56 protein-coding genes and 1 tRNA gene (1 of these 57 only partly in view) are annotated in these 55,037 nt (G+C 60.1%); 28 read left to right on the top strand and 29 right to left on the bottom strand.

Annotation, left to right across the window (positions count from 1 at the left end; all coding sequences use genetic code 11):
- Positions 1–176 carry the 5' end (the start) of a Bug family tripartite tricarboxylate transporter substrate binding protein gene (locus EL18_RS02150; protein ID WP_036479302.1) on the bottom strand. 802 nt of this gene lie to the left of the window's left edge, so only the first 176 of its 978 coding nucleotides appear in the window; the start codon lies at positions 174–176; its stop codon lies off the left edge, out of view.
- Between the two features lie 161 nt (positions 177–337).
- Between EL18_RS02150 and EL18_RS02155 the strand changes: the two genes are divergently transcribed.
- Both EL18_RS02155 and EL18_RS02160 read left to right on the top strand, forming a co-directional pair.
- Positions 338–1,252 carry a LysR family transcriptional regulator gene (locus EL18_RS02155; protein WP_036479304.1) on the top strand — a complete coding sequence of 305 codons (915 nt, stop codon included), beginning with the start codon at positions 338–340 and terminating at the stop codon, positions 1,250–1,252.
- Complete coding sequence (locus tag EL18_RS02160; RefSeq protein ID WP_036479307.1) at positions 1,249–2,007, top strand: sulfite exporter TauE/SafE family protein; 759 nt, start codon at positions 1,249–1,251, stop codon at positions 2,005–2,007. The genes EL18_RS02155 and EL18_RS02160 overlap by 4 nt, the downstream gene beginning before the upstream one ends.
- A gap of 373 nt (positions 2,008–2,380) precedes the next feature.
- Here the strand turns inward: EL18_RS02160 and EL18_RS02165 are convergent, their stop codons facing one another.
- From EL18_RS02165 to EL18_RS02175, 3 genes are all read right to left on the bottom strand, one after another.
- A complete protein-coding gene (locus EL18_RS02165; protein ID WP_036479309.1) occupies positions 2,381–2,632 on the bottom strand; it encodes a hypothetical protein in 252 nt (83 codons plus the stop codon).
- Positions 2,633–2,741: 109 nt separating this feature from the next.
- Positions 2,742–3,122 (bottom strand): hypothetical protein, encoded by a 381-nt coding sequence (locus EL18_RS02170; RefSeq protein WP_036479311.1) that lies wholly within the window; start codon positions 3,120–3,122, stop codon positions 2,742–2,744.
- Between the two features lie 90 nt (positions 3,123–3,212).
- A tRNA-Met gene (locus EL18_RS02175) sits at positions 3,213–3,289 on the bottom strand.
- Positions 3,290–3,498: 209 nt separating this feature from the next.
- On the opposite strand from EL18_RS02175, the gene EL18_RS02180 reads away from it, so the two are divergent.
- Positions 3,499–4,452 (top strand): Gfo/Idh/MocA family protein, encoded by a 954-nt coding sequence (locus EL18_RS02180; RefSeq protein ID WP_036479313.1) that lies wholly within the window; start codon positions 3,499–3,501, stop codon positions 4,450–4,452.
- Between the two features lie 51 nt (positions 4,453–4,503).
- Here the strand turns inward: EL18_RS02180 and mnmA are convergent, their stop codons facing one another.
- Positions 4,504–5,676, bottom strand: coding sequence for a tRNA 2-thiouridine(34) synthase MnmA (gene mnmA / locus EL18_RS02185; protein WP_036483777.1), 1,173 nt, complete (start codon positions 5,674–5,676; stop codon positions 4,504–4,506).
- Positions 5,677–5,971: 295 nt separating this feature from the next.
- Here mnmA and sciP point away from each other — a divergent pair, with 295 nt between their 5' ends.
- A complete protein-coding gene (sciP, locus tag EL18_RS02190) occupies positions 5,972–6,247 on the top strand; it encodes a CtrA inhibitor SciP (RefSeq protein ID WP_036479315.1) in 276 nt (91 codons plus the stop codon).
- 166 nt (positions 6,248–6,413) lie between these two features.
- Here sciP and EL18_RS02195 read toward each other — a convergent pair whose 3' ends face one another.
- Positions 6,414–6,788 carry a flagellar export protein FliJ gene (locus EL18_RS02195; protein WP_036479328.1) on the bottom strand — a complete coding sequence of 125 codons (375 nt, stop codon included), beginning with the start codon at positions 6,786–6,788 and terminating at the stop codon, positions 6,414–6,416.
- Positions 6,789–7,222: 434 nt separating this feature from the next.
- Here EL18_RS02195 and ctrA point away from each other — a divergent pair, with 434 nt between their 5' ends.
- Positions 7,223–7,918, top strand: a complete 696-nt coding sequence (ctrA, locus tag EL18_RS02200; protein ID WP_036479330.1) for a response regulator transcription factor CtrA — start codon at positions 7,223–7,225, stop codon at positions 7,916–7,918.
- A gap of 90 nt (positions 7,919–8,008) precedes the next feature.
- Here the strand turns inward: ctrA and EL18_RS02205 are convergent, their stop codons facing one another.
- Together EL18_RS02205 and chpT are read right to left on the bottom strand one after the other, a co-directional pair.
- Positions 8,009–8,383, bottom strand: a complete 375-nt coding sequence (locus EL18_RS02205; protein WP_036479332.1) for a response regulator — start codon at positions 8,381–8,383, stop codon at positions 8,009–8,011.
- A 105-nt stretch (positions 8,384–8,488) separates the two neighbouring features.
- The gene (gene chpT / locus EL18_RS02210; protein ID WP_036479334.1) at positions 8,489–9,139 is read right to left on the bottom strand and encodes a histidine phosphotransferase ChpT; all 651 of its coding nucleotides are present in this window, start codon (positions 9,137–9,139) and stop codon (positions 8,489–8,491) included.
- Between the two features lie 268 nt (positions 9,140–9,407).
- Between chpT and EL18_RS02215 the strand changes: the two genes are divergently transcribed.
- Positions 9,408–9,989, top strand: a complete 582-nt coding sequence (locus EL18_RS02215; protein WP_036479335.1) for a DUF1134 domain-containing protein — start codon at positions 9,408–9,410, stop codon at positions 9,987–9,989.
- Positions 9,990–10,104: 115 nt separating this feature from the next.
- On the top strand, positions 10,105–11,295 hold the full coding sequence (locus tag EL18_RS02220) for a coiled-coil domain-containing protein (protein WP_036479337.1): 1,191 nt from the start codon (positions 10,105–10,107) through the stop codon (positions 11,293–11,295).
- Here EL18_RS02220 and EL18_RS02225 read toward each other — a convergent pair whose 3' ends face one another.
- From EL18_RS02225 to EL18_RS02255, 7 genes are all read right to left on the bottom strand, one after another.
- Positions 11,296–12,102 carry a TrmH family RNA methyltransferase gene (locus EL18_RS02225; protein WP_036479339.1) on the bottom strand — a complete coding sequence of 269 codons (807 nt, stop codon included), beginning with the start codon at positions 12,100–12,102 and terminating at the stop codon, positions 11,296–11,298.
- Positions 12,099–12,833 (bottom strand): HugZ family pyridoxamine 5'-phosphate oxidase, encoded by a 735-nt coding sequence (locus tag EL18_RS02230; protein ID WP_036479342.1) that lies wholly within the window; start codon positions 12,831–12,833, stop codon positions 12,099–12,101. Before EL18_RS02230 ends, EL18_RS02225 begins: the two co-directional genes overlap by 4 nt.
- 37 nt (positions 12,834–12,870) lie before the next feature.
- Positions 12,871–14,004, bottom strand: coding sequence for a CaiB/BaiF CoA transferase family protein (locus tag EL18_RS02235; RefSeq protein ID WP_036479344.1), 1,134 nt, complete (start codon positions 14,002–14,004; stop codon positions 12,871–12,873).
- A 4-nt stretch (positions 14,005–14,008) separates the two neighbouring features.
- Positions 14,009–14,770 (bottom strand): 3-hydroxyacyl-CoA dehydrogenase, encoded by a 762-nt coding sequence (locus tag EL18_RS02240; protein ID WP_036479346.1) that lies wholly within the window; start codon positions 14,768–14,770, stop codon positions 14,009–14,011.
- 85 nt (positions 14,771–14,855) lie between these two features.
- The gene (gene choV, locus EL18_RS02245) at positions 14,856–16,043 is read right to left on the bottom strand and encodes a choline ABC transporter ATP-binding protein (protein WP_036479348.1); all 1,188 of its coding nucleotides are present in this window, start codon (positions 16,041–16,043) and stop codon (positions 14,856–14,858) included.
- Positions 16,040–16,891, bottom strand: a complete 852-nt coding sequence (choW, locus tag EL18_RS02250; protein ID WP_036479350.1) for a choline ABC transporter permease subunit — start codon at positions 16,889–16,891, stop codon at positions 16,040–16,042. The genes choV and choW overlap by 4 nt, the downstream gene beginning before the upstream one ends.
- 74 nt (positions 16,892–16,965) lie before the next feature.
- Positions 16,966–17,913, bottom strand: a complete 948-nt coding sequence (locus EL18_RS02255) for a choline ABC transporter substrate-binding protein (protein ID WP_036479353.1) — start codon at positions 17,911–17,913, stop codon at positions 16,966–16,968.
- 199 nt (positions 17,914–18,112) lie between these two features.
- Here EL18_RS02255 and EL18_RS02260 point away from each other — a divergent pair, with 199 nt between their 5' ends.
- A complete protein-coding gene (locus tag EL18_RS02260) occupies positions 18,113–18,727 on the top strand; it encodes a thymidine kinase (RefSeq protein WP_036479355.1) in 615 nt (204 codons plus the stop codon).
- 124 nt (positions 18,728–18,851) lie between these two features.
- Positions 18,852–19,973 carry a DUF2333 family protein gene (locus EL18_RS02265; RefSeq protein WP_036479356.1) on the top strand — a complete coding sequence of 374 codons (1,122 nt, stop codon included), beginning with the start codon at positions 18,852–18,854 and terminating at the stop codon, positions 19,971–19,973.
- 1 nt (position 19,974) lies between these two features.
- Here the strand turns inward: EL18_RS02265 and rnk are convergent, their stop codons facing one another.
- A complete protein-coding gene (gene rnk / locus EL18_RS02270) occupies positions 19,975–20,376 on the bottom strand; it encodes a nucleoside diphosphate kinase regulator (protein ID WP_036479357.1) in 402 nt (133 codons plus the stop codon).
- Positions 20,377–20,716: 340 nt separating this feature from the next.
- Here rnk and EL18_RS02275 point away from each other — a divergent pair, with 340 nt between their 5' ends.
- The 5 genes from EL18_RS02275 to EL18_RS02295 all read left to right on the top strand — a co-directional run bounded on the left by EL18_RS02275 (position 20,717) and on the right by EL18_RS02295 (position 26,859).
- On the top strand, positions 20,717–21,451 hold the full coding sequence (locus tag EL18_RS02275) for a phosphatase PAP2 family protein (RefSeq protein WP_051913686.1): 735 nt from the start codon (positions 20,717–20,719) through the stop codon (positions 21,449–21,451).
- Positions 21,448–22,251: a DUF1206 domain-containing protein gene (locus EL18_RS02280; RefSeq protein ID WP_051913688.1), complete on the top strand. Its 804-nt coding sequence runs from the start codon at positions 21,448–21,450 to the stop codon at positions 22,249–22,251. Before EL18_RS02275 ends, EL18_RS02280 begins: the two co-directional genes overlap by 4 nt.
- Positions 22,252–22,460: 209 nt before the next feature.
- Entirely contained in the window at positions 22,461–24,650 is a 2,190-nt protein-coding gene (locus EL18_RS02285) for an anthranilate synthase (RefSeq protein ID WP_036479359.1), read from the top strand.
- Between the two features lie 127 nt (positions 24,651–24,777).
- Complete coding sequence (locus EL18_RS02290) at positions 24,778–25,659, top strand: cation diffusion facilitator family transporter (protein ID WP_036479361.1); 882 nt, start codon at positions 24,778–24,780, stop codon at positions 25,657–25,659.
- A gap of 105 nt (positions 25,660–25,764) precedes the next feature.
- Complete coding sequence (locus tag EL18_RS02295; RefSeq protein ID WP_051913690.1) at positions 25,765–26,859, top strand: AbrB family transcriptional regulator; 1,095 nt, start codon at positions 25,765–25,767, stop codon at positions 26,857–26,859.
- Between the two features lie 7 nt (positions 26,860–26,866).
- On the opposite strand, the gene EL18_RS02300 is transcribed toward EL18_RS02295, so the two are convergent.
- Positions 26,867–27,280, bottom strand: coding sequence for a YciI family protein (locus EL18_RS02300; protein ID WP_036479362.1), 414 nt, complete (start codon positions 27,278–27,280; stop codon positions 26,867–26,869).
- 84 nt (positions 27,281–27,364) lie between these two features.
- Complete coding sequence (locus EL18_RS02305) at positions 27,365–28,576, bottom strand: serine hydrolase domain-containing protein (protein WP_036483785.1); 1,212 nt, start codon at positions 28,574–28,576, stop codon at positions 27,365–27,367.
- 272 nt (positions 28,577–28,848) lie between these two features.
- Here EL18_RS02305 and EL18_RS02310 point away from each other — a divergent pair, with 272 nt between their 5' ends.
- The 6 genes from EL18_RS02310 to EL18_RS02335 all read left to right on the top strand — a co-directional run bounded on the left by EL18_RS02310 (position 28,849) and on the right by EL18_RS02335 (position 33,951).
- Positions 28,849–29,397, top strand: coding sequence for a winged helix-turn-helix transcriptional regulator (locus tag EL18_RS02310; protein WP_036483788.1), 549 nt, complete (start codon positions 28,849–28,851; stop codon positions 29,395–29,397).
- A 548-nt stretch (positions 29,398–29,945) separates the two neighbouring features.
- Positions 29,946–31,658, top strand: a complete 1,713-nt coding sequence (gene leuA / locus EL18_RS02315; protein WP_036479364.1) for a 2-isopropylmalate synthase — start codon at positions 29,946–29,948, stop codon at positions 31,656–31,658.
- Positions 31,655–32,413, top strand: coding sequence for an alpha/beta fold hydrolase (locus EL18_RS02320; RefSeq protein WP_036479366.1), 759 nt, complete (start codon positions 31,655–31,657; stop codon positions 32,411–32,413). The genes leuA and EL18_RS02320 overlap by 4 nt, the downstream gene beginning before the upstream one ends.
- 120 nt (positions 32,414–32,533) lie before the next feature.
- Entirely contained in the window at positions 32,534–33,148 is a 615-nt protein-coding gene (locus EL18_RS02325; protein ID WP_036479368.1) for a hypothetical protein, read from the top strand.
- A gap of 215 nt (positions 33,149–33,363) precedes the next feature.
- Complete coding sequence (locus tag EL18_RS02330) at positions 33,364–33,627, top strand: hypothetical protein (protein ID WP_036479370.1); 264 nt, start codon at positions 33,364–33,366, stop codon at positions 33,625–33,627.
- Between the two features lie 39 nt (positions 33,628–33,666).
- A complete protein-coding gene (locus EL18_RS02335; protein WP_081871067.1) occupies positions 33,667–33,951 on the top strand; it encodes a DUF3955 domain-containing protein in 285 nt (94 codons plus the stop codon).
- Here the strand turns inward: EL18_RS02335 and EL18_RS02340 are convergent.
- Positions 33,948–34,862 carry a metallophosphoesterase family protein gene (locus tag EL18_RS02340; protein ID WP_036479374.1) on the bottom strand — a complete coding sequence of 305 codons (915 nt, stop codon included), beginning with the start codon at positions 34,860–34,862 and terminating at the stop codon, positions 33,948–33,950. The two genes, EL18_RS02335 and EL18_RS02340, sit on opposite strands and share 4 nt — an antisense overlap.
- Before the next feature lie 70 nt (positions 34,863–34,932).
- Between EL18_RS02340 and EL18_RS02345 the strand changes: the two genes are divergently transcribed.
- Complete coding sequence (locus EL18_RS02345) at positions 34,933–35,391, top strand: NUDIX domain-containing protein (protein WP_051913694.1); 459 nt, start codon at positions 34,933–34,935, stop codon at positions 35,389–35,391.
- A gap of 1 nt (position 35,392) precedes the next feature.
- Here EL18_RS02345 and EL18_RS02350 read toward each other — a convergent pair whose 3' ends face one another.
- Positions 35,393–36,382: a glutathione S-transferase family protein gene (locus EL18_RS02350; RefSeq protein ID WP_036479376.1), complete on the bottom strand. Its 990-nt coding sequence runs from the start codon at positions 36,380–36,382 to the stop codon at positions 35,393–35,395.
- Between the two features lie 283 nt (positions 36,383–36,665).
- On the opposite strand from EL18_RS02350, the gene EL18_RS02355 reads away from it, so the two are divergent.
- Positions 36,666–37,220, top strand: coding sequence for a GNAT family N-acetyltransferase (locus EL18_RS02355; RefSeq protein ID WP_036479378.1), 555 nt, complete (start codon positions 36,666–36,668; stop codon positions 37,218–37,220).
- Positions 37,221–37,224: 4 nt separating this feature from the next.
- On the opposite strand, the gene EL18_RS02360 is transcribed toward EL18_RS02355, so the two are convergent.
- From EL18_RS02360 to EL18_RS02375, 4 genes are read right to left on the bottom strand one after another with little or no spacing between them, the layout of a single operon-like run.
- Positions 37,225–39,294: a membrane protein gene (locus EL18_RS02360; RefSeq protein ID WP_036479381.1), complete on the bottom strand. Its 2,070-nt coding sequence runs from the start codon at positions 39,292–39,294 to the stop codon at positions 37,225–37,227.
- A gap of 8 nt (positions 39,295–39,302) precedes the next feature.
- Positions 39,303–42,131: a DUF4159 domain-containing protein gene (locus EL18_RS02365; RefSeq protein ID WP_036479383.1), complete on the bottom strand. Its 2,829-nt coding sequence runs from the start codon at positions 42,129–42,131 to the stop codon at positions 39,303–39,305.
- Positions 42,128–43,033: a DUF58 domain-containing protein gene (locus EL18_RS02370; protein WP_036479385.1), complete on the bottom strand. Its 906-nt coding sequence runs from the start codon at positions 43,031–43,033 to the stop codon at positions 42,128–42,130. The genes EL18_RS02365 and EL18_RS02370 overlap by 4 nt, the downstream gene beginning before the upstream one ends.
- A gap of 17 nt (positions 43,034–43,050) precedes the next feature.
- The gene (locus tag EL18_RS02375) at positions 43,051–44,064 is read right to left on the bottom strand and encodes an AAA family ATPase (protein ID WP_036479388.1); all 1,014 of its coding nucleotides are present in this window, start codon (positions 44,062–44,064) and stop codon (positions 43,051–43,053) included.
- Positions 44,065–44,202: 138 nt separating this feature from the next.
- Here EL18_RS02375 and EL18_RS02380 point away from each other — a divergent pair, with 138 nt between their 5' ends.
- The 3 genes from EL18_RS02380 to EL18_RS02390 are packed head-to-tail and all read left to right on the top strand — an operon-like array spanning position 44,203 to position 46,744.
- A complete protein-coding gene (locus tag EL18_RS02380) occupies positions 44,203–44,853 on the top strand; it encodes a DUF1285 domain-containing protein (protein ID WP_036479390.1) in 651 nt (216 codons plus the stop codon).
- Positions 44,850–45,482 (top strand): CoA pyrophosphatase, encoded by a 633-nt coding sequence (locus EL18_RS02385; protein ID WP_036479393.1) that lies wholly within the window; start codon positions 44,850–44,852, stop codon positions 45,480–45,482. The genes EL18_RS02380 and EL18_RS02385 overlap by 4 nt, the downstream gene beginning before the upstream one ends.
- Positions 45,479–46,744, top strand: a complete 1,266-nt coding sequence (locus EL18_RS02390) for a CCA tRNA nucleotidyltransferase (protein WP_036479395.1) — start codon at positions 45,479–45,481, stop codon at positions 46,742–46,744. The genes EL18_RS02385 and EL18_RS02390 overlap by 4 nt, the downstream gene beginning before the upstream one ends.
- A 39-nt stretch (positions 46,745–46,783) precedes the next feature.
- Here EL18_RS02390 and EL18_RS02395 read toward each other — a convergent pair whose 3' ends face one another.
- The 4 genes from EL18_RS02395 to EL18_RS02410 form a co-directional block, all read right to left on the bottom strand.
- A complete protein-coding gene (locus EL18_RS02395; RefSeq protein ID WP_036479398.1) occupies positions 46,784–46,969 on the bottom strand; it encodes a DUF1059 domain-containing protein in 186 nt (61 codons plus the stop codon).
- A 155-nt stretch (positions 46,970–47,124) separates the two neighbouring features.
- Positions 47,125–49,029, bottom strand: a complete 1,905-nt coding sequence (locus EL18_RS02400; RefSeq protein ID WP_036479400.1) for an ABC transporter ATP-binding protein — start codon at positions 49,027–49,029, stop codon at positions 47,125–47,127.
- A complete protein-coding gene (locus EL18_RS02405) occupies positions 49,026–50,873 on the bottom strand; it encodes an ABC transporter ATP-binding protein (RefSeq protein WP_036479404.1) in 1,848 nt (615 codons plus the stop codon). The genes EL18_RS02400 and EL18_RS02405 overlap by 4 nt, the downstream gene beginning before the upstream one ends.
- Positions 50,874–50,928: 55 nt before the next feature.
- Positions 50,929–51,177, bottom strand: coding sequence for a hypothetical protein (locus EL18_RS02410; RefSeq protein ID WP_036479407.1), 249 nt, complete (start codon positions 51,175–51,177; stop codon positions 50,929–50,931).
- Positions 51,178–51,473: 296 nt separating this feature from the next.
- On the opposite strand from EL18_RS02410, the gene EL18_RS02415 reads away from it, so the two are divergent.
- The 3 genes from EL18_RS02415 to EL18_RS02425 all read left to right on the top strand — a co-directional run bounded on the left by EL18_RS02415 (position 51,474) and on the right by EL18_RS02425 (position 54,247).
- On the top strand, positions 51,474–51,935 hold the full coding sequence (locus EL18_RS02415) for a tRNA (cytidine(34)-2'-O)-methyltransferase (protein WP_036479410.1): 462 nt from the start codon (positions 51,474–51,476) through the stop codon (positions 51,933–51,935).
- Between the two features lie 405 nt (positions 51,936–52,340).
- Positions 52,341–52,931 (top strand): SLATT domain-containing protein, encoded by a 591-nt coding sequence (locus tag EL18_RS02420; RefSeq protein ID WP_036479412.1) that lies wholly within the window; start codon positions 52,341–52,343, stop codon positions 52,929–52,931.
- Positions 52,928–54,247: a reverse transcriptase domain-containing protein gene (locus EL18_RS02425; protein ID WP_036479415.1), complete on the top strand. Its 1,320-nt coding sequence runs from the start codon at positions 52,928–52,930 to the stop codon at positions 54,245–54,247. The genes EL18_RS02420 and EL18_RS02425 overlap by 4 nt, the downstream gene beginning before the upstream one ends.
- A 256-nt stretch (positions 54,248–54,503) precedes the next feature.
- Here EL18_RS02425 and EL18_RS02430 read toward each other — a convergent pair whose 3' ends face one another.
- On the bottom strand, positions 54,504–55,001 hold the full coding sequence (locus EL18_RS02430; RefSeq protein ID WP_036479418.1) for a GlcG/HbpS family heme-binding protein: 498 nt from the start codon (positions 54,999–55,001) through the stop codon (positions 54,504–54,506).
- Positions 55,002–55,037 lie beyond the last annotated feature (36 nt).

A 55,037-nucleotide genomic window follows, 5' to 3' on the forward strand; every position in this document is an offset into this window, starting at 1 on the left:
GCGTCGGCTTCCTTGCTCAGCGGTTCTGAGAGAGCACGGGCCGAAATGTCGGTCGCGCCACCCGCGCCATAGGGAATGATCATATTGATCGGCCGCTCTGGGTAGTCTGCCATGGCACTGCCTGACATCAGGCCAAGCAATAGCGCGTTCGTGAGAATTGGCAGTCTGAATCTCATAGTTTTCTCCTCCCGAGAGATTTGTTTGGCCTAATCGACGGCTTCCTCCCAGCCATATCGGATCGGCTTGACAATTGTTATGGGAAAGGCATTCTTAAAAAAAGATGGTTTTCCTAACAATTTTCGTTAGAAAAACTGAAATAAGCCTTGGGTGCAACTTCATGTCGATCCGGTCGCTTAGAACTCTTGTTGCCGTGCATGACCACGGTACCTTTAGTGCTGCAGCTGAAGCGGTATTCGTGACATATTCTGCCGTTTCCCAGCAGATGAAGGCACTCGAGGAAGAGTATCAGATCACGATCTTCGACCGCAGCAAGCGAACGCCGGAACTGACGCCGCTGGGCTTGGCAATGGTCGCGAAGGCACGCGACATCATCCAAACCTATGACGATTTGGTCCCATCGATCCTGGGGGAGGGGGCGCTGAAAGGGGAGATAACGCTCGCTGCCGTGCCAACGACGCTAACGGGGCTTGTCCCGCTCGGTATATCGATACTGAAGCGCAACTGCCCTGATCTGCACATCCGGGTGGGGCTGGGGCTGACCACTTCGCTTCTCACGCAGATCAAGCGGGGGATGCTTGAAGCCGCAATCCTCACCGTGCCCTCGATCGCTCCTGAGGATCTGGTGATTCAGGAGATTGTCACCGAACCACTCGAGCTTCTGGTCTCCGACCAGCTTTCCGAAGATGATCCCATCGCACTTTTGCGCTCGCAGCCCTTCATTCGCTTCAACCGTGAAGCTGTGGTGGGCGAGATCATAGAGCGTTGGCTCCAGGCCAAATCGGTCACGGTGAACGAAGCGATGGAATTACAGGGGCTTGATGCCATCACCAGCATGGTCGCAGCAAATCTTGGCGTTTCCATCTGCCCACGCCGCTGCATTGAGACACAAGCGCCGCCAGGTGTGCGCTCGCTGTCACTGGGGCCTGACGCACCGACACGCCGTCTTTGCCTGGTCACACGGAAGAACAGTGCAAAGCGGCTCGTGATCGACAAGATCCACGAATCGTTTCTGGAAGCGGTCGAAGTGGGTGTCTTCCCACCCAAATTGCATCCGCAAAGAGTATCGGCATGACGGGTGAAATGGCTGCAATGCTTGTTGCCGGAGCTGCTGCCGGCGGGTTTATCAACGGGCTCGCTGGTTTCGGCACGGCACTGTTCGCACTCGGCTTCTTTCTCGAAGCGATGACAGCGATGCAGGCCGTCTCGCTGGTCGTGATCCTGTCTGTGGTCAGTGGCATACAGGGGGTGGTTCTTGTACGTCGCGAGATGATGGCAAACCAGCGGCGCCTGATGCGCTTCCTCCTGCCTGCAATCATCGGCATTCCCATCGGCATCGCCTCACTGGATTATCTTGAGGCAGGGACGCTGAAGCTGGTCATCGGCTTCTTCCTGGTTCTCTACGGAGGCTTCTTCGCGCTGCGGCGCAATCTGCCGCAAATTGCGGGAGATCGACACAAGACCGATATGTCCGTCGGGTTCTTGGGCGGTCTGCTTGGAGGGGCGGCATCTCTTTCCGGTGCGCTTCCCACCATGTGGTGCTCCATGCGTCCTTGGCCCAAGGGAGAAACACGTGCGGTTTTGCAGCCCTATAACGTCGCGGTGCTGATGATCGCGATAATCCTCTTCTGGTTCCGCGGCGCATATACTGTCGAAACGCTTTATCATCTTGCGGTCGCAGTGCCGGCATCCTTGATAGCTGCGCAGCTGGGCATCACCGTCTTCAAGCGCCTGAACGACGGTCTATTCCGTCGGCTGCTTGTTGTCATGACCTTCATCGCTGGCACGGTGCTCTTAAGCCGTGAGGCCGTGGCAATGCTGCATTTCTGAAACGACGAATTCCCGCATTGGCAGAACTACCATCATCTCCAAGGTGGGCTTCCGTCGCAGGACCAGGCGCAACTTTTAGTCATGCGCTCGCACTGGGGGCTCGATCCTGGCCTCGTCGCAGGTGCGAGGATGCTCGTTCAGCGGATGCTTGAAACGCGGGACGTCCATCTTGTATCCAAGCTAGTGTCCGCTCCTGGGCTGAGGCAAAGTTTGCCTGTAGGTCCAATTTGGGGCGCTGAGCTGCTGCTCCTGATCTTAAATCGCGCACCCTATTCGAGGTCCGGACAAAGTTTGACCAACCACGCGGGGAACGGCAGCAATTTTCGCGCCGAATGCATCGGCAACAATCAGTGGAGCTCTGTTCACCATCTCTCTACGCAATCGACAGCGAGTTCTGCTCTATCATCTTATCCAGATAGTACGCCGACCAGTTCCGCTTTTGCAGCCAAGGTTTCAGCACGATTAGTCCACCCGCATCTGCCTTCCCCTTTGCTTCCAGCAGAATTGGCGTGATGGTATCCAGCGCAGGAGACGCTGCCTGCTCAAAGCGCGCCAGGTCGCGCGTGGTAAGGTGGTTCTTACCTCCGTAGCGCGCGGGAATATTCGACTTGCGCGAGTGCCCCATCAGACGCTTGCGCGTCGCATCCTTCAGGTCCGTGTTGTCAATGAGATCCGCGAACCAGTGGCGTGTCGAGTAGAGCGTGACTTCGCTCCTCGTGATGCCAAGCTTTTCCTTAAGATGCTGCCAGCTCTTGGTGATAGGCTGCCCCCAAGCGAATTTCCCCGTCGGGCTTTAGATAGGGCTCCCATTCCGGAAAAAGATATGGACACGTTTTAGGTTCAGGTTTGTGCTTGAACATGGGCACGTTCTTCCTGTTGGGAATGTCCGGAAGCATGCGATCGAGCTGGAGGAGCGAGGCGTAGTCGACGCTGTCATTCATTCTGTGGATCCAGCCCAGATGCTCGGAAAGACGGATGCGAGCTTGGCGATAATTGCTGGTCCTTAACGAGACTCTATAGAGCTGCTTGCCGAGCAGGCGGGCAGGCGTACGGCTAAGCCGAACCTGCAGATAGTAACGGCCATCACGGCGGGAAAGATAGGAAGCACAAGCCATGACATTCTCACCAACAGTAATGCGAGATGTCTCACAGTCATCGGAACCTCCGTTCCTCGTAACTGCTTGATGTTACTAGCGTGCTTCTAGTGGTAGCGGAGGAGGGACTCGAACCCCCGACACAAGGATTATGATTCCTCTGCTCTAACCGACTGAGCTACTCCGCCTTCCCAGGCTTCTGGTGCGTCGCTTGGGTGCGGCGCGGAAGACGGGCGGATATAAGGTTCTGGGTGTTCGCGTGTCAACCCGCCTCATGCGCCAATTAGCCAAAAAACAATAAGCAGCTTTGCGCGGCGCCATGTCACCCGTTCCCGGGCTTGAGTTGAACGGCTTGCACCGATATGTCTCTGCACCATCGAACCAGTGTGACCATTGTATGAAACCGCGTATTGCAGTTCTTGGATGCGGGTATTGGGGTTCCAATCACATCCGCACACTCAAATCATTGGGCGCGCTCGCTGCCGTCTCGGATGCCAACAGCGCGCGTGCCGAAGGCTTTGCGAGCGAGCACGACTGTAGGGCCGTCGCGCCGGACGCGCTTTTCGAGCGCGAGGATGTCGATGCCATCGTCATGGCGCTTCCTCCCCAGTTTCACGCCGAATATGCGCAGCGCGCCGCGGCTGCCGGCAAGGACATGCTGGTGGAAAAGCCGATCGCGCTGACGGTTGACGACGCGGAGAAATCCGTGGCTGCCGCACATGAGGCGGGCACCATCTTCATGGTCGGGCATGTTCTTCGCTTCCACCCGGCCTTCGAGAAACTCAAATCCCTCATCGATCAGGGCGAACTGGGCGAGGTGCGCTACATCCATTCGCACCGCCTTGGTCTTGGCAAGTTCCATACGGAAAATGACGCCCTGTGGGATCTGGCGCCACATGACCTGTCGATGATTCTCGCCATCACCGGCTCTGCGCCGGTGGAAGTGCGCGGGGAGGGGGCTGCTCTCCTCGACAATCTGAGCGATTTCGCCCATCTCCATATGCGTTTTGCCAACGGGCTGCGCAGCCATCTCTTCACCTCGAGGCTCAACCCCTATCGTGAGCGGCGCCTGACGGTTGTCGGCGACAAGGCGATGGCCGTTTTCGATGATGTGGAACCATGGGGCCGCAAGCTTGCCGTCTACCGCCACGCAGTCTGGCAGGATTCGGGCCAGTGGGCGTTCACGACCAACGAGCCGACCTATGTGCCCGTGGAAGACGGGATGCCGCTCACGCGGGAGCTGGAGCATTTCATCTCCTGCATCGAAACACGCCAGAAGCCGCGCACGACGGGCGAAGAAGCCATCGACGTTCTGCGCATTCTCACCGCGGGCACGATATCTCACAATTGATCAGGGGCGCGTTATCAGCGCCTCTGATTTCGTTCCGATCAGAGGTTTTTCTCAGGCCGTCTGCGCGAGCCTGGCAAGCTGGGCTTCTGCGGTGCTCGAGCGTTCCGAGCGTTCGATGAAGCCGCCACCATAGACGCGGGCCTCATTGCCCTCATCGGAATAGAGCACGCAGGCCTGCCCGGGTGCCACGCCTGCCTCGCCTTCCTGCAAATCGACAAAGGTCTGCCCGTCCTTGTGATAAACGGTGGCCGGGGAGGGCGGGCGCGTGGAGCGCACCTTGGCGAAAACTTCCATTCCCTCTGCGGGGATTTCGGCAAGAGAGCCGTCGCCCAGCCAGTTCACGTCACGCAGATAAAGCCGACGCGTTTCCAGCGCCTCGCGCGGTCCGACGATAACACGTGCATTGGCGGCATCCAGATGAACGACATAGAGGGGCTCGCCAGCCGCCACGCCGATGCCGCGACGCTGGCCGATCGTGTAATGCATGATACCTTCATGTCGGCCAAGCTTGCGCCCGTCGATATGAACGATCTCGCCCGCGCGCGCCGCATCGGGGCGCAGCTTGGCGATTATGTCGGAATATTTTCCCTGGGGCACGAAGCAGATGTCCTGGCTGTCCTGCTTGTTTGCGACCGACAGACCCATTTCCTCGGCAATCTTGCGCACTTCCGGCTTGGAAAGTTCGCCGAGCGGAAAACGCAGATAGTCGATCTGCTCCTGCGTGGTCGCGAACAGGAAATAGCTCTGGTCGCGATCGGCATCGACGGGGCGCATAAGGGCGCGGTGGGCGCCATTCTGGCGGCTGCGGATATAGTGCCCGGTGGCCAGTGCATCGGCACCAAGATCGCGTGCGGTGGCCAGCAGATCGGCAAATTTTACCGTCTGGTTGCACGCTACGCACGGAATGGGGGTTTCCCCGGCCACATAGCTTTCAGCGAACGGATTGATCACCGCATCGCGAAAGCGCTGTTCGTAATCGAGAACATAGTGGGCGATACCAAGCGTCTCCGACACGCGGCGCGCATCCTCGATATCCTGACCCGCACAGCAGGAGCCGGGGCGATGTGTGGCTGCGCCATGATCGTAAAGCTGCAGTGTCACGCCGACGACTTCATAGCCCTGTTTGGCCAGAATGCCGGCAACAACCGAGGAATCCACGCCACCGGACATTGCCACGACGATGCGTGTGTCCTCCGGGCGTCCAGGCAGGTCCAGACTATTCATGATCGGGCTTTCCGTCTTTGCAAAGATCTTTTGGCGCTCAAGGCTCGCGGGTTCATGCCAATGCGTGCGCGCCGGGTCAAGCTGCGCCCCAATATAGGCACTGGCGAGGCTTCGTGCCAGCCAGGCAGCGGGCAAGCAGTCCAAACGGACTATCCGGCATTTGAAGAAAACTCCAAACAAATCCCTAACGCGGGATTCAGAAGTCTTACCTTACTGTTACCGGGCGTTTAGGCAAATCTTAAAACCGCGGCGCTAATGTGACGTTGATTGGGTCTTGGTTAGTGTAGAGAGTACGATGACCGATCTGGTACGACCACGTGTAAAATATGTCATTGGGCCTGACGGCAGCCCACTGACGGTTGCCGACCTGCCGCCGACGAATACTCGCCGGTGGGTCATCCGTCGCAAGGCGGAAGTGGTTGCAGCCGTCCGTGGCGGGCTGTTGAGCCTGGAGGAAGCGTGCCAGCGTTATCGTCTGACGGTGGAGGAGTTCCTGTCCTGGCAGGCCTCCATCGAAGATCATGGTCTGCAGGGGCTGCGTACCACGCGCATCCAGCAATACAGGCACTGATCGCAAAACGATACGCGACGAAGAGAAAAAGCCCTGCCGGTTCAGCCGGCAGGGCTTTTTGCTATAGCTCGCCAGATGTCAAACGCGCGAATTGCAGCGTAAAACGACAAAAAAAAGCGGGCACTGCTGCGCCCGCTCGCCTGGCATTCCGTGTGATTTGTGCAGGTCAGCCCACCATTGCGCGGGAGGCTTCGCCGTCACCGGCGCGTTTTCCGTCGCGCATCTCCAGCGCTTCGGCCTTCTTCAGTTCCGCTTCGCTCTCGGCGAGATCGGCCTCGGCCTGGGCCTTCTGTTCTGCCAGTTCGTTTTGCGAGGTGCGAAGATTGTCGCGGCGCAGGCGCGCAGCTTTTGCGAATGTCGGATAGGCGAAGTGGCTTTGATCGGTAATGCCGGCCTTTGTCTCTTCTGAGACGATCTGCGCATCCAGTTCATCTGCCATACGTTCGAATTCGGCGATCATCGTGTCCAGCTGTGTCAGCCGACGCCGCTTCTCGTTGACCTGGAATTGCTTGAGCCGGACAAGATTTTCACGCGATTTCATGACACAACTCCCACACCGCTTACACACAAGGCCGATCATCGGCCGATACATGATCCCCCACCGCCGAACCCTCGTCAGAGCTGCCCACGCGGAAATGGGAAACAAATCCCTAAATTTCTTACTGCCCGGTAACCATTCGTTTACGGGCATCGTTAATCATACGGGTCATCACTTAAGGCCCGGTAAAAATCGTGAGGCAGTTTCGAGTTACCTCGCACGGGCTCGGTGAAAGACACATTTTCTGGGGATGCAGCGAAAGTGATTCAATATTTGGATTCAACGATGTGCCCGGACATTCTCAAAAGCGATGTTAGCGCTTGCAAGGATGAAACAGATTTTGTTAACCATTAACTGGCAGCCTCCGATTCAGGCGACACACGTCGCAGTTTCCGGTGGTCTGGCGACCCGGGGCGGCGGCGGAGAAGGGGAAAGACATGCGCGTTCTGTTGATTGAAGACGACAGTGCAACCGCACAAAGCATCGAGTTGATGCTGAAATCGGAGAGCTTCAACGTTTACACCACCGATCTGGGTGAGGAAGGCGTCGATCTCGGAAAGCTCTACGACTACGACATCATCCTGCTGGATCTCAATCTGCCGGACATGTCGGGTTATGAAGTGCTTCGTACACTGCGCCTTTCGAAGGTGAAGACCCCGATCCTGATCCTGTCCGGCATGGCTGGCATCGAGGACAAGGTTCGCGGCCTGGGCTTCGGCGCAGACGACTATATGACCAAGCCTTTCCACAAGGATGAGCTGGTCGCACGTATCCATGCGATCGTCCGCAGGTCCAAGGGGCATGCCCAGTCGATCATCACGACCGGTGACCTGGTGGTCAATCTCGATGCCAAGACCGTGGAAGTTGGCGGGCAGCGCGTACATCTGACCGGCAAGGAATATCAGATGCTGGAGCTGCTCTCGCTGCGCAAGGGCACCACGCTCACCAAGGAAATGTTCCTCAACCACCTTTATGGCGGAATGGACGAGCCGGAACTGAAGATCATCGACGTCTTCATCTGCAAGCTTCGCAAGAAGCTCGACACTGCATCCGGCGGTCAGAATTACATCGAGACAGTCTGGGGCCGTGGCTATGTGCTGCGCGAACCCGAAGAGGTTCGCCAGAGCGCCTGATCTCGATCAACTTCTGAGACCAAGTCCAAGACCCGGCCTGATCCGCCGGGTTTTGCTGTTTTTGCACGATGGGCTGAAAGGCCCGCGTGATCAGGCCGCGTCGGTCAGCTTCAATTCGCGGAAATTCTCCAGAAGCTGCGCGCGGGTAAAGGGCTTGAGCATGTAACCGCTGGCACCGGCACGCTTTGCGCGCATTATGGGGCCGATATCCAGCTCGCTGCAGCAAAGCAGGATGTGGGGTTTGTTGGCGGGATCCAGCGCGAGGATGCGGCCAATCAGTTCTGCCGACTCCACGTCCGGCAACAGACTGTCGAGGATGATGATCTCCGGCATTTCGTGCAGGCAGATCTCATAAGCTTCCTGGCCGGTTGCCGCTTCGGCCACCAGCATGTCCGATGCCGTCAGGATGCGCTTGGCTACTTTACGGATGACGCTTGAATCATCGACGATCAGGCAGCGCTTCATGGTCCCAGGTCCCTTCTTCGACGGCGGGGGCTTACCCGCCGTTTCCGAAAAGTAAGGTACCAGAACGTTGTAAAGCGAAGGCGAACGAGCTTGGTTAAATTCTGCTTAAATACCTGATTTCTGAGCTGGAGCTGCAGAAAGCAGAATCTCTTCCGCACTCGCGCGAATGGAAATTTCAAGCCCCGTTTCGCGTGCCAGAAGCAGCGTGTAGTAGAACTGTACGCTGTGCGCATCCACGCCGTCTTCCAATTCCCGACCGCTGTGGAGCTCGAGGAATTTCGGTGGAACGCGAACCATCGGGCCATGGGCCCGGATCTCAAAGCGCGGTTCCGTCTCGACATCTTTCAGTCGTACGGTCAACTTGCCGCCACGCGGGATCGCGGCATTTGCCACCAGCAACAGGTTGAGCAGAAGCTTCACCTTGTTCTTTGGCAGCAATGCGCGTGTGCCGATCCATTCCAGATCAGGCTTTTCGTTGCGGATGAAGGCGGTTGCAACGGCTTCCGCATCGCCGGTGTCGATCTGCATGCCCGCCGAGCCGGCTGCGCCAAAGGCAATGCGTGCGAATTGCAGTCGGGCCGAGGCGTTGACCGCACTTGCACGGATCAGCTGCATCGCATCTTCGTCTGCGCCGCCCTCATCGAGAAGCTCGAGTCCGTTATTGATTGCACCAACCGGTGAGATGATGTCGTGGCAGACCCGGCTGCACAGCAGGGCGCCGAGGTCCGTCGCGCTGAGGGTGAGAATGTCGTTCATGGTCTGGCCATCCCGTCTGGGGTGAAAAACTTGCGTTTGGCGGCGTGCAGGCAATAGCGAATCAGTCAATCCGCTTTCAGGAAACCCTGATTACACAAGGCAGCGGAAGCAGCAAGAATTCGGCTCCGTCAGCCCTGCCTTTAGGGGAAGCTTTAATGGTTGAAAAAGGATTACGGCCTATTCTCCAATTCGAGATATCCGTCCCGGGCGGGGTTGCGGAAGCCGCTGCGGCGCCCCAGCGCGCTGTTGCTTCACAACGGAGAGTACGATGTTTTCTACCCTGAGCTCTTTTACCCGTGCAATTGCTGCACTTTCGCTGCTTTTGACCGTCTGTGCCTTCAATGTAGGACCGGCCAAGGCGCAGCAGAACGGCTACACGATGGACGAGATCGTGGACGCCGGTGACAATTTCTTCGGCGCCACCACCGGAGGCCTTGCCACGGTCGTAGAGAAGATCTTCTCCATGTATGGTCTGCCCAACGGTTATGTCCTCGGTTCGGAGGGCTCGGGGGCCATCATCGGCGGTCTGACTTACGGCGAAGGCACACTCTACACCAAGAATGCAGGCGACCACCCGGTTTACTGGCAGGGGCCCTCAGTGGGCTGGGATTTCGGCGCGCAAGGGTCGCGCGTGATGGTGCTGGTCTACAATCTCGATCAGGTCGGCAGTCTTTACCGCCGCTATGGCGGCGTGGCCGGTTCGGCCTATGTCGTGGCAGGCCTCGGCTTCAACGTCCTGAAGAACCAGAATGTCCTCGTCGTGCCGATCCGCACGGGTGTCGGCGCGCGTCTGGGTGTCAATCTCGGCTATCTCAAGATGACGGCGCGTCCGACCTGGAACCCGTTTTGAACCTGTCGGGCCACCAATCGTTATGCCGGCGACACCTGCCGGCATGACTCCACTGGATTTGTGGCGGCCAGGCATGCGAAACTGAACTCGTTCCTTTGAGCCCGGTCCTGATCACGTGATCCAGAATATACTCGTTTTCGCCCTCGGATTTCTCGCAGCCGCATTGCTGGCGGTGCTTGTTGCGCCCGCCCTTTGGCGTCGGGCGGGCGAGCTTGCGCGCAAGCGGCTGGAAGCCCAGCTTCCCCTGTCTCGCGACGAGCTGAATGCAGCCATTGACGCCCAGCGCGCCGAGCAGGCCATGGCGGTGCGCCGTCTTGAGATGCAGGTCGAGGCGCAAAAGAAGAAAGCGGCCAGTGATCTGGTCACGATCAACCAGCAACGGGTTGACCTTACGGAGGCGGGGGAGCGCGAGGCTGCGCTTGCAGAAAGCCTTGCAACGCGCGAAGCGGAACTGTCCGAGACAAGGGAACAGCTGTCCGCTGCGCAGGCCGAAGCTGCATCGCTTAAGCTCAGCCTCGAGCAGGCGGAAGCAAGGGCCAGGGAACAGGCAACCGAGATCGAGAGCCTTTCGGGTTCCTACGAGGAGGCGAGCCTCAAGCTCAGCCGACTGGAACTGGACCTGGTATCTCGCGACAGCGACATTGAGCGATTGAAAAATTCCGTTGGCGTTCTTCGCGAGGAGCGCAAACAGGCCCGTGCTGATCTGCGCGAGGCGAGTAGCAGGCGCAAGCAGGTCGAGAATGCGCTGAAGCTCGCCGAGAAGAGAGCCAAGGACCTCGAACGTCGCAATGAGCGGATGATGTCTCAGGCATCGACGCGCGAAGAGGCGCTGGAGCGCAAGCAGCGCGAAATCGCGCTTCTCAAGACGAGGCTGCGGGAGAACACCATGGCAGATGACGGTGGAGCGGCCAAGATGGCGGCGCTTGAAGAAGAAAATGCTCGCCTGGAGACGAAGGCGGCCGATCTTTCCCTGCAGATTTCGAGCCTGCTTGGTTCGGATCAGGAAAGCGAAGACCCGGTCCAGGGGCGTCTGAAGGCGCGGCTTGAAGCCGTGGTGGAAGAGAACCGCAAGCTGCGTGCCGCTCTTTCGCAAAAAGATGCCGATCCTTCCGGCGATGCGGAGCTTCGTGAACAGATCGCGGCACTTGCCGCCGAGGTGGTGACGATAACAGCTGCGCTTGAGGGCCCGGAGTCGCCCATCATATCCGCCATCGAAAGCGAGGTCGCTCAGGACCCCCAGGCGGCAAGCGTCAGCCTTGCCGAACGCGTCAAGGCATTGCGCCGCGCGACCGCGCCAGCCGAATGATCAGCGTTTGAGCCAGATGTGATGCAGCGCGATGGCCGAGGCTGTCGCGACATTCAGGCTGTCGAAATCCTCCCGCATCGAGATTTTCACGGTCGGCCATTGCTCCAGAAGACCTGAATCGAGCCCCGGCCCCTCCGCACCCAGCAAAAGTGCCGTTCGCGGGCCGAGGCTAACTTCGCTCACATCGCGTTCTCCCTGTGGCGTCATGGCCAGCACGTCAAAACCGCGCGCATGAAGAAGTGCAGTCATCTCCTGTGCTTTTCCCGCCTGGGCGAAGGGGACTTTCAGGGCAGCGCCTACCGAAACGCGGATGGCCTTGCGGTAGAGCGGATCGCAGCAATCGCTGTCCAGGAGCACCGCATCCGCGCCGAAGGCTGCCGCATTGCGAAAGATCGCGCCCATATTGTCATGGTTGGCGATGGCGCTCAGCGCCACCACGAGTGCATTCTCCGGCAGGCTGTCGAGCAGTTCTTCCGCGGTCTGGCTGCTGCACCTTTCACCCACCGCGATTATGCCGCGATGAATGTTGAAGCCGGCGATCTCATCCATGATCTCGCCGCCGGCCACATAGACGGGGATATCAGCCGGAACACGCTCAAGCAGGTCGCGTGCGCCTTGGACGCGGTTGTCGCGCAGAAACAGTGATTGCGCGCGAAACCGGCTCGTCGAGAACAGCACATTCAGCACGACACGGCCTTCAGCAATGAAAAGTCCCTGGCGTCCGACCAGGTCGCGCTCGCGAATATCGCGATAGGGCGCAATGCGCTCGTCATACGGATCGGTGATCTCGATCAGCTCACGGTTCATGTCCTGTCTGCCTGGGTCTGCAAGGCGGCGAGCGCCTTGGGGAGGTCGGTTGCAATTCGGACCGGATTTGCAAATGGCACCCGTTCCACCCGATCGCCCGCAACGAGATCCACGCCTTCCGGGTCGATGCCGCCGATCCGGAACGTGTCGTGTGAATGGCGCACGCGGTCCGGTATCAGTTGCTGGATAGCCTCGTCGCTCAACATATCGCGCGCGATGCGCTCCGCTTTCTCGAAACCGGATGGCACCGGTACGAGAAGTTCTTCCCGGCCAAGTTCATAGGCCTTGCCGAACCCGCCATTCAGCAGGGCTGAAACAGGTTCGAGCCGGTAGAAGGCGAAATCCGCAAAGTCGATATAAAGCGCGGCCTTGGGCTGGCGCGCCAGATAGCGCAGGCGGACAGACGCGTTCCGCGTTGCATCCACTTTTCGTGCCTCTGCCTTGAGGCTCAGGCGGGGATGGGCGAGAGGGTCTCCCTTCCCGGGCTCCCCCACAAGCAGGGCGCAGGCCGGATTGGCAGCAAGCGCCCTGGTATGCGCGGCAAGCTCGGAGATCAGCAGGAGAGGTGCGGCGTCGTACTCCGTTGCCAAGGCAACTCTCGTGGCTTGGGGTAGGCCGTTCTCATCAAGTGTGGCCAAAGCGCCGAAGCGAGCCATGCGCAGGATGCGGCGGGCGAGCGCGATCGCTTCGGCATCGGTTGGCCTGATGGGGCTTGGCTTTTCGTTCGTCACTCGTGGCTCCCGGCGCTTTCCTACGCGCTCCAGAAACTCAATCGCCGATCACGCCCGACTGCACAAGTTCCTCAAGCTCATTTGCATCTATGCCGAAAGCGGAAAGATCTTTGACAGGCTCTGCTATGCCGGCAACGCTTGCCTTGTCGGTCGAAAAGCGCGGAGCGGGTGCCGGACGCATCATGTCGCCGACCTTTACGTGCGCCTGGCGCGCGCGATTGTGAGGGTGCTCCGGTGCCTCGCAGAGCGACAGGACCGGCGCCACGCAGGCATCGGTGGGCGCAAAAAGCGCGTCCCACTCATCCCGTGTCTTCGTCTTCAGCCGGGCTGCAATGGCCTTGCGCATTTCAGGCCACAGCTTGCGGTCATACTGGTTGGAAGCAAATGGTTCTTCGAGCGGCAACAGGCGTGAAAATTCGGCGAAGAATTGCGGCTCCAGGCAGGCGACGGCAAGTTGCCCGCCGTCTGCGGTCTCGTATGTGTCGTAGAATGGTGCGCCGCTGTCGAGCAGGTTTTCGCCCCGCTTTTCCTGCCAGATTCCGGCCTTCATGAAGCCGAAAAAGGAGAGGGCAAGCATGGAGGCGCCGTCGACCATGGCTGCGTCCACCACCTGTCCCTTGCCTGTGCGGCCGCGCTCTATAAGTGCGGCCAGCAGACCGGTCAGCAGGAACATGGTCCCGCCGCCATAGTCGCCGACAAGGTTGAGCGGCGGGACGGGTTTCTCATCCCTCGGGCCGATCATCGACAGCACGCCTGAAAGTGCCAGATAGGTCAGGTCGTGACCGGCACGCTTGCTGAGTGGTCCCTCCTGGCCGAAGCCGGTCATGCGACCATAGATGAGTGCGGGATTTCGGGCGGCGAAGTCCTGCGGGCCCAGTCCCAGCCGCTCCATCACTCCCGGCCTGAACCCTTCCATCAGGATATCGGCTTTCCCGCCCATGCGAAGAAGCAGGTCGCGACCGGCTTCGCTTTTCAGGTCCACGCGCAGAATGCGGCGGCCGTGACGGTCGAGGTCATGCTCGGGCTTCATGTCCAGAAAGGCGCGGGTTGCATTGATCCGCTCCACGCGCACCACCTCCGCACCCATTTCCGAAAGCATCAGCCCAGCCAACGGCACCGGGCCGAGCCCCGCCATCTCGATCACGCGGATCCCTTGGAGCGGCCCTGCCATGGGTTCAGCGCGGTGCCATGCGGATCGCGCCGTCAAGGCGGATCGTCTCGCCGTTCAGCATCTGGTTTTCCACGATATGGCAGGCAAGCTGCGCATATTCGGACGGCTCGCCAAGGCGGGGCGGGAAGGGGACCTGCTGTCCGAGCGAGGCCTGCGCGTCCTCTGGCAGGCCGGCCATCATCGGTGTCTTGAAAATGCCCGGTGCGATTGTGCAGACGCGGATGCCGGACCGGGACAAATCACGCGCTATGGGAAGCGTCATTCCTACGACACCCCCCTTGGAAGCGGAGTAGGCGACCTGGCCGACCTGCCCGTCAAAGGCCGCAACCGATGCCGTGTTGACGATCACGCCACGCTCGCCACCCTCCAGCGGGTCGAGGTCCTGCGCTGCAGCAGCGAAAAGGCGGATCATGTTGAAGGTGCCAAGCAGGTTGATCTCGATGACCTTGCGGTAGAGGTCAAGCGAGTGCGGGCCATCCTTGCCGACAGTCTTCACCGCAACCGCGATGCCGGCGCAATTTACGAGAATGCGCGGGGCGCCAAGTTTCTCCGCTGCCGCAAGAATGGCTGCCTGTCCATCTTCTTCGCTGGTCACATCGCATTTGACGGCAATGCCGCCAATTTCTTCAGCCACCTGCGTTGCCCGCTCGACCTGGATATCGGCAAGAGCGACCTTCGCGCCCCTGGCTGCAAGCGCGCGGGCGGTTGCCTCGCCAAGGCCGGAGCCGCCGCCGGTGACCAATGCTACATGGCCTGATGGATTCATGCTGTAACGCCTCCCGAATGGTACAAACCAAAGCGGCACCCTAGCTGGTCGCCGGGTGCCGCGAAAGGTTCAGGTGTGGTCGTTATCAGCGGCGCAAAACGGCTTTGAGCGCGTCGCGGATACCGATGGCGCCAACAAAGCGGGACTTCTCGTCGAACAGCGCAACCGGTGCCGTTTGCGACTGGTGCATGGCCTGCATCACCGTTTTGAGCGGTGTGCCAGCGGTCGCCCAATAGACCTTCGGCTTGTCCTCCGGCAGCCGCTCCATGTTGTCGCACGAGACCCAGATCGCGGGCTTGCCATTGCGCTCGGCATCCACCACCAGCATGTTCTCGTCGAACTTGAAGCGGGTCGTGCGTCTGCGGTCGAGCCACAGCCAGCCGTCTCCCGCATTTTCCAGATCACGCGCATCGCGCATCACGTTCCATGCCGTCAGCACCGAGAGCGGGTTCACATTGGCGATGAAGTCGCGCACGTAATCCGTCTGGGGATTGAGCACGATGTCTTCCGGCGCGCCGGTCTGGATGATGCGTCCGCCTTCCATGATGGAGATGCGGTTGCCGATTTTCAGCGCTTCCTCCAGATCGTGGCTGACGAAGAGGATCGTCTTTTTCAGCCTTGACTGGAGCTCCATCAACTCATCCTGCAACTTCGTGCGGATCAACGGATCGAGCGCGGAGAAGGGCTCGTCCATGAGCAGGATCGGCGCTTCGGTCGCGAAGGCGCGGGCAAGGCCGACACGCTGCTGCATGCCGCCGGAAAGCTCATGGGCATATTTGTCGGCCCAGTCTTCCAGATGAACCAGCTCCAGCTGTGCCATGATGCGCTCGCGGCGCTCTTTCGCAGGCACGCCTGCAAGCTCGAGCCCGAAGCCGACATTTTCGGCCACGGTTCGCCAGGGCAGGAGGGCAAATTGCTGGAACACCATGGCCACGCATTCGCGCCGGATGCGGCGCAATTCGCCGGCGTTTGCGCTTGTGACCTTGGCCTGCCAGTCGCCATCATTGACGATCACTTCGCCGCGGGTCGTCTCGTTCAGCCGGTTCACCGCACGCAGAAGCGTGGATTTGCCGGAGCCGGAAAGACCCATCAGCACGGAGATCTCGCCGCGTTCGACGGTGAGATTGCAGCCGGCGCAGCCGAGAACCGCTCCAGTCTGCGCTATTATTTCCTCGCGTGACTTGCCTGCATCCACCAGCGGAAGGGCTTCCTGCTGCTCACGTTGGGTGCCGAAAATGATGTCGACATCCTTGAAGTCGATTGCCGTACTCATTTGCCTTGCCCCCCGATGCGCGCGATGCGGTCAAGAATGATGGCAAGCACGACGATGGCCAGGCCCGCTTCAAGCCCGAGCGGAATGTTCACCGTATTCAGCGCTCGTACCACCGGCTTGCCGAGGCCATCGGCACCGATCAGAGCAGCGATCACGACCATGGAAAGCGAAAGCATGATGCATTGCGTAAGGCCTGCCATGATGGAAGGCATGGCGGCGGGCAGTTCCACCTTGCGCAGAAGCTGCATCTTGGTCGCGCCAAAGGCCTGACCGGCTTCAAGCATCGGCTTCGGCACCGAGGTGATGCCCAGATAGGTGAGGCGGATCGGAGCGGGCGAGGCGAAGATCACCGTGACGATCACGCCTGGCGCCGCACCAAGACCAAAAAGGATGAGAACCGGGATCAGATAGACAAAGGTCGGCAGTGTCTGCATCAGGTCCAGCACGGGCTGGAGAATGCGATAGACGCGCGCATTGTGTGCAGCCCAGATGCCTACCGGCACACCGATGGCCATGGAGACGAATGTGGCGGCCACGACGAGCACAAGTGTCTCGACGGTTTCTTCCCAAAGGTCCTGGTTGATGATGAAGAGCAGGCCCAGAAACACGCCGAGGCTGAGTTTCCACGAGCGCTGCAGCGCATAGGCCAATGCAGCTATTGCAAGCGCGACGACCAATGCGGGCACGGCCATGAGAAGGTCGGTCAGACCTTCCAGAACGGTTGCCAGACCTTCAGCCAGGCCGTCAAAGGCCCAGGCGAAATTGGTGGTGAGAAAATCGAAGAGGTCCTGGCCCCAGCGACCTATGGGAATTTTCCGGTCGGCGAGCCAGTCGGATACGGGATCCATAAGGTTGTTTGCGTCCTTCTGTTGTTGAAAGGGCATCCGGTGATCCCGGATGCCCGTAGTTCAGTCAGCCTGGATCAGAGGCCAAGCTCTGCCTTGACGGCAGCCATGCCATCTTCGCCCTCGAAGGTGGTCACGCCTTCAAGCCACGGACCAAGCGCGTCCGGATTGGCCTTCAGCCATTCGCTTGCCGCGTCACCGGGCTTCTTGCCGTCGTCGAGGATGGCGCCCATGATCTCGTTTTCCATCTCGAGCGAGAAGACCATGTTCTTCAGAAGCTTGCCCAGGTTCGGGCATTCTTCGACGAGACCCTTGCGGGTGTTGGTGTGGACCGTCGCACCGCCATAGTTCGGGCCGAACACGTCGTCACCGCCGGAAAGATATGCCATCTCCACATTGGCGTTCATCGGATGCGGCTCCCAGCCGAGGAAGACGATCGGCTCTTCCTTCTGCACCGCACGGCGGACCTGCGAAAGCATGCCGGCTTCGGAGCTTTCCACCACCTCGAATTCGCCAAGGCCGAACTTGTCTTCCTCGATCATGGAGAGGATCAGGCGGTTGCCGTCATTGCCCGGCTCGATGCCATAGATCTTGCCGTCGAGCTCTTCCTGGAACTTCGCGATGTCCTCGAAGCTCTTCAGGCCGGCATCAAAGGCGTATTGGGGAACGGCGAGCGTGTATTTCGCGCCTTCCAGATTGGTGACGATGGTCTCGACCGAGCCATCCTCGCGATATTTCGCGATGTCGGCTTCCATGGTCGGCATCCAGTTGCCGAGGAACACGTCGACGTCACCATTGGCCAGCGAAGCATAGGTCACCGGTACGGAAAGAACCTGTGTCTCCGGCTCGTATCCAAGCGCCTCCAGCACGACCGATGCGGTCGCGGTGGTGGCGGTGATGTCCGTCCAGCCCACATCGGAGAACGTCACTTCCTGGCAGGCTTCGGAATCTTGCGCATGGGCCTGGCTCGTCAGAATGGCGGCGGTTGCTGCAAGCGCGAGGGTCGTCGCACGCTTCAGGATCATTATGGTTCTCCCTGTCATTGTTGCTTTGAGCGGGTGCTTTTAGACGCATAATGCCCTGTTTGGAAGGCGAGCACCACTTTCGAGCCATCTTGGCGCTGTCTGGGTGGTATGTTGCCCGTTATCGGTGGAAGAATGGGCATTGATGCTTTTCCCCCTGTCTATCGCTGTTAAAGAGTTAGGCAAAAGACAGCGAAAAGCCATGGCCAAGCTCTATTTTCACTACGCCACCATGAATGCCGGCAAGACGACCATGCTCCTGCAGGCGTCCTACAACTACCGTGAGCGCGGCATGAACACGATGCTGTTCGTGGCGGGACACTACCGCAAGCACGACGGAGGCTATGTCTCCTCGCGCATCGGTCTGGAGGCGGATGCGGAGATGTTCGTCTCGGGCGATGATCTCTTTGCGCGGATCGCCGAGCACCACGACCATACCACCACGCATTGCGTCTTCGTGGACGAGGCACAATTCCTGCAGGAAGAGCAGGTCTGGCAGCTTGCGCGCGTGGCCGACCGGCTGGGCATTCCCGTGATGTGCTACGGCCTGCGCACCGATTTTCAAGGCAATCTGTTCGAAGGGTCGCAGGCGCTTCTCGCCATCGCCGACGAGTTGCGCGAAGTGCGCACCATCTGCCGCTGCGGGCGCAAGGCCAACATGGTCGTGCGGCTGGGCCCCGACGGCAAGGTGGCCAAGCAGGGCGAGCAGGTCGCCATCGGCAAGGATGTCTATGTCTCGCTGTGCCGCAAGCACTGGGAAGAAGAGATGGGTCGCTGGAAACCGGAGGATCTGGTGGGCTTCGCTGCGGCTGAGTAGCCCCGCGAGGAGAACTGGCATCCCGGCTGCCCATGAGCAGTCAGCGGTTGTAGAAGATCGCCAAACCGCCTATCTCACCCAAAGGAAGCGCGGCGGCGCTGGATCAGTCTGACGGAGGCACGCGGTGCTCGAACCGATCGTGGAATTCTTCACCCGCATTTTTCACTGGATCGGCGTCGGCATTGGCTGGCTTTTCGCGTGGCTTGCATGGCCGTTTCTGGCGCTGGGCCGCTGGTACCGCCATAGGGGCTGGATACTGCAGGCGGTCGTTGGCTCCCTCGTCCTGCTCTTCGCTGGTCTCTATATCTATTTCATGTGGCAGACGCAGGTCTGGACGAATTTCAATCCGGATTATCCCGCAGCCTACAAGTTCGATGAGCGCACGGTTACTGCCGGCGAACAGGTCAATGCGACCGAAGGCGGCGAAACCCGCACTTGCGGGCGTTCTGCCATTGTCGAAGTCGCAGCCGATCTGACGGATTTCAATGTCAACGAGAATGCCTGGATTTCCTCCATGCTTCTCTACAAGACCGGCTTCTTCTTCATCGATTGGGACAACACGCCCTTCTTCGACAACAAGGCTGCCTTCCAGCGTGGCGTGAACCAGGGCGTTCGCCGTATTGCTGTCGAACTTGTGGATGCTCTTGGACGTGTGCGCGGCACCTCACAGATCGATGCGCGCTTGCAGAAGGCGCGCGAAAGCATCCAGTTCTCGGAAGACACCTGGTATTTCGGCCTCAACCCGTTTGGCCCGAAGGCGCCCACACCGAGTTTCTATCGCCAGTCGATCAAGAATTTTCGTGAGTTCAACGATGCGCTGGCCAATTGCGAAGCCGTCTTCGATGCCCGCGCGGATAATCTGATCCAGCTTCTGGACCGCATCTCAAGCGATATCGGCTCGACCTCGGCGATCCTGCGTGAGCGGTCGGAAAATTACAATGGCGGCTGGTTCGATACGCGTGCCGATGACCGCTTCTGGTTCGCCTATGGCCAGCTCTATGCCTATTACGGCCTTCTGGATGCCGCCGGTGCGGACTTTGCCGACGTCATCCGCCAGCGTTCACTGGAATCGCTGTGGGAAGCGACCGAAGGCCAGTTTCGTGCAGCACTCACGATTACACCGGCCATCATCTCCAATGGCCGCGAGGATGGATGGATCATGCCAACCCACCTCGCAACCATGGGCTTCTACGTCCTGCGCGTACGCTCCAATCTCGTGGAACTGCGGCAGGTTCTGGACCGGTAGATCAATCCTTCTCCAGCGACAGCACGGTCAGCTTGTGAAGCTGGCCGTTTCGGGCTTTCCAGTTGATGGATTGCCCGACCGACAGGCCGATCAGTGCTGTGCCGACGGGCGTGGTGATTGAAATGCGGCCGGCTTCGATATCCGCTTCGGCGGGGAAGACGAGCGTGACGGTCTTCGGCTCGCCATCGTCGGCGCTGTAGGTGAGTCGCGAGCCCATGCGCACCGCCTTTGGCGGCAGGCGATCATCCTCGACAACGCGCGCGCGTTCGAGCTCGGTGAACAGCGTTTCCGAAACGGCGGGATCGCGCTCTTCCAGCTTTTCGGCGAGGGCCAGAAGGCGGTCATGATCGCTTTGGGCAATCGTTATGCGCGGCTTGCGAAGCGTCTGTGTCTTGTTGTCCATTGTTCAAAATCCTGATGCCGCGCCAAGCATCTGTCGGCGCCGGCATGTTGCCTTCATGTCGGGAAAAACTTGCGTCCTGGTCTTGGCGAACAGCTTCATTCGAAAAGCTGTTGTGCGTCCCCTGGATCCGGGGACGCAGCCGAATCCGGGGTCACTCTCCTGCGATGGGAGAGACCTTGAAATGGTTGCAGCGGGTTCGGTTGCCAGTCGTCATGGGTGAAAGGTGGGGGTGTTCGTGCACTCTGTCAAGCGGTTGCGCCACAAGGAGATGGAGCCAATCGGGTAGATGATGCGTTAGCTTTCCTCAATTGCCGCCAAATTTCGCCGGAGGGAGCAAGTCTTGCATAGGAGATCGGCTGTTGCCGAAACCGTTACCAGCCTTGTGAAAGGCATTCGCCACCGACCCGCTAACATCATCCCTATCATTATGGCTGCCATTCTCGGGCTCGGGGTCTATGGCTTTGTCGCCATCGCTGACGAGGTTGCCGAAGGCGAGATGGCGCAGATAGACGAGCGGCTGTTCCTGCTGTTTCGCGAGGCGGACGATCCCGGAGAACCATTGGGGCCGCCCTGGCTGGAGGAAACCGCGGTCGAGGTGACGGCCATTGGCGGTTATCCGCTGATCGTGCTCACGCTTGCTGCGGTCGTCGGCTTGTTCTTGGTCACCAAGCGGTACGGACCGGCGCTTTATGCCGTGCTTGCGGTGGGGTCGGGTGCTCTGCTCACCCACTATCTGAAGCTTTACTACGCGCGGCCGCGACCCGATCTCGTCGACCACCTGGATGCCATTCACACGCTGAGTTTTCCCAGCGGGCACGCCATGGTAACCACCATTGCCTATCTGACGCTCGCCGCATTGGTCGTGCGTTTCGTGGATGACCGGCGCGTGCGCATCTATGTGCTCTCGGTCGCCGTTTTCGTTGCCATTATCGTAGGGCTCAGCCGCATCTATGTAGGCGTTCACTGGCCCAGTGACGTCGCCGCTGGCTGGGCGCTCGGAGCTGCCTGGGCAAGTCTTTCCTGGCTGGTTGTCCAGCTCCTCCAATACTGGCGCTCAAGGAGCCGAAACGGATGAACACGCCCGACAAGCAAGATATGCACGAAGCCTTCAGGCCCTTCGCCCGGGCGGGCTATGCCGCACGCGGTCTGGTCTACACGGTTCTGGCCTTCTTTGCCGCCACGGCCGCGCTTGGTACGGGCGAGGGGGGTGATACGCGTGACGCCATCCGGTTTCTGACCGATACCACTGCCAGCGACATTCTCAGCCTTGTTCTGGTCGTCAGTCTTGCCGGCTATGCGCTGTGGCGGGTCATACAATCGGTCTTTGATACGGATGATCACGGCTACAAGCCCACGGGGCTCGTCATCCGCGCAGGGTTGCTGGCCTCGGCCTTCACCTATGGGGTCCTGACACTCTTCACCTTCTCACTTCGATGGGGAGGGGGCGGCAGCAGTGGCAGCTCCGGTGGCGAAGGGTTCTCTGGCTTCATCGCGAGCATCGCAGGCGCGCAGCTGGCCGCCACATTGATTGCAGCCGTTTTCACGGGCGTGGCCTTCGCCCACATATGGAAGGCAGTGCGCCGCAAATATCGCGAGCATTTCAAGGCATCCGAGCAGGTGATGCAATATGTCGACATCGCTGCCATCGGTGGGCTCATGGCGCGCGGCGTTATCTTCCTGCTCATCGCCTATCTGTTCTGGCGCCAGGGCGTCTCGGACAGCGATCAGGCAAGCCTCTCGGATGCGCTCGACTTCATTGCCGGCCTGCCATTCGGGCGCTGGCTGCTGGGTGCCACGGCGCTTGGCCTGCTGCTCTTCGCGATCTACTCCTTCTGCGAAGCCATCTGGCGACGCATCAATGTGGAAGATGCGTGAGGTTGCGCATCCCCCTTGCCGCGGGGCTGGATCGCCTGTATTGAAACGCTCATGAGCATGATCGCAAACACGATTGCATGGTGGTGGGTCCGCTAACAGCGGCCGGCATCAATCTCGTGCGCGATTGAAAAGGTGGCCGCTGGTGAAAGCCGGACGGCCATTTTCTTTATCGGCTTCCGGTCAGGACCTGAAAAGTCGGGATAGGGAAGATGAGCGTGGAAGTTCTGGAAAACGGTGCCGAGCGGTTCAAGACCGCGGGTGGAATCGCGATCACGCGTCAGCGGCATGAAACGCCCTATGAGGGCGCGATCGAAGCCTATGTGGATGCGCTGGATTCGCGCCGCGGCGCAGTCTTCTCGTCCAATTATGAATATCCCGGGCGCTACACGCGTTGGGACACGGCAATTGTCGATCCCCCAGTCGTCATTTCCGCGCGCGGGCGCGACATGAAGATTGAGGCGCTGAACAAGCGCGGCGAAGTCATGTTGCCGACCATCATGCGTGCGGTGGAGGCGCTCGAGCCGGTCGCGGTCCTGGAGCATTCTGCCGAACGCGCCCTGTTGCAGGTCGCCGAGCCATCGGGCGTCATTACCGAGGAAGAACGTTCACGCGCGCCTTCCGTTTTCACGGTGCTGCGTGCGATTACCGACCTTTTCCGCACCCATGACGACGCCAATCTCGGCCTGTACGGTGCTTTCGGCTACGACCTCGCCTTCCAGTTCGATCCGGTGAAGCTCAAGCTCGACCGCCCTGAAAGCCAGCGCGATGTCGTGCTCTATCTTCCCGACGAGATCCTCGTGGTCGACCACCATGCCGCCCAGGCCTGGCATGACCGCTACGATTATGCAGGCGAGGGGTTTTCGACCGAGGGGCTTGAGCGCTCTGGTGAAGCGGCACCCTTCAAGCCTTCGGATCGTGTTCCCCCGCGCTGCGACCACGAAAAAGGCGAATATGCCCGGCTGGTCGAGAGGGCTAAGGAAAGCTTCAAGCGCGGCGATCTTTTCGAAGTCGTTCCGGGCCAGATGTTCTTCGAGCGCTGCGAGAGCAAACCTTCAGCGATCTCGCGCAGGCTGAAGCAGATCAATCCGTCGCCCTATTCGTTCTTCATCAATCTGGGTGAACAGGAATTCCTGATCGGTGCATCGCCGGAGATGTTCGTGCGGGTCAATGGCCGCCGCGTCGAGACCTGTCCGATCTCCGGCACGATCCAGCGCGGTGACGATGCCATCGCGGATTCAGAACAGATCCTGAAGCTTCTCAATTCCAAGAAGGACGAGTCGGAGCTGACCATGTGCTCCGATGTCGACCGCAACGACAAGAGCCGGGTCTGCGAGCCCGGCTCGGTTCGTGTCATCGGGCGCCGTCAGATCGAGATGTATTCGCGCCTCATCCACACGGTCGACCATATCGAGGGGCGTTTGCGCGAAGGCATGGACGCCTATGACGCGTTTCTGTCTCACGCCTGGGCGGTGACGGTCACAGGCGCGCCCAAATTATGGGCCATGCGCTTCATCGAACAGAACGAGAAGAGCCCACGCGCCTGGTATGGCGGTGCGGTCGGTATGGTCCACTTCAATGGTGACATGAATACCGGTCTGACATTGCGCACCATCCGCATCAAGGATGGAATTGCGGAGGTCCGGGCGGGCGCGACTTTGCTCTATGATTCCAATGGCGAAGAAGAGGAAGCGGAGACGGAACTGAAGGCTTCCGCAATGCTTTCGGCCATTCGCGATGCAGGCAAGAAGAATATAATGAACGACAAGAACGAGAGCGAGAAAGTGGGTGCGGGGACCCGCATCCTGCTGGTGGATCACGAGGATTCCTTCGTCCACACGCTCGCCAATTATTTCCGCCAGACCGGCGCGGAAGTGACCACGGTACGCACACCGGTGGCCGACGAGGTGTTCGAGAAGGTCGATCCGCATCTGGTTGTCCTCTCACCGGGCCCCGGCACACCGAAGGATTTCGACTGTGCGGCAACGATCGCAAAGGCGCGCTCCCGCCATCTGCCGCTGTTTGGCGTGTGCCTGGGCTTGCAGGCTCTGGTGGAAGCCTGCGGGGGTGAGCTCCGCCAGCTTCGTGAGCCTGTTCACGGCAAGCCTTCACGCATCCGCGCCGGGGGCAACAGCCTGGTCTTCGCCGGCCTGCCCAACGAGATCACCGTTGGCCGCTATCATTCCATTTTCGCGGATCCGTCCAGCATGCCGGATGGTTTCGTCATCACCGCGGAGACCGATGACGGAATTGTCATGGGGATAGAGAGCGAGAAAGAGCCGATTGCGGCTGTTCAATTCCATCCCGAATCGATCATGACGCTGGGACAGAATGCCGGTATGCGCATGATCGAGAATGTAGTGGCACATCTTCCGCGCAAGGCGCGGGAACAGGCCGCCTGAGCACGGTGCAGCGGGGCCTGAACCCGCTGGCAATCTGATTCACCTTCTGCCTGCATGTCGTTGTACTTGCAGGCAGAATGCTGTTCAGCCTTCCCTTGCGGGAGCAGTCGAGGAGAAATGAAGCCCGATGCCCGGTAGTGGAAGAGTACGCCGCCTGACTGTCTGGACCATTGTTATCGGCGTGGCGATTTTCGCGCTGAAGGCGCTCGCCTGGTGGTTGACCGGCTCGGTCGCGCTGTTCTCGGACGCAATGGAATCCATCGTCAATGTCGTGGCATCGGTCGCGGCCTGGTATGCGATCCGGCTTTCCTACACGCCAGCCGACGACAACCATCCCTATGGGCATCACAAGGCCGAATATCTCTCTGCCGTCCTTGAGGGCGTGCTGATCGTCGTTGCGGCACTGCTCATCATGCGTGAAGCAGCTCTCGCCTTTCAGGCATCGGAACTTCATGCCATGCCGGTTCTGGGCCTCGTGATCAATGGCATCGCCGGCATTGGCAACGCGATCTGGGCCTATGTGCTCATCAAGGTGGGACGCGAGGCACGCTCTCCCGCACTCATCGCGGATGGGCGGCATTTGTGGACCGACGTGGTAACTTCGGCCGGCGTCATAGTCGGCCTCATCCTGGCGCTTGCCACGGGCTGGCTGTGGCTTGATCCGCTCATGGCGATCGTGGTCGCTCTCAACATTCTCTATCACGGCTGGAAGATGGTTTCCGCGTCCGTTCAGGGCCTGATGGATACTTCGGTTGATCCTCAGGACCTGGTGGAGATCGAGAAGCTGGTTGCCGCAAATTGCAAGGGTGCGATCGAATTTCACGACCTGAAGACGCGTGAGGCGGGCAGGGCGCGCTTCATCGAATTTCATCTCGTGGTGCCTTCGGACATGAGTGTAGAGGCGGCCCATCGCATCTGTGACCGGATCGAGGAGGCCTTTCGACGCGACATGTCGGACGCGAAGGTTACCATCCATGTCGAGCCGGAATACAAGGCCAAGCACGGCTGATCTCACGGGTCGCGAGATGCTGGCCGCATGGTTGGGGTGCAACAGGCCTTTTGCCTCTGCGCAACCGAGAGGTTATTCCTCATTGCCAGAAGAATTGGAGATTGCATGAGCGAGGACAGCGAGACGATAGCTGCGTCGAATGGCTTTTTCGCCAACCGGTCCCGGCTCCTTCAGTGGTCAGCGCTCATTCTTCTGTCTTCAATCATCGCCGGTGCCATGATCCTGTGGCGCCTGCCGGCTGCCCTCCTTGTGGGGCCGATGCTCGGAGCAATCGCGCTTGGCGGGTGGGGCGGGTCAATCCGCTTTCCAAAAACCGCATTCGGCGCCGCGCAGAGCATGGTTGGACTGCTGATCGGGGGCTCCCTTGAAATGTCGGTCCTGCTGTCCTTCTTCGATATCTGGCCGATTCTCGCCCTTGCCGTCATTGCCACCGTCAGCGCCAGCAGCTTTCTTGGCTGGCTGGTCAGCCGCCTGAAAGTGCTGCCCGGCTCGACAGCGATTTGGGGGTCGGCACCCGGTGCTGCAACCGCCATGGTGCTGATGGCCGGTGCATTTGGCGCCGATCAGCGGCTCGTCGCCTTCATGCAATATCTGCGGGTGATCTTTGTCAGCGTCGGCGCAGCGCTTATCGCGCGCATCTGGGTGGACTTTTCAGGCGAAGAGGTGGCGGCAACCAGCTATTTCCCGGCTTTTGACGGGCTGCCGCTTCTGATAGCCGTGACCATAGGGCTTGCCGGTGCCGCCTTCGGGCGGTTGGTTCGCCTGCCTGCGCCCTATTTCCTCGGCGCTTTTCTCGCCGGTGCCGTCGCGCATCTGGGTTTCGGCCTGCCCGTCGATCTCCCGCCATGGCTTCTTGGCATCTGCTTTACGGTCATTGGCTGGAGGATCGGCCTCGAATTCGATCGGGCGCTCCTGCTTGTGGCGTTGAAGGCTCTGCCGCAGATTGTCCTCTCGATCCTGGCGCTCATGGCATTTTGCGGCGGCGTTGCCTGGTTCCTTCACTGGGAGTGGGGCATTGATCCGCTCACCGCCTATCTCGCCACCAGCCCCGGAGGCATGGATACGGTGGCGGTGATTGCCGCAGCCTCGCCTGACGTGAACATCTCCCTGATCATGGCAGTGCAGCTTGCACGCTTCCTGTTCGTGCTGCTGCTCGGCCCCGCCATCAGTCGCATGGTGGCGGGGACGGTGAAAGCCTGAGCAGCGCTCAGTTCCTGCCCATCTCCAGCCCGCCGGCCTTTTCCACCACATCCTGAACTTCAGGCGAGTAGTCATCCATCTCCTGGATGCGGCGGACCTCGATGGTCTCGTTGGGGGAGCCGGGGCAGCGTTTGGCCCATTCGATGGCCTCTTCACGCGAGTTCACTTCGATGATCCAGTAGCCGCCGATCACTTCCTTGGCCTCGGCAAAGGGTCCGTCAGTGACAACGGGGGAGCCGCTGGCAAAGGAGACGCGTGCGCCGGTGGAAGGCGGATGGAGGCCATTGAGTTCGCGCAGGATGCCAGCCTCTTCCAGTTCCTTGTTATAGGCCATCATGGCCTCGACCGCCTTGGGGTCGAGATCGATTTCGGGGCCTGCCTTCTCGTATCCGGCGGGTATCATCAACATCATGAAGCGCATGTCCGTTCCTTTCGTGTCAGCTCGCTTCGAAAACCAAAGGACGTGCAGCCTACACGCGATCCGACACGGAAGCCGCAGAAAAGGTCACGGCACGGCACGATAGGCATGGGACCAGAAGTCGCGATGCGCTTCCGGGGCGCTCGGCGAAGACATGATCTGCTGGCTGAAGAAGGCGCCGATCAGCCGCTTTTCCGGATCGACATAGGCGGTTGTACCGTATCCGCCATTCCAGCCGTAGCGTCCAGGTGTCATCCATGGATGCACGCGGTCAAGCGTGACGCTCACGCCCAGCCCCCAGCTCGCGCCGCCATCTTCCATGAAGAAGGCCGCATGCGGGTCATTGCGATGCTGCGGCTGAAGCTGATCCCGTGTCATTTCCGCCAGTGAGGCCTCGCTGATCAGCCGCTTTCCCTCATGCACGCCGCCATTCAGCATCAGGCGCTGGAAGGCGAGATAGTCGTCAATCGTGGTGACAAGCCCACCTGCGCCGGATTCCAGCGGTGGCGGGGCGGCAAAATTTATCCCGCGTTCGGGGCCGTATTTTACCGTTTCGCCGGTTCCGGCGGCGAAATCGGGACCATATTGCGGTGGCAGGCGGTCCAGCTTTTCGCGGGGCACCCAGAAGCCGGTGTCGACCATGCCGAGCGGCTCGAAAATGCGCTCTCGCATCACCTCGCCTAGGGAGCGCCCCTCCGCTCGCTCGATGAGGATACCAGCGACATCCAGGCCGTTATTGTATAAAAAGCGTTCGCCGGGATGGGCAGCCAGCGGCAGCTCGCCGAGGCGGGTCATATACTCGTCTGCCGTCAATCTGGGCAGAACCCAGTTCGGTGCAATGCCCGCTTCCTGCATGGCCAATTGGATCGGATAGCGCGGCGGAAATTCCATGATGGCGCCAAGACCGAAGGTCATGGTGAGCAAATGGCGCAGCGTTATCGGACGGTGGGCCGGCTGCGTGTCGTCGAGCTCCCCGTCAATGCTGCGCAGGACACGCGGCTCGGCGAGTTCCGGGAGAAGGTCCTTGACGGGCCCGTCCAGCGAGAGCCTTCCTTCCTCCACCAGCATCATGGCCAGCAAGGCCGTGACCGGCTTGGTGATGGAGGCGACGCGGAAGATGGTGTCGCGTGCCATGGGGCGACCCTCGCCCATCTCGAACGTGCCTGCCGTTGCGACATGCAACTCTCCGTCCTGTTCGATCGCCCAGACTGCGCCCGACATCAGCCGGGCTTCCACATGGCGGTCCATCGCCGCCGCTAGGTGGCGAAGCACGTCTTCATCAAGGCCGGGTTGTCGCATCTCTGCTCCTGCTGAACTTGCTGCTAGGATTCGGCTGGAGGGGATGGTTGCGAGGAGCGCCGCAGAGCCGATGAGAAGGCGGCGCCTGTGCATGATCATGGAAGGGGGCATGGCGAGCCTCCTTGAAGGAAACTGAGGCTGTTTCTCTGACGGCTCAACATCTCGTCCTCCGGTGACCAGACATTCGCGGTTGAAAGAACAGATTGCAGTATGCAACTGGTTGCATCTTGATATTAGTTATCCTATTTTGCAAGCTGTTTCTGGAGGTGCTTGTGAACCAAACTGCGAAGGGCGGCTTAAACCGCCGCTCAGGCTGCCCGATCAATCTCACGCTGGAGGTGCTCGGCGACAAATGGAGCCTGATCGTGCTGCGAGACATGATGTTCGGCAACCGCCGTCACTTTCGCGAGCTGCTGACGAATTCGCAGGAGGGCATTGCTTCCAACATTCTGTCCGACAGGCTGCGCCGGCTTGCCGCTGAAGGCGTTATTACGCGCGAAGGAGATGCAAGCCACAAGCAGAAGGCAATCTACAGCCTGACCGAGATGGGCATTCAGCTCGTCCCCGTCTTCGCGATGGTCGGAGATTGGGGCAGCCGCTGGCTGCCGGTGACGGAAGAGCTTTCCATCCGAGCGACGATACTTTCCGAAGGTGGGCCGGAGCTCTGGGAGGCTTTCATGGAGGATCTCCGCGGCGAGCATCTTGGTAAAGAGATGCCGGATCGGAAGGGGCCTTCAGTGCGCGAACAGCTTCAGGTCGCCTATGAGCGAGTGGTTGCCGCCAAATCCGATCCGGAAGCGCCGGTGTCCAGCGCTTCGTGAATCGCGTCAATGGCTTGCCGGCGAATGCTCCCACGCAGAATCATGATCCTGCAGAGCCATTGCCTGAGGTTGGTCGGCTGCTCGGTATCTCCTTTGGAACGCGCTCTAGACTCCTGAAGGGCGGTTCCCAGCCCCAGGCGTGACAGTCGCTTCGCCCTCCCAAATCAGCGCTCAAGGGGGGCGGTGCGGTTGTTGCTCGCGCTCATTTGTTTCGCGGTTCGGGTATTAGTTGTTCGATTGGTTGCATGTCGCGGGCGTGTCATTCGCGCTTGCACGTTCAATCCCGCTCGGCTATCAAGCTGGCCATGTCCAGGAAAGAACGCAAGAAACTGTCCAGCCCCGTCGCCTTTTTCGGCGCGACGGCGCGTGCGTTCAACTCCAGCCTCCTTCTACTCGGCCTTATCGGCGATCGCCGGGTCCGCTGAAGGGGCGCCTGGCGATCGACATCGCCGCGCCTGGTACAGCTCCTTCTGCCTCAAAATCCGTATGCAAGCCTTGACAGGCGGCAGCTCGCATTGAACCAAATAGCGGCCCGCCGGGAGTAGAAAATGGACGCCAAGATCAACAGCCAGATCGCCAATGCCGGACCGAAGGGCATGGGCGATGCTGCCGTGAAATATCAAGCCTATCCGCAAGTCGACATTCCTGACCGAACCTGGCCATCCAAGCGCATCGAAAAAGCACCGATCTGGTGTTCGGTCGATCTCCGTGACGGCAACCAGGCGCTGATCGATCCGATGGGGCAGGAGCGCAAGGCGCGCATGTTCCAGTTGCTGCTCGACATGGGCTTCAAGGAAATAGAGATCGGTTTTCCCTCCGCCTCGCAGACGGATTTCGATTTCGCCCGCTGGTGCATCGAGCAGGGGGGCGTGCCGGATGACGTATCGCTCCAGGTCCTGGTGCAGTGCCGGCCCGAACTGATCACGCGCACCTTCGAGGCGCTGGAAGGTGCAAAGCGCCCGATCGTCCACTTCTACAATTCCACGAGCGAATTGCAGCGTCGCGTGGTCTTCGGCAAGGATGTCGCCGGCATCAAGCAGATCGCGACCGATGCGGCCAAGATGATCACCGACATGGCCGCCAAGGCGGGCGGTGGCTATCGCTTTGAATATTCGCCGGAAAGTTTCACCGGAACCGAGCTGGAAGTGGCGCTCGAGATCTGCAACGCGGTCATCGAGATCGTGCAGCCGACGCCTGACAACAAGCTGATCATCAACCTGCCCTCCACGGTGGAGATGTCGACGCCCAACATCCATGCCGACCAGATCGAGTGGATGTGCCGCAATCTCGACAATCGCGAGAACCTGATCGTCTCGCTGCATCCGCACAATGACCGTGGAACCGGCATCGCCGCCACTGAGCTCGGCTTGATGGCGGGTGCGGACCGTGTCGAAGGCACCTTGTTTGGAAATGGCGAGCGCACCGGCAATGTCGATCTCGTGACGCTGGCGCTCAACATGTATACGCAGGGCGTCGATCCAATGCTGGACTGCCGTGACATCAATCGCATGAAGGATGTCTACGAATACTGCAACCAGCTCGTCATCCCTGAGCGCCACCCTTATGTCGGCGAACTGGTCTACACGGCATTCTCCGGCTCGCATCAGGACGCGATCAATAAGGGCATGAAGGCGATCAGGGCAGCCAACAAGCCGCTTTGGGAAGTGCCCTATCTGCCGATCGACCCGCAGGATGTGGGTCGCTCCTATGAAGCGATCATCCGCATCAATTCCCAGTCGGGCAAGGGCGGCATCGCCTATGTGCTGCAGGCCGATTACGGCCTGAACCTGCCGCGCAATCTGCAGGTGGAATTCCGCGAGGACATCCAGGACATCACCGACCGCGAAGGCAAGGAACTGCCCGCCTCGCGCATCCACGAACGCTTCCAGGAGCTCTATGTCGAGCAGCCCGGTGCGCGGCTGAAATTTGTCGATCACCAGACCTTCCCCGATGATTCCGCCAAGGGACGCCGTGTGGTGGAAGCGACCATCACGGATGGCGGAGTGGAAAAGACGATCACCGGCTCGGGTACGGGCCCAGTCGATGGCTTCATCGATGCGCTTTCCAAGCATATCGGCATTGACATGACCGTGCTGAACTATTCCGAGCACTCGTTGCAGCAGGGCTCGAATGCGGCAGCAGTCTGCTACATGGAAGTCGAGCATCCCGCGGGCAAACTGTTCGGGGTTGGAATCAACCACAATATCGTGACGGCCTCGCTGGAGGCTGTGGTTTCGGCAGCAAACAGGATCCTTTCGTGACGACAGGCCTCTTCGTCGAAGACAGCGGCGAGGGGGCCATCCCCCTCGTTCTCCTTCATGGGTTTGGCGGCAGCCATCTGGACTGGCGCGAGGTGCAGCAGGCGCTGGGCGAGTTCGTCCGGTGCCTTTCCTATGACCTGCCGGGTCATGGCGGCTCGCTTGACTATCCGGATGCCGGACCGGCCGCGACGGCGGCCCGCGCCGTACTCGATGATCTGCAAGCGCGCGGCATCAGTCGCGTGCACGTCGCGGGCCACTCCTTCGGGGGCGCAGTGGCCGTTCTCATGGCGTTGACGAAGCCCGAAAGCGTCGCCTCGCTCACTCTGTTGGCACCGGGTGGCTTCGGGGAGGAAATCAATTCCGCACTTCTGGCAGAGTTTGCCGCTGCCGATGATGAAGCCGCGCTGGGGCGCTGTCTGCGCCTCATGTCAGGCTTCGAGGCAGAACTGCCTGATCAGTTGGTGAAGGCTGCCAGCGCTTTGCGCCAGAAGCCGGGTCAGGCGGAAAAGCTGCGTGAGATCGCGTCTGTTCTCTCGAAGGACGGCAAGCAAGGGCGACTGCCGCCGCACAAACTATCCAGCCTTGACCTGCCGGTGCGCGTTGTCTGGGGTGATCTCGATACGGTCCTGCCCGTCCGCCATCTCGACAACGTGCCCCCGCATTTTGCCGTGCATCGCTATCGCACGCTCGGCCACATGCTTCCGCATGAGGCTCCGGCCGAAATGGCGCGCATCCTGCGCTACAGCATGGGTTGAGAGGTTACGTCTCGCTTCAATCAGGTTCCGGAGTGGACGAATCCGGAACAAAGCAAGGTGCTTTCCACGTTTAGGCATGTTAACAATGGGTTAACCAATGCCTTTGGCTGGAGAGTTGTAATGAGTGAAGCCGAGCAGAATATCGGTCCGCATGATAATGTGCGCCGCCTGTCGGATGCCATCCGCGACATGAAGAATGCTGCTGCCGATCGCGAGGACGTGGTCGTCGACATGCGCGAGGCAAGTCGCACCCGGCTTGAACTGCTCGCACAGGAGTTGCAGCCGGTATTTGCGGAAGTGCCCGATGATGTGCCGCTGTTCGATTTTTCCATATCCAATGGCGAAAATCCGCGTCTTTGGATCGATGCAGTGGCTCATGTGACAATGGGGCGCGACCGGCGAACCTATCGCTTCTTGCGCGATACGCGTATGGGACGTGTCGTTCTGGCCGAATCGACCCATGCCGGCGAGGTTGCGGACAAGGTCACGCGCTATATTGCCGAACGCATGGTGGAACGTGAACGCATGATCGAAGGCGATGTGGAAGACCTGCCGCGGCATCTGAGCGACGGTGAGACGGAAGAGCAGATGGCTGCGCGACGCCTGCGTGCAAGGAAAAGCCGCAGGCGGGGTCTTCTGACCGGTTTCCTGTTGGTGCTGCTTGGCGCCGTGACCGGTGCGGTCGTGATGGGTTACGTGCTTTCAGAGCAGGTGCCGGGGCTGTCCTTGTTTTAGTTGGGTCATACACCCACAGGTAGTTTTTTTGATTGGCTCTTTTGAACCGAAGTAGTCGCTTAAAATTGCATTTTATTCCAACTCCACGAGTACGCTATTCTGTTTATCAAGGGGTGAGCCAAAGCTGGTCAGGCTTTTTTAACGGCCTGGGAAGCATATTGTTTATACCCGCAAGGGTAGTATTTTCATGAAGTTCATTTCGAGAGTTGCCAATTATGAAAGCTTTGAGCATCACCGCAGCACTATTCATGTTCTGCGGCACCATCCTTGTCTTTTGCAGCACCTATTTCGATCTCATCACGATAAGGCCTGACGGCAGCATAAACGATCGACTCACCGCATTCCTGTTTGCCGGTGGATTGAACATGTTTGCTCTGGGTGCGCTGACGGCGCTTGCACTCATCTGTCTGCAGTTGAAAATCCTTCTGCAGGCCGAATATGCGAGAAAAACGCGCGCAGATCTCCCAACGTCAACCTGATCCCAAAAAAGAGATATCGCTGGAACAGGAACCCGCCACATGCGTCGCGGGAGCGGTTCCAATTCTGTTCTGCATCAAAATTGGTTAGAAGCGCACTTTGCCATGAAAATTCTTATCTTCAACGCCATCTTCTTTCTTGTGCTCGGCATTGTGTTTCTCATCGCGGTTATGCTGATAGGCAGCGAAATTGACAGTGACAATGTTCTGCGCGAGCCCATTCTGCTGATGGAGTTGACCGTTCTCTCCTTCATTGCTGCGGTCTTTTGGGCGTTCCTGGCGGTCGCGACCCGGCTCGTCAGATATGTGCGCGGCTCGCACCACTAAGGGCGCTGGAGGTAAAGCTCTTCGCTGGAAAGCAAAGTCGGCTCGAGCGTGCCTTCGCGTGCGCCGCGGCGGCTATGCCGGATGCTCCAGTTACCCGCTTCACCTTCGATCTCGAAGAGATTGTAGTGAGCAGGGGGCTTGGAGCCGCCATGGGCTTGGCCTGCGGCAGCCACGCCGACAACCGGCACGCTTGTGCTGTCCGGTCCTTCGATATGGTGCACGGTCGGCAGATGTGTGTGGCCGTGCAGCACGAGTTCCGCGCCCACCTTGCGGATCATCTTCTGGAACCGTCGGATGCCATATAGGCGTTTGTGAGCGCCTGTTGCCCCGCGGATGGGCGGGTGGTGGATCATGACCACGCGGAACAGCCCCTTCTCGCCAGCTTCCTCCAGAAGACGCCGGGTGGCCTTGGCCTGCTTCTTGGTGAAATATCCGCTCGCAAGGAAAGGCGCGGTTGCGCGTGCGGAGGATACGCCCACAAGGGCAACAGTCCCGCGTTCACGCACAAAGGGGAACGTGTGCCGATCCTTCGGCGGCTTCTTGCCGTCACCTGCCATATAAGGGCCCCAGGCCTTCACGGCCTTGTCGAGGGCGCCGGGCACATAGGCATCATGATTGCCGGGCACGACCGTAACGTTTTCGGGCGATGACAGACCTTCCAGCCACAGCTTCGCCGCCTCGATCTCCTTGTCGAGCGCAAGGTTCACCAGATCACCGGTCAGGGCCACATGGTCGGGATCCTGCGCCAGCATGTCATCGGTGATGCGGTCGATAATGCCGTGATCAAGGTTCAGCCGGCGGTTGCGTCGCCAGTTGATATAGCCGGTAACCCGCTTGGAGGCGAGTTGGCGGAAGGTGACGTCGGGCAGTGGGCCCAGATGAATGTCGGAAAAATGAGCAAGCTTGAACATTGCATTGGGTGTAGTGCACTGGGATGCTGCTTTCCAGCCCGTAGCACAAACACATGTTATCCGGAGCCACATGCAGAAGCTCAAGATCCGCCTGTTTCACCTCTGGTTCCTGCTTGCGCGCCCCATGACGCTGGGCGTGCGCGGGATCGTTCATGACCGCGGGAGAAACGCGGTGCTCCTGGTGCGCCATACTTATGTCTCGGGCTGGCATCTGCCCGGTGGCGGGGTCGAGGTTGGTGAGCCCATGGAAGAGGCATTGACGCGGGAGCTTGCGGAGGAGGGACGTGTGACGCTCACCGGCAAGCCAAACCTGTGCTCGGTCCATCTCAACAGGCAGGCAAGCAGGCGCGACCATGTCGCAGTCTATCTGATCGAGAATTTCACGGTTGACGGAACGCACCCCGGCGACAGCGAAATCGCCGAGGCGCGTTTCTTTGGGCTCGATGATCTTCCGGATGCGTTAAGCGAGGCAACAAGGCGCCGTCTCGCGGAAGCTTTCAGCGGCGCGGAGATTTCGCCCTACTGGTAGTTCAGGCCGCCCGTTTCAGCCGGTCGCGATCATGCGGGGCATCCAGATGCAGTTCAGGCCCCTTGGGGATGACGCCGGTCGGATTGATCGTGCCGTGGCTGCCGTAATAATGCGCCTTGATATGGTGCATGTTCACAGTCTCTGCCACGCCTTCGATCTGGTACAGCTCGCGCAGATAGTTCGACAGGTTCGGATAGTCGGCGATCCGCCGCAGATTGCATTTGAAGTGCCCGACATAGACTGCATCAAAACGCACCAGTGTCGTGAACAGCCGCCAGTCGGCTTCGGTCAGCTTGTCACCTGCGAGATAGCGCTGGCGTGACAGACGGTCTTCCACCTGGTCCAGCGCGTCGAAGAGCGCGTCGAACGCTTCCTCATAGGCTTCCTGGGTGGTCGCGAAGCCGGCCTTGTAGACGCCGTTGTTGATGTTGTCATAGACGAGCGCATTTATGTCGTCGATCTCTTCGCGCAGCTCTTGCGGGTAGAAGTCGAGCGACGCGTCGCCGAATTCATCAAAGGCGGTGTTGAGCATGCGGATGATTTCAGCAGACTCGTTGGAGACGATCGTCTCGGTCTTCTTGTCCCAGAGCACCGGTACCGTCACGCGGCCCGAATAGTTCGGGTCCGCCTTCGTGTAGATCTGGTGTAGATAGTCGAGACCGTAGAGGTCATCACCTGTCGCACCATCTTCTTCAAGGAACGTCCAGCCGTTTTTGCCCATGAAGTGATGGACAACCGAGACCGAGATCACGTCTTCCAGCTTCTTCAGCTTGCGGAAGATCAGCGTGCGGTGCGCCCAGGGGCAGGCCAGCGAGACGTAAAGGTGATAGCGACCGGCTTCTGCCTTGAAACCACGCTCGCGCCCTTCTGCCGGTGCGCCGTCCGGTGTCACGAAATCGCGGAATTGCGACTTGGACCGCTGGAAGCGCCCCCCGGTCTTGGAGGTATCATACCACTTGTCTTGCCACTTGCCGTCTACGAGCAGGCCCATCGGAATTCTCCTTGTCCATTTCTCATAAACCTAGTCACTGGCCGGTATAAGCCAAGCAATCCTTCTGTGAACGCATCGTTCAGCCGCAGCGAGCGGCCTGTATTTTCAAGTGGACTGCTTCTTCTTTTGGTGCTAGCGGATTTCACCGAATTTTTCAGGGATGGTTCCGACCATGGTCTTCCTGCGGGTGGAGCGACGACGACAGGTGTAAAGGCGCCGGCAGGCGCAGGCTGGCGCATGGCCGGTCGCAACTCCTGTTTCCTCCACCGAAAGACCACCTCCCATGTCACATCTCGACATCGCATATCTGCCTGAAGCGCCGGCGCATGACGCAGAGATCGAACTCATCAATGAAGAAGCTTTCGGTCCGGGCCGTTTTGCCAAGGCCGCCTACAAGATCCGCGAAGGTGGCGGACATGATCGCGCGCTTTCCCATGTCGCAGTCGTCGACGGTCAGGTGATCGCCTCGGTCCGCCTGACACCGATCGCGGCAGGCGAGGGGGAGGCGCTGTTGCTCGGGCCACTTGCCGTGAGACCGGCCTTCAAGAATATGGGCATCGGGCGCAAGCTTGTGGCAATCGCTTTGGAGACCGCGCGCGAAGCGGGTGCGGGTGTGGTGCTTCTGGTCGGCGACCAGCCCTATTACGGCCCCCTTGGCTTCGAGATCGTGCCGCAGGGTCAGATCCGCATGCCGCGCCCAGTCGATGCGCGCCGGCTTCTGGCGGCGGAACTGGTGAAGGGCGCGCTTGCGCGGCTGCAGGGTGATGTCCTTCACGCAAGTCTGGTTCGCAAGCGTGACGGCGCCATGCTTCAGCAGAAGAGAGCAGCGCGCGGATAGGGCGCTACCGCCCCTCGCGCCACCATGTGCTGCCCAACGCCATCAGAAGCAGGGCGAGGCCGAAGAAACCGGCGAACAGTGGTACGCGACGCACGGATTTGAGCACGCTGTCATTTGTCGTCTTCAGGCCCAGCCAGTCGCGACCTGACGCATTCGAGATAGAGTTGCGCACGGGCACGATATTCGGCAGCGAGAGACCCGAAAGCCCGCCTTCGATGCGACGCACGCTTCCACCGCTGGCTTCAGCAACGGGGCGAAGAACCTCTTCGGTTGAAACCGTATCGGCAAATTCGGGCGCATTGACCGGACCGACATGAGCGAGCGCGCTCAAGTCGCCATTCTGTATCTCGTAGAGGCCGATCTCATCGGTCTCCATCTGCCCCTCGAACAATCCCGGTTCGCTTTCGTTCAAGCTCAATTCACGCGTCTCGCCGCCGGGTGTGGTGATGACGGCAGTGGGGGCTTCATCCTCCATTGTCTGGCGACGAACCTCCAGAACCATGCCGCGCCCGTCAGCCGTCAGGCGCTCTTCCTCAAGTTCCGGTTCCTTCATCAGCCAGTGGGCTATGCGCCTGTAGAGCGCGACATGGGGGCCGCCGCCTTCGAAGCCTCGCGCCCAGAGCCAACCCTGGTCGGAGAGGAACATGCCGACGCGCCCTTCGCCGCGACGGTTGAGAACAAGCAGTGGGCGCTCGTCCGGACCTTCCATGACGGATTGCCCGTCCACATCATCGACGCCAATGATGCGGAACCACCGGCTCCACCGCGGCGGTTCGCTGGCGGACCCTTCCAGCCCGCGCGTGACAGGGTGGCGCTGTCCCGTTTCGCTGAGCCGCGGGAAGAAGCCTTCCTCGATGACCTCGCCGCTCGGCAAGGCAGGCAAGGCTCCGATCAGCGGTGTGCGCGCAACGGATTCCTCGCCCGAAAATTCAGGACCTGCCGCAATCAGCAGCGCGCCGCCATTTTCCACATATTCCGCGATATAGTCGTAATAGAGGATCGGCAGCACGTCGCGGTGCTGGTAGCGGTCGAAGATGATGAGATCGAAATCCTCGATCTTTTCCACGAAGAGTTCGCGGGTGGGGAAGGCGATCAGCGAGAGTTCGTTTATGGGTGTGCCGTCCTGCTTTTCCGGTGGGCGCAGGATCGTGAAATGCACGAGATCGACGGAAGCGTCCGACTTCAGCAGATTGCGCCAGGTGCGCTCGCCCGAATGCGGCTCGCCGGAAACGAGAAGCACGCGCAAATTTTCACGGATGCCGTCAACCAGCGCGACAGCGCGGTTGTTCGCATCGGTGAGTTCATCGGGTTCCGGCGCAATGGAAAGCTGGACAATGTTGCGTCCGGCGCGTGGGATGGTGACTTCCAGCGGCATTTCCTGGCCGATACTGGCCTGTTCGATCGCCACCAGCTCTCCATTCACGAAGATCTCGACCTCCACCGGGCCGGTCTCATCACCGCTGGAAAGCACGCGGTAGGTCATCTCCAGCGGCTTGTCGACAATGCCAAAGCGTGGCGCGCGTTCAAACCGGATGCGGCGGTCCTTCTCGTCCTCCTCACCGGTGATGAGGGCGTGCAGCGGACCCGACAACCCGTTAGCGTTCTCGGGCACGTCATGCACCTGGCCATCGGTGATCATGATGGAGCCGGCAACCCGCGAAGGCGGCACGTCGCGCAACAGACCTTCAAGCGCTTCGAAGGCGCGCGTCTGCGTTCGTTCCTGTGCATTGTCGCTGGTGGTCTCTGCCACGCGCAGCTCGAACTGGCCGAAGCGGGAAAGGCGCTCTTTCAGGCCTTCAAGTGCTGCACGCGCGGTCTGCGAACGCTCGCCGATCTCCTGGCTTTGGCTTTGGTCCAGAACAACGGCAACGACGCTCGACAAGGGCTCGCGCTCTTCGTCAAGCAGGACCGGATTGAATAGCGCCAGCGCCAATGCTCCCAGAGCTGCCATGCGCAGCAATGCGCCGCGTTGCCCAAGCACGAGGCCCGCGCCCGCGATCAGAAGGAAAGGCACCAGCACGATGGCCAGCGTGGTGAAGGAGAAAAGCGGCTCGAAGCTGATGGAAAGGTTCATCGCGCCACCTATTGCCCGAGCCGTTCAAGCAGAACCGGCACGTGAACCTGATCGGCCTTGTAGTTGCCGGTGAGCATATACATCATGATGTTGACGCCGGTCCTGAGCGCATAGGTGCGCTGCATCGGGTCGGAAGGCACGGTAGGCAGGAGTGCGGCTCCAGTTTCGTCTATCGCCCATGCGCCAGCGAGGTCGTTGCCGGTGATCATGATGGGGGAAACCCCGTCTCCGGTCCGCACGGGGCGGTCGCTGCGTTCGCTCGCGCCGGCTGCAGCCTCAACCCAAAGCGGGCTTCCGCGGTAGCGGCCGGGAAACTCGTTCAGGATGTAGAAGGACTTCGACAGCACGTGGTCCTCGGGCACCGGCTCAAGCGGCGGGACATTGAGCGAGGAGAGGATGTCGCGCAGGCGCTGGGTCGGAGGGCTTACCGAGCCCTGGCCGCTGAAATCGTTCGAATACTGGTCGCGCGTATCGAACAGCACCGTCCCGCCTTCCTGCATATACGCATCGATGCGGGCGATGGCTTCTTCGGAAGGCATGGGGGCATCGGCCTCGATGGGCCAATAGATCAGGGGGTAGAAGGACAGTTCGTCTTCGGCAATATCAACCGCTGCCGGTTCACCCGGCTCCAGAGCGGTCTTGTCCAACAGAAACCGGTTCAGACCAGCGATGCCCGCGCGACTGACAGCATCCGTGGCTGCGACACCCGTCTTCACATAGGCGATGCGTGTCTTGGAGACGGCCTCTATCGCAGCCGCGTCATCAGGTGCTGCATCCTGGGCAAGGGAATGGTCTGCAGCCACAAGCCCCGCGGCCAGCGTCACGACCGCCAGAAGCGAGATTGCGGCGCCGGTGTTGCGTGGGGCAAGGCGGCGGGATTTGAGCCGTCCCCCCATCCAGAGAACAGCCAGGGTGTCCAGCGCCAGCAGGATGATCGCGGCCAGCAGCAACGGGCCTTTCAGCTCGACGGAGCTGTCCTCGGCATAGTCCATGGCCGTGACAGGAACGGGGCTTTCGGGTCGAGCGAGCGGCACGAGTGCGTCATCGGCTTCTAGCAGATTGTGGGCCAAGACGCCTTCCTCGCCGCCATAGAGCCCGGGCGGGTGCTGCAGATTGACCGTTGGACTTCCGGAGGCTGGCAGTGGTTCTGCTTGGGGGCCGGGCGGGACGAGTGAGCCGCCGGCAGAAATCATGCGGTAAGGTGCAAGCCTCTGGCCGCTGTCTTCCCCCTCACGGGTAGCGGCTCCCTGATTGCGGGAAAATTGCACGATACGGCGCAACATCTCCACGAAGCTTCCCGAGATCGGCAGGTTCGACCAGGTTGCTTCAGGCGTGACATGGAAGAGCACGACGCGTCCATCGCCACGTTCGGCACCCGTGACGAGCGGGGTGCCGTCGGCGAGATTGGCCCATGTGCGCTCGACGATATCGGGGGAGGGCTGGGCCAGAACCTGCCTGCGCACCACGACATCGCGCGGCGGGGTGAGGTCGGAGAAGGGGCCGGATGCGGGATATTCGGAAACCGGCTGGGGTTCGGACCAGGAGAGTGCACCGCCAAGCGAGCGCTCGCCGACGCGAAGCGCAACCGGCAGCAGCGTCTCGTCATTTTCCGCTGCAGCCAGCCGCGGACCGGCAAAGCGCACCAGCGTTCCACCGGCATTCACCCATTCCACCAGTGCGTCACGCGCACTGTCGGGCAGGGTGCCGACATCGGCCATGATGATGGCTGCAGGCTTCTGCTCGATAAGCTCGGGGATGGCCTTGGTCAGCTCCGGCGCGGATGGCTCGAGCAGATCGGCATAGGGTGCCAGCGCGCGACGGATGTAATAGAGCGGTGAAAGGAGCGGTTGTGCGCGATCGCCTTCGTTCTGCGAGAGAAGCCCGATCCTGCGGCGCCTTGCGTTTTCATCGAGCACGCGCAGCGCGCCGGCGTGGTTTTCGCCCTCGATCGCGAGTGTTGCAAAATCGTTGCGCAATTCGAAGGGCAGGCGCATCTCACCGGATGCCGTTTCTTCGCCGGGACCGAAGGTGATCGCGGTCTCCGCGATGCGCCGGCCTTTCTCGTCGCTTGCATAGGCGGTGACCTGCCTCGGCGCGCTGTCATCGGAAGAGCGCACCAGTTCCACCCGGAAGCTGTCTGGCTGGTTGTTGGCTGCATGCATCGCCACCGCATTCATGCGTTGCGGTTCGATCCAAAGGAGATCAGCGACAGGTGCAGCAAGCAGTTCATCAAACGCGCTCTCGTCATCCCCCGTGGCCAGACCGTCGGCGAGCATGGCCAGCGATGCACCGGGAGCGTCATTCAAGGCTTCTGCCAGACGGGCAAAGCCGGACAGGCGGTCAACGGGTACAGGACGTGCTTCGGCGGCATTCAGACGCTCGCGCGCAGTTGCCGCATTGAACGGTCCGATATCCTGGGAGGGCAGTTCGGCGGTCAGCAGCAGATAGACAGGCAAATCATTGTCTGCCGCATCGGAAATCAGCCGTTCGGCCGTGGAGACGCGGCGCTCCCAATCGGCAGCGGAGGCCCAGCCATTGTCGAGCACGATGGCCAGCGCGTTTCCCGACACGGCGATCTTTTCGCGCGGATTGAAGACTGGGCCGGCCAGCGCAAGGATCAGCAATGCCGCCAGCGCCAGGCGCAGCAATGTGAGCCACCACGGGCTCTTGTGCGGCGTCTCTTCCCGCTTCAATACAGTTGCCAGGATGCGCAGTGGCGGAAAAGTCTCGCTCTGCGGTCGCGGCGGGGTGAGGCGCAACAGCCACCATATGGCCGGCAGCGCGATCAGGCCCCACAGGACCATCGGCGTCGAAAATGTGAGGCCAAGGATGTTCATGCGCCGAAGCCCGCATCGACCGACAGCGCGGTGTGAACCGAGACCAATGCCTCGGAGGCAAGGCGGTCCGTATGATTGACCGTGTAGCTCCAGCCGATCTTCTTGCACCAGCGCGAGAGCGTGTCGCGGCGCGCGGTGTAGAGGTTGCGGTAGTCTTCGGCCAGCGTCTCCGCACGTCCTGCAGTCAGTTTCGCGCCGGTCTCGGGATCACGGAACTCGGTGCGGCCGGAATAGGGGAATGTCTCTTCCGCCGGGTCAGCTACCTCGATCAGATGAGCGCGCGCGCCCGTACGTGCCAGCACATCGAGCCGGCGCATGGTTTCTTCGGGCGTGTCGAGAAAATCGCTGACAAGCACGACGTCGGAGAAGCGTTTGACGGTTCCCAGATCGGGAAATTCGTCTTCCTCAGATGCATGAACGAGATGATGCGCGAGGCGCTCGGCCCCGTTGCGAGCCGAGAAAGGGTCCGTCAGGCCGGGCCAGGCGATGCGCTCGCCGCTGCGTGAGAGCAATTCGGCAAGTGATAATGCCAGAACCAGCGCGCGGCTCTCTTTCGAAACGGTCGCCGCTTTCGACTGAAACCGCATGGAGGGCGACCGGTCGGCCCAAAGCCACACCGTATGCGCTGCCTCCCATTCGCGGTCGCGCACATAAAGATGCTCGTCGCGGGCGGAGCGCCGCCAGTCGATGCGGGAGACGGCTTCACCTTCGGTATAGGGGCGGAACTGCCAGAAATTCTCGCCAATGCCGCGGCGGCGGCGGCCGTGCCAGCCTGCGATGACATTGTTTGCGACCCGCCTGGCATCGACCAGAAGATCCGGCACCAGCGAGGCGCGTTGGCGTGCACGCGCAAGCGCATCCCTTGTTTCTACCGGTTCTGCAATCTGGCCGATGGGCGCCATCAAATGCCTTTCAAGGTTCAGATCGCCTGGGCAAGCCGGGCGATCACGTCACGCACGCTCATGCCTTCGGCGCGAGCGGCGAATGTCAGTGCCATGCGGTGCTGCAGGACCGGCTCGGCCAGTGCGCGCACATCGTCAACGGAAGGGGCTAGGCGTCCGTCATAGAGCGCGCGTGCGCGGGCACACAGCGTCAGCGCCTGGCTCGCGCGCGGGCCGGGTCCCCATGCAACATGACGGTCCGTTTCCGGGTGGCCCAGACCGGGGCGCGCGGAACGTACAAGGGCGAGAATGGCCTCGACCACGCTTTCCGGCACCGGCATGCGGCGCACGAGGGCCTGTATCTCCATCAGGCGTTCGGGCGTGAGCACGTTCTCAGCCTTCGCATCTTCGGTGCCGGTCGTCTCCAGAAGAATGCGGCGTTCGGCTTCGAGCTCGGGATAGAGAATGTCCACCTGCATCAGAAAGCGGTCCAACTGTGCTTCGGGCAGGGGATAGGTGCCCTCCTGCTCCAGCGGGTTCTGGGTGGCAAGCACGTGGAAAGGCTTTGGCAGGTCATGGCGGTGGCCCGCGACCGTTACGTGATATTCCTGCATGGACTGCAACAGCGCCGACTGGGTGCGCGGGCTTGCGCGGTTAATCTCGTCGGCCATAAGAAGCTGGCTGAAGATGGGGCCGGGCAGGAAGCGGAAACCACGCTTGCCATTGTCATCCTGCTCCATCACTTCCGAGCCCAGAATGTCGGACGGCATCAGGTCGGGGGTGAACTGGATGCGGCGGGAATCCAGGCCCAGCACCACGCCCAGCGTCTCGACCAGCTTCGTCTTGGCAAGGCCCGGCACGCCGACCAGCAGCGCATGACCGCCTGCGAGCAGGGCCACCAGCGTGCGCTCGACCACCGCTTCCTGGCCGAAAATGATGCGGCCCACACCGTCGCGGGCGCGGGCGATGTCTTCCAGCGCCTTTTCGGCCTCGGCGACCATCCGCTTCGGGTCCTGTTCGGCTGCTGCATCCTCGCGGGCGATTATGCTCATATGGCTGTCCCTTCCCTTCGACCGATGGCGCGTTGCATGCAATAGTCACAAACGCCGGATTCGCAGCGTGCCACACTGCCGGAGCTTAAATCACTCCATAAGGCTGACAATCCTAAGAACAGTGACTATTTCGTGACCATGCACAGGCAAAGCGACGACAACAAGAGCAGCAGTGACAGCCTTCGCGCCGCGGGTGACGCGGGTGCGTTGGAAGCCATGATCTCGCGGGCAGCGCGTGCTGGCAAGGGTGCTGCACCGGTTGAGAAGTGGAACCCGGAGTTTTGCGGCGATCTGGACATGCGCATCGCGGCTGACGGCAACTGGTTTTATATGGGCACACCCATCGGGCGGCCCGCGCTTGTTCAGCTTTTCTCCTCAGTTCTGCGCAAGGATGAGGATGGCAGGACATATCTCGTCACCCCGGTGGAAAAAGTCGGCATCATCGTCGAAGACGCGCATTTCATTGCCGTGGAGATGACGGTTACCGGCCAGGGCGACACGCAGATACTCACCTTCCGCACCAATGTTGGCGACGTGGTCGAGGCGGGAGAAGACCATCCACTGCGTTTCGAGGATGAGCCGGCCACCGGCGGGGTGAAGCCCTATCTTCTGGTACGTGGACGGCTTGAGGCGCTTCTGTCGCGCGCGCTTCTCTATCAGCTTGTTGATCTGGGCGAGACGATCGAGATGGACGGCGTGGCCATGTTTGCCGTGCGTTCGAAGGGTTCGGTCTTTCCAATCATGCCGGTCGAGAAACTGGAGGCGCTGGCCGCAGCGGATGGCGAATGAGCATGCTCGACGATCGCTATTCCGCCATGGAGTTCCGCCGCCGCGCGAGCGCCCAGGATCCCGACTGGCATCCTGACGATTATGGCGATCATCGCCTCAATCCGGACCTCAAGCCGATGATCCTGCGCGACCGCCTGCATGATGCCGCTGTTCTCGTGCCTGTGGTCGATCACGGAGCCGAGGCAAGCGTCATCCTCACCCAGCGCACGCAGAAGTTGCGCGCCCATTCCGGTCAGATCGCCTTCCCCGGTGGGCGCATCGATCCGGAAGATGCCTCGCCCGAACATGCCGCCCTTCGTGAGGCTGAGGAGGAAATCGGCCTTGAACCTTCCCGCGTGGAGATTGTAGGGCGCATGCCAGATTACGTGACCGGCAGCGGTTATCGCATTCGCCCGGTACTGGGCGTGGTGGAGCCAGGCTTGAAACTGGTTCTCAATCCGGATGAGGTCGATGCGGCATTCGAGGTGCCGCTTTCCTTCCTGATGGAACCTCGGAACCACCGCCGCGAAAGCCGCATCTGGCAGAGCCGGGAGCGGTTCTATTACACCATGCCCTATGGCGAACGCTTCATCTGGGGCGTTACCGCCGGCATTCTTCGCACGCTTTACGAAAGGCTTTATGCCCGATGACGAATACGACAATCGCTGACGCCGCCTGGCTTTCCGACAAGCGGCTGCAGGTTCTTCTTGGCGCGCTCAATGAAGGCGAAGAGGAAGCACGCATCGCAGGCGGTGCCGTGCGAAATACACTTCTGGGGCAGGACGTCACCGATATCGACATCGCCACAACGACAACGCCCGACGAAACGATAAGGCGTGCGGAGGCTGCCGGCTTCAAGGCCATACCCACCGGCTACGAGCACGGCACGATCACGGTCGTTGCGGATGGAAAGCCGTTCGAAGTCACCACCTTGAGGGCGGATGTCGAGACCAATGGTCGCCACGCGGTCGTCGCCTTTGGCCGCGATTGGCAGCAGGATGCGAACCGGCGCGACTTTACCATCAACGCGCTTTATGCGGATGCCGAGGGCAAGGTTTACGATCTCGTCGGCGGGCTGAAGGATCTGGAAGACCGCAATCTGCGCTTTATCGGTGAGGCGGAGGAGCGGATACGCGAGGATTACTTGCGCATCCTGCGCTTTTTCCGTTTCTTTGCCTGGTATGGGGCAGGGCGCCCGGATGCTCAAGGGTTGAAAGCCTGCGCGCGGCTGAAGGATGGCCTGGGCAGTCTCTCGGTGGAACGGGTCTGGTCGGAGTTGAAGAAGCTCCTGTCCGCGCCCGATCCTCACCGGGCAATTCTCTGGATGCGTCAGACCGGTGTTCTTACGGCCATAGTTCCCGAGACGGAGAAATGGGGCATCGACAGCATGGTGCCGCTGGTGGAGACGGAAAAGGCGCTCGGTTGGGAGCCGCAGCCGCTCTTGCGCTTCGCCGCCATCCTCCCACCCTATCCGCCAAGGATCGAGGAACTGGCCAAACGCCTGCGCCTGTCACGCGCGGAAACGGCTACGCTGAGCGCGTGGGCCGAAGCGCCGCAGCCAAGTCACGAAACGAGCGACAAGGATTTGCGCCAGCAGCTTTACAACCATCCGCAGGAGGCCATGCTGATGCGCCTGCGTCTTGCCCTCGTGGCCACGCGCCAACGCGCCATGCAGGATGCGGAGGTCCTGAAGGAGAGCGCAGGATTGCAGCGTCAGATCGAGATGGCAGAAACCTATCAGCGTCCTGTCTTTCCCCTGAAGGGCGAAGATCTTCTGTCCCTCGGCATGGAGCCTGGACGGCAGGTCGGGGAGGTTCTGCGGCAGCTTGAAGAGCGGTGGGTGGACAGCGATTTCTCGCTCGACCGCAGCGCTCTCCTGGAAAGCGCCAAAGCAAAGGCCGGCGGTACCTGAAGCACCGCCAGCCCGGATTTTCCGCAATTTGGTTTCAGCTCAGGCCGCGTTTTTCTTCGACGCGATGCGCGAGCGGATTGCTTCGATCATGCTTTCGCGGATGACCGTTTCACCATGCGCCTGGCGTAAATGCTCGGTCGCGCGGCGAATGACTTCGGCTTCCTCTTCATGGCGCGTATGCCAGTCGCAGCCGGGTACAAGCGAACCGCAATGGAATTCCTTCATCCCATGTCCTCCATGTTTCGCGCCCGTCTTGATGCTCAAGCATTTGCCGCTCGCATCTGCTGCTTGAGTGCAGCAAATCACGGGCTTCGGATGGCGAATATAGCATAAATCACAGCATTTTTGATCCTGCGCCGTTCACATTTTCCCGTCGGTTGTCATTCGGCGGCCATGCGTATGGGCAGAAAACCACCCGATTGCCGCTTCCACAAATGCGCATAAAGGCCGTCGGCCTCCACCAGCGCGCTGTGGCTGCCTTCCTCCACGATCTGCCCTTTCTCAAGCACGATGATCCGGTCGAGTGCTGCGATGGTCGACAACCGATGAGCAATGGCAATGACCGTCTTGCCCTCCATCAGGCTTTCCAGTTTCTCCTGGATGACGGCCTCGATCTCGGAATCAAGCGCCGATGTTGCCTCATCAAGGATGAGGATGGGCGCGTTTTTGAGCATCATGCGGGCAATGGCGAGCCTTTGACGCTGGCCGCCCGACAGCTTCACGCCGCGTTCGCCCACATGGGCATCATAGCCCGACCGGCCGCGCTGGTCGGTGACGCCCATGATGAACTCATGCGCGGATGCCTTCTTGGCCGCGGCGATGATCTCGTCCTCGCTCGCACCTGCGCGGCCATAGGCTATGTTGTCACGGATGGAGCGGTGCATGAGCATCGGCTCCTGGCTGACCACGCCGAACTGTGCGCGCAGCGAGGCCTGCGTCACGTCGCGTATGTCCTCACCGTCAAGCAGGATGCGGCCATCCTCGACGTCGAACAGACGCAGCAGCAGGTTGATGATCGTGGTCTTGCCTGCACCCGACGGCCCCACCAGCGCCACCCGTTCGCCGGGCTTGATGTCGAGGGTGAGATTTTCGATGACGCCGGGCTGCTCCGGATCGCCCTTCTTGCCGTAGGAAAAGCTCACATCATCAAAGCGGATATGGCCTTCCACCCGCTGCATGACAGTCGCGTCCGGCTTGTCCCGGATGGCAGGCTCGCGCGAGACAACCGTTGTCGCATCCTGAACGGTCGCGAAATTGCGGATGAGGCCGTTGATGTTGAACATCACATAGCCCGACATCTGGTTGAGGCGGAAGACGAGGCCCATCGCGGCGGCGATCTCGCCGGTGGTGGCATTGCCATTCATCCAGCTTGTGACCGCCAGCGCGCCGACGCCGGCCATCATGAAGCCGTTTAGAATGGCGACGGCAGAGCGCACCCGTGTGATGGCGCGGGTGAGGCGGCGTACCGCGCCGAGGAAACTTGCCATTCCCTCGCGCACATATTCATGCTCGCGCCGTCCGCTGTCGAAAAGCTTCACCGCCATTATGTTGGTGAAGGCGTCGACCATACGGCCATTGAGCAGCGAGCGCTGATCGGCAGTCCTGCGACCCGCCTCGCGCAGCGGCGGGAGAAGATAGCGCGCCGTCAGCAGGTAAAGCGCGAACCACACCGCCAGCACCACGCCCATCAGCGGGTCGAGCACCGTCAGGATCGTGCCGGCCAGAACGAGGAATGTCAGGAAGCTCCACATGGTCTGCAGCGTGGAGACGATGAAGTCACCCGTCGCCTCGCCGCCCTGCATGACCTTGGTCTGGATGCGCCCGGCGAAGTCGTTCTGATAGAACTCGTAGGGCTGGTCGATCACGCGGCGGAAGGCCTGCCAGCGTACGCGCTGATAGAAGGATGGAGCGATGACCTGCTCTTCCATCACCGTGTTGAAGATCATGATGGCCGCGCGCACCACCAGCACCAGCAGGAGCAGGCCCGCCAGCATAAGGCCGTGTTCGGCCAGAAGCCGCGACGGTTCGGTGCGGTCCAGCACATCGATCAGCCAGCCGAGGCCCCAATAGAGCGCCGCATCGACAACACCCATCAGGCCACCGGCGATCAGCAATATGATGAAGGGCCACTTGGCCTGTGTGGCAAAGAACCAGATGAACTCCCGGGCGCTGCCCGGCAGCACTTCCCGGTCGGTATCGCCGAAGGGCTCGATCACGCCTTCGGCGCGTTGCCAAATGCCCTCCAGCGGTCCCTGCTTGCCCTCCTCCCGCGCCCGCTTCGTCATTCTGCGGCCTCCGCTTTCTCCATATCGATGAAGCCGCCGGACTGGCGCTGCCAGAGCGAGGCATAGATGCCGCCTTTGTCGATCAGCTCGTCATGGCTTCCTTCCTCAACGATGCGGCCCTTGTCCATGACCACGAGCCGGTCCATGGCTGCGATGGTGGAGAGGCGGTGGGCGATGGCAATCACGGTCTTTCCTTCCATCAGGCGGTAGAGATTTTCCTGGATGGCCGCTTCGGCTTCCGAGTCCAGGGCCGAGGTTGCCTCATCCAGAAGCAGGATTGGGGCGTCTTTGAGGATGACGCGGGCAATGGCGATGCGCTGGCGCTGGCCGCCGGAAAGCTTCACGCCGCGCTCGCCGACATGCGCATCGAGCCCCTTGCGTCCCTTGATGTCGGACAGTCCCCTGATGAAATCCAGCGCCTCAGCACGCCGCGCGGCTTCCAGCACCTGTTCATCCGTGGCATCGGGGCGGCCATAGCGGATATTGTCGCGCACGGAGCGGTGCAGGAGCGATGTGTCCTGCGTGACCATGCCGATCTTCGCGCGCAGACTGTCCTGCTTGACGGCGGAAATGTCGGTGCCATCGATCAGCAGGCGCCCGCCCTCAAGGTCGTAGAAGCGCAGGAGCAGGTTGACGAGTGTCGACTTGCCCGCGCCCGAGCGTCCGACAATGCCAACCTTTTCGCCGGGCCTGATATTGAGCGTCAGATCCTCGATCACGCCGCCCGTCTTGCCATAGTGGAAGCGGATATTCTCAAACGAGATCGCGCCTTCGGGCACTTCAAGCTCCGTGGCATCCGGCGCGTCATCCACCACGCGCGGCAGCGAGATGGAGCCGATGCCGTCCTGCACCGTGCCGATATTCTCGAACAGCGCGGTCAGCTCCCACATGATCCATTGCGACATGTTCCAAAGCCGCAGAACGAGGCCCAGCACCACCGCCACAGCGCCCACGCTGACGGCTCCCTTTATCCACAGCGTGATCGAGAGCGCGCCGACCGACAGCAGGCAGGCGGCATTCAGCGTGTAGAGCGCACCATAAAGGCCGGTGACAAAGCGGAACTGGCGATAGACCGTCTGCAGAAAGCCGTTCATGCCCTCGCGGGCGAAACTCGCCTCGCGCTTGGCATGGGAGAAGAGCTTCACCGTCTGGATATTGGTATAGGCATCGACGACGCGGCCCGTCATCAGCGAGCGCGCATCGGCCTGTTCTTCCGCCACTTGCCCAAGGCGCGGGATGAAATAGCGCATCAGGAGGATATAGCCGATGAGCCACAGCACCAGCGGCGCGGCCAGCCGCCAGTCGGCGGAAGCGGCCAGCACGATCATGCCGAGGAAATAGACCGCCACATAGTTCATCACGTCGATGAGCTTGATGACGCATTCGCGCACGGCCAGGGCCGTCTGCATCAGCTTTGTCGCGATGCGGCCGGCAAATTCCTCCTGATAGAAGCTCATGGACTGCTTCAGGAGGTAGCGATGCACCTGCCAGCGAATGCGCATGGGATAGTTGCCCATGAGCACCTGATGCGTGACCAGCCCCTGCAATATCACCGCACCGGGCAGCACGATGCCCACGACCAGCGCCATGCCGAGCAGCTTCGGCCATTCATTGGCAAGGAAAGTCTCGCGATCCTGCTCCGCCAGCCAGTCGACGATATTGCCGAGGAAGGAGAAGAGCCAAAGTTCGGCAATCGCGATGATCGCGATCAGGATCGCCGACATCGCGATGAAGGGCCATGCGCCCTTGGTGAAATGCATGCAGAACGCGATGAAGGTGCGCGGCGGCTCTTCCGGTTCTTCCGCCGGGAAGGGGTTCAGCCGCTCTTCAAACCATCGAAACATGTTTCGTCCTCAAAATGGACAGGGGAGGCGGATGCCTCGCCCTGCCTGTATAGTCTTATCGGTGGCCCTTGCCGGGGATATAGGCCGCTTTCAGGCCTTGTCTGCCTCGGCTCGCCTTTCCCGCGGCAGTTTCTGCAACGGGTTTCATGCCCTTTTGCGCAGATTGCGGGTAGGGCATGGCTGGCGCCTTGGCCAGCCGTCCAGCCAGCGCTCCTGACAGGCCTGTGTCAGAAGTGTTTGCCTGCGGCGCGAAAGCCGTGATGGCCGCGGGCGCGGTCAGAGGTGTTCTGGTCTTGGATGACATGATCGAATCCTGATTGTCCGGAATTGTTGTTCCGGCGGATCCGCTCGTGCGTCTTTTCGAATGTCAGTGAAAATGCGTGGAACGAAATCCGCCGTCAGGCAGCGCCCGGGAACCAGGGGCGCGCGCAGAACGGGATGGTCACAATTGCCTTGTCCATTTCTGCCTCCAGCGGTTTCAGTTCAACACGGATGGTCTTATAGACCCACAATTGCCCAAGCTCCAGCCAAAGTCTGGCCAAGGCGCAAAACAACCTGACGCTGTGGCCCAATGGCTACAGGTTGCGAAAGTAACAGTTCATGAGCCTGCATATCGCCCTCTACCAGCCGGACATCCCCGGCAACACAGGCGCCATCCTGCGCCTTGCCGCCTGTCTCGGCATCACCGTCGACCTGATCGAGCCCGCCGGCTTCGACCTCTCCGACCGCTCGCTCAAACGCGCAGGCATGGACTACATCGCCAAAGCCGTCCTCACCCGCCATCCCTCATGGGAAGCCTTTTGCGAATGGCGCGAGGCCGAAAACCGCCGCCTCATCCTCTTCACCACCAAGGGTGCTGCCTCCTATTGCAACGTCGCCTACAAACAAAACGACGTGCTCCTGTTCGGCCGCGAATCCGCAGGCGTGCCCGAACATGTGCACGAACAGGCCGATCAGCGCGTGACGATCCCCATGCAAGGCGAGGCGCGCAGCCTCAACCTGGCCATGTCGGCTGCAATGGGAGCAGGCGAAGCACTGCGGCAGTTGGGGGCGATGGGGTAGGGGGGCGGTGGCAGAGGTTCAGGTTTAGATAGGAGGTGTGTGGATCGCGTTCTGCAGTGTTCGAACGGACAGAGTAGTGTTCAATGGCACTAAACGACCCCAGCCCAGTCGCTCGGTATGCTTTGCATGCAACCAAAACCGGCCAGCGACGCCGAGAAATTGAGTTCCTTGCGGCGAGATTGTAAGGCATGGGGCGTTATGGTTGCATGCTCTACGCAGGATCAACTTGCGTTTCTCTATCGTATGCGTTTTATTTCGCCCGGGTGCGGACGGAGCGAGTGAAAGCTCGCTGGCTCGGAAGGGTCACTGTTACTAAATAGGGCTTCGGCCTTGGCTTTTGCTGCATTCGGCAACGAGTGCTTAGTTATCCATGAGAAATTGCGTCCGTACCTTTATGGAGCTTTGATGTCCGAGTTGGATTCTCAGAAAAACCAGGTCCAGGACAAGATATGGATTACTTCACGTGTTCGGATGACAGCTGAAAGGCGCCTTCTCCAGTATAATAACTGGTCTCTATTTCTTCTTGCATATTACTCTCTGTTCACCGTCGTACTCTCGGTTTTTTCTGAATACTTCAAGTCCTTTTATCCATATTTTGATGGGATAACAATCGTCGCTACGGTGGCCGTCTTGGTCGCTTCTCTTGTCGTTGGTGGGTTCAGGTTTGAAAGGACCGCTTCGCTATATCGCGATTGCTATCTTTCATTGCAACGACTTTACGAAGACGAGGGTGACGGGAGGGCGAAACAGAAAGACTACGCTGACATCTTGGTTGTGTGCCCCAATCATTCAAACGGCGACTACCATGATTTCCTTTTCAACCACATCGTCCTCGAAGGCAAAGAGGTCACGAGCAACGGCAAGCAGCTACATTGCACGAAATACATGAAGCTTTCTTACGTCTGGAGGCGGGTTGTCTTTTGCGCTCTGATTGGAACGCTCGTTATGATCCCCCTCGCGTTCGCGGCAGGACCCTTCGTGGCCAAGTGTTCATGACCGCTCGCCAGCATTTCGATCGCCAATTTACCTTTGATAATCTCAGGGAAATCTTCGAGGAGCGGATCGCTCATACCGCAACAACCGGCAAAGATGGAGTATCGCCCGACGCCTTTCAGAGGATGATTGATTCGGAGCTTTCCCTTACGCTCGCCAAAGTTCGAAATGGAACGTATCGTTTCACAACTTATCGCCAGAAGCTTGTACTCAAGGGTGTCGGAAAAGCCCCGCGAGAGATCTCCATTGCGACTGTGCGTGATAGGATTGTTTTGCGAGCAATCAACGATGTCTTGATCGAGTCTTTCTCGGATAAGCGTCAGGCTGCACCACACCACTACATCTATGAGATTTCAGACCTGATCCGACCGCTAGGTGATGACTATTCTTTCGTGCAAATTGATGTTCAAGACTTTTACCCCAGCATCATCCATCAACTGCTTATGCAGCGGGTTCGATCACGTGTCCGAACCCGTGATTTGCTTACTTTGATCGAGACAGCAATCCAAACTCCAACCGGTGCTCCGTCGCCACAAGGGGCAGTGAGGGGCGTTCCACAAGGATTGAGTATCTCTAACATCTTGTCGGCGATTTACATGATCCGCTTCGATGAGATGATGCAATCGCGTTATTCGTATTTTCGGTACGTTGATGACATTATCGTGGTCTGTAAGACGGATAGCGCGGAGAAGACATTTGCGTTCATCGCGAAGCAGCTAAACAAGATCGGTTTGCAGTGTCATCCGCCAACTGAGGGCAGCAAAAGCAAGATCGTACCGCTGAATACAGGTGTCAATTATCTCGGATATTACGTCAAACCGGATATCATTTCCGTCCGAACTTCGTCATACCGCCGCATGATGGATACCATAATGGGTGTTCTGACAGCAGCCAAGCATACGACAAACAACAAGAAGATCCTACGACGCCTAAACATCAAAATAACAGGCTGTATTTTCGATCAAAAAAGGCGAGGATGGATGTTTTTCTTTTCGATGACGACGGACATCAAACAACTTCGACGTCTCGACAAGTTCGTTGAGCGAGCATGGCAACGCGCGGGCATGCAACAGTTTGGCCGACCTAAAACATTTGTGAAGACTTATTACGAAATTCGATATCATTTGGACGAGACAAAGTACATTCCCCGCTTCGATGAGTACACCAAGGCGCAGAAGGCTTCGCTTATTGCTGACATGATGGGTCGTGAGGCGGCAGAGGTAATGACTTGGCCGCAAGATCGGATGGATCGCGCATTTGCGAAGATTGTACGCAAAGAAGTTGCGCAACTGGAAAATGACATTACACCGTTCAGCTAGGTGGTCGCTTCGCCACGGGTGAGGATAGAGCCACAGCCAATGTTCTGATCTTCTTGGATCGCCCCGAGCGGAAGGTCCGGGATCAGATCACTCGATACACGACGGTTACCCAAATAACCGCTTTTTCACATCCGGATCCAGAACCGCACCGTCTTCAAACCACCCCAATTCGCCGCAACTGCGTCCGAACCAAGTCTCAATCTCTGCATAGCCGACCGGCGCCCGTCACCAAGCGCCGGCCTTTTTCCGTTCCGCCTTACTCAGGCACTTCAGCTCCAATCGCCTTCAGCCCCTCGATCGCGCATTCGGCGTCGATATCGCCTGATGGTGCGCCGCCGACGCCTATGCCGCCGACCAGTTGGCCGTTGATGCGGATGGGCAGGCCTCCGGCGAGGATGACGAGGCGGGGGTCCATGTCGCGCAGGCCGGCAAGCGGCGGGTTGCTGGCAATGCCTCCTGCCAGCGCGCCGGAGGGGCGACCCATCGACGCGGAGGTGAAGGCCTTGCCGGTGGCCGAACCATTGGTGTGCGGGCCTGCACCATCGCCATGGATCAGCACTGAAGTTTCGCCGCTGCGTGCCACGATGGCGGTGGTCACGGCGAAGCCCTTCGCCTTGCAGCTTTCAACGGCGGCATTGGCGGCCTCGACGGCCTTGGCGACGGGCAGATAGGCGGCGGTGGGCAGTTCATCGGCCTGGGTAACAGTGCCTAGCGATACCAATGCGGCAGCGGCTGCGAGGATGATCTTCGTCATGAAATGAACCTTTGAAACATGGGTTGTAAAACCCGC

The organism is Nitratireductor basaltis (assembly GCF_000733725.1).
Classification (GTDB): domain Bacteria; phylum Pseudomonadota; class Alphaproteobacteria; order Rhizobiales; family Rhizobiaceae; genus Chelativorans; species Chelativorans basaltis.

What these genes read in the sequence shown, in the direction of transcription:
- EL18_RS02155 (WP_036479304.1), top strand. Translation starts at nt 338, where the DNA reads ATGTCGATCCGGTCGCTTAGAACTCTTGTTGCCGTGCATGACCACGGT.
- EL18_RS02160 (WP_036479307.1), top strand. Translation starts at nt 1,249, where the DNA reads ATGACGGGTGAAATGGCTGCAATGCTTGTTGCCGGAGCTGCTGCCGGC.
- EL18_RS02165 (WP_036479309.1), bottom strand. Translation starts at nt 2,632, where the DNA reads ATGGGGCACTCGCGCAAGTCGAATATTCCCGCGCGCTACGGAGGTAAG.
- EL18_RS02170 (WP_036479311.1), bottom strand. Translation starts at nt 3,122, where the DNA reads ATGGCTTGTGCTTCCTATCTTTCCCGCCGTGATGGCCGTTACTATCTG.
- EL18_RS02180 (WP_036479313.1), top strand. Translation starts at nt 3,499, where the DNA reads ATGAAACCGCGTATTGCAGTTCTTGGATGCGGGTATTGGGGTTCCAAT.
- mnmA (WP_036483777.1), bottom strand. Translation starts at nt 5,676, where the DNA reads ATGAATAGTCTGGACCTGCCTGGACGCCCGGAGGACACACGCATCGTC.
- sciP (WP_036479315.1), top strand. Translation starts at nt 5,972, where the DNA reads ATGACCGATCTGGTACGACCACGTGTAAAATATGTCATTGGGCCTGAC.
- EL18_RS02195 (WP_036479328.1), bottom strand. Translation starts at nt 6,788, where the DNA reads ATGAAATCGCGTGAAAATCTTGTCCGGCTCAAGCAATTCCAGGTCAAC.
- ctrA (WP_036479330.1), top strand. Translation starts at nt 7,223, where the DNA reads ATGCGCGTTCTGTTGATTGAAGACGACAGTGCAACCGCACAAAGCATC.
- EL18_RS02205 (WP_036479332.1), bottom strand. Translation starts at nt 8,383, where the DNA reads ATGAAGCGCTGCCTGATCGTCGATGATTCAAGCGTCATCCGTAAAGTA.
- chpT (WP_036479334.1), bottom strand. Translation starts at nt 9,139, where the DNA reads ATGAACGACATTCTCACCCTCAGCGCGACGGACCTCGGCGCCCTGCTG.
- EL18_RS02215 (WP_036479335.1), top strand. Translation starts at nt 9,408, where the DNA reads ATGTTTTCTACCCTGAGCTCTTTTACCCGTGCAATTGCTGCACTTTCG.
- EL18_RS02225 (WP_036479339.1), bottom strand. Translation starts at nt 12,102, where the DNA reads ATGAACCGTGAGCTGATCGAGATCACCGATCCGTATGACGAGCGCATT.
- EL18_RS02235 (WP_036479344.1), bottom strand. Translation starts at nt 14,004, where the DNA reads ATGGCAGGGCCGCTCCAAGGGATCCGCGTGATCGAGATGGCGGGGCTC.
- EL18_RS02240 (WP_036479346.1), bottom strand. Translation starts at nt 14,770, where the DNA reads ATGAATCCATCAGGCCATGTAGCATTGGTCACCGGCGGCGGCTCCGGC.
- choV (WP_036479348.1), bottom strand. Translation starts at nt 16,043, where the DNA reads ATGAGTACGGCAATCGACTTCAAGGATGTCGACATCATTTTCGGCACC.
- choW (WP_036479350.1), bottom strand. Translation starts at nt 16,891, where the DNA reads ATGGATCCCGTATCCGACTGGCTCGCCGACCGGAAAATTCCCATAGGT.
- EL18_RS02255 (WP_036479353.1), bottom strand. Translation starts at nt 17,913, where the DNA reads ATGATCCTGAAGCGTGCGACGACCCTCGCGCTTGCAGCAACCGCCGCC.
- EL18_RS02260 (WP_036479355.1), top strand. Translation starts at nt 18,113, where the DNA reads ATGGCCAAGCTCTATTTTCACTACGCCACCATGAATGCCGGCAAGACG.
- rnk (WP_036479357.1), bottom strand. Translation starts at nt 20,376, where the DNA reads ATGGACAACAAGACACAGACGCTTCGCAAGCCGCGCATAACGATTGCC.
- EL18_RS02280 (WP_051913688.1), top strand. Translation starts at nt 21,448, where the DNA reads ATGAACACGCCCGACAAGCAAGATATGCACGAAGCCTTCAGGCCCTTC.
- EL18_RS02285 (WP_036479359.1), top strand. Translation starts at nt 22,461, where the DNA reads ATGAGCGTGGAAGTTCTGGAAAACGGTGCCGAGCGGTTCAAGACCGCG.
- EL18_RS02290 (WP_036479361.1), top strand. Translation starts at nt 24,778, where the DNA reads ATGCCCGGTAGTGGAAGAGTACGCCGCCTGACTGTCTGGACCATTGTT.
- EL18_RS02295 (WP_051913690.1), top strand. Translation starts at nt 25,765, where the DNA reads ATGAGCGAGGACAGCGAGACGATAGCTGCGTCGAATGGCTTTTTCGCC.
- EL18_RS02300 (WP_036479362.1), bottom strand. Translation starts at nt 27,280, where the DNA reads ATGCGCTTCATGATGTTGATGATACCCGCCGGATACGAGAAGGCAGGC.
- EL18_RS02305 (WP_036483785.1), bottom strand. Translation starts at nt 28,576, where the DNA reads ATGCGACAACCCGGCCTTGATGAAGACGTGCTTCGCCACCTAGCGGCG.
- leuA (WP_036479364.1), top strand. Translation starts at nt 29,946, where the DNA reads ATGGACGCCAAGATCAACAGCCAGATCGCCAATGCCGGACCGAAGGGC.
- EL18_RS02325 (WP_036479368.1), top strand. Translation starts at nt 32,534, where the DNA reads ATGAGTGAAGCCGAGCAGAATATCGGTCCGCATGATAATGTGCGCCGC.
- EL18_RS02330 (WP_036479370.1), top strand. Translation starts at nt 33,364, where the DNA reads ATGAAAGCTTTGAGCATCACCGCAGCACTATTCATGTTCTGCGGCACC.
- EL18_RS02335 (WP_081871067.1), top strand. Translation starts at nt 33,667, where the DNA reads ATGCGTCGCGGGAGCGGTTCCAATTCTGTTCTGCATCAAAATTGGTTA.
- EL18_RS02340 (WP_036479374.1), bottom strand. Translation starts at nt 34,862, where the DNA reads ATGTTCAAGCTTGCTCATTTTTCCGACATTCATCTGGGCCCACTGCCC.
- EL18_RS02345 (WP_051913694.1), top strand. Translation starts at nt 34,933, where the DNA reads ATGCAGAAGCTCAAGATCCGCCTGTTTCACCTCTGGTTCCTGCTTGCG.
- EL18_RS02350 (WP_036479376.1), bottom strand. Translation starts at nt 36,382, where the DNA reads ATGGGCCTGCTCGTAGACGGCAAGTGGCAAGACAAGTGGTATGATACC.
- EL18_RS02355 (WP_036479378.1), top strand. Translation starts at nt 36,666, where the DNA reads ATGTCACATCTCGACATCGCATATCTGCCTGAAGCGCCGGCGCATGAC.
- EL18_RS02360 (WP_036479381.1), bottom strand. Translation starts at nt 39,294, where the DNA reads ATGAACCTTTCCATCAGCTTCGAGCCGCTTTTCTCCTTCACCACGCTG.
- EL18_RS02365 (WP_036479383.1), bottom strand. Translation starts at nt 42,131, where the DNA reads ATGAACATCCTTGGCCTCACATTTTCGACGCCGATGGTCCTGTGGGGC.
- EL18_RS02370 (WP_036479385.1), bottom strand. Translation starts at nt 43,033, where the DNA reads ATGGCGCCCATCGGCCAGATTGCAGAACCGGTAGAAACAAGGGATGCG.
- EL18_RS02375 (WP_036479388.1), bottom strand. Translation starts at nt 44,064, where the DNA reads ATGAGCATAATCGCCCGCGAGGATGCAGCAGCCGAACAGGACCCGAAG.
- EL18_RS02380 (WP_036479390.1), top strand. Translation starts at nt 44,203, where the DNA reads ATGCACAGGCAAAGCGACGACAACAAGAGCAGCAGTGACAGCCTTCGC.
- EL18_RS02385 (WP_036479393.1), top strand. Translation starts at nt 44,850, where the DNA reads ATGAGCATGCTCGACGATCGCTATTCCGCCATGGAGTTCCGCCGCCGC.
- EL18_RS02390 (WP_036479395.1), top strand. Translation starts at nt 45,479, where the DNA reads ATGACGAATACGACAATCGCTGACGCCGCCTGGCTTTCCGACAAGCGG.
- EL18_RS02395 (WP_036479398.1), bottom strand. Translation starts at nt 46,969, where the DNA reads ATGAAGGAATTCCATTGCGGTTCGCTTGTACCCGGCTGCGACTGGCAT.
- EL18_RS02400 (WP_036479400.1), bottom strand. Translation starts at nt 49,029, where the DNA reads ATGACGAAGCGGGCGCGGGAGGAGGGCAAGCAGGGACCGCTGGAGGGC.
- EL18_RS02405 (WP_036479404.1), bottom strand. Translation starts at nt 50,873, where the DNA reads ATGTTTCGATGGTTTGAAGAGCGGCTGAACCCCTTCCCGGCGGAAGAA.
- EL18_RS02410 (WP_036479407.1), bottom strand. Translation starts at nt 51,177, where the DNA reads ATGTCATCCAAGACCAGAACACCTCTGACCGCGCCCGCGGCCATCACG.
- EL18_RS02415 (WP_036479410.1), top strand. Translation starts at nt 51,474, where the DNA reads ATGAGCCTGCATATCGCCCTCTACCAGCCGGACATCCCCGGCAACACA.
- EL18_RS02420 (WP_036479412.1), top strand. Translation starts at nt 52,341, where the DNA reads ATGTCCGAGTTGGATTCTCAGAAAAACCAGGTCCAGGACAAGATATGG.
- EL18_RS02425 (WP_036479415.1), top strand. Translation starts at nt 52,928, where the DNA reads ATGACCGCTCGCCAGCATTTCGATCGCCAATTTACCTTTGATAATCTC.
- EL18_RS02430 (WP_036479418.1), bottom strand. Translation starts at nt 55,001, where the DNA reads ATGACGAAGATCATCCTCGCAGCCGCTGCCGCATTGGTATCGCTAGGC.